The sequence below is a fragment of the Streptomyces sp. cmx-4-9 genome (assembly GCF_046548835.1).
In the GTDB taxonomy this organism is placed as follows: domain Bacteria; phylum Actinomycetota; class Actinomycetes; order Streptomycetales; family Streptomycetaceae; genus Streptomyces.
The window spans coordinates 1-54,916 of record NZ_JAEBEE010000008.1; the positions used below are offsets into that span (position 1 = coordinate 1).

Consider the following 54,916-nt stretch of genomic DNA (forward strand, 5'->3'; position numbering starts at 1 on the left):
TGCGTGAGCCACTCACGCAAGGGAGAGGGGTTCGTCAGCGGGGGTTCCCACCGGGTGCAGCACCCGTACCGCCTGGCGACTCATCCAGTTCTACCGACGCCCCGCCCCCCTGGCAACGAGCCCCGGTTACTAGCGGTCCTCGCAGCCGGGGCGCAACGGCCCCTTCGGCCGCCGGAGGCCGGCGTGCAGGTGGGAGGCGGTTGCGGAGAGGCTCGGGGGGCCCGTTGAGGACTACTACCCCGGTTCGTATGTGACCTGGGTCCTGTGGGGCGGCTCACCCCCGCAGGCCCCCGATCTCACCCGGCGTGCCCGGACGTATCCCGGTCGAGGGGGTGGTCGAAGCCGCCCGCGGCCCTCGAATCGAAGGAAACCGGGGCATCGAAGGCCGCCTTTCGGGTGGCCCGCCGCAAGGCCTTCAGTAGCGTGGCCCCCAAGCCCAGGGTCAGGACGACGGTCAGCGCCGCCCGGCCCAGGTCCCAGCCCACCGAGGTCGCCAGGCAGTACGCGGCGAAGCGCGCCAGGTTCTCCGGCACCGGGTCGCCCGGGTGGAAGGAAATGCCCTGGCCCATGCCCTGCAGGATCACCCAGCCCTGCAGGTTCATGACCGTGCCGTACGCGAAGGACCCTACGCACCCGTACGCCGCCAGCATCAGCAGCTCCGCCCGGCCCCGCAGCCGCTCCGCGCCCGGCAGCAGCCCCGCGCCCATCGAGAACCAGCCCAGCGCCAGCATCTGGAACGGCATCCACGGCCCGACCCCGCCCGTCAGCAGGGCGGAGGCGAACATCGTCACCGAGCCGAGGACGAAACCGAAGCCCGGCCCCAGCACCCGGCCGCTGAGCACCATCAGGAAGAACATCGGCTCCAGGCCGGCCGTCCCCGCGCCCAGCGGTCTCAGGGCCGCCCCGACCGCAGCGAGCACCCCCAGCATGGCCACGGCCTTGGCGTCCATCCCGTCGTCCGCAAGGGTCGCCACGACCACCGCGACGAGCAGGGGCAGCAGAGCCGCGAAGAGCCACGGCGCGTCCTGGGAGTGCGCGAGCTCCGACTGCCGGCCGGCCAGCAGCGGCCAGCCGAACGCCGCGATGCCGATCAGGGTGACCAGGACCAGGGCCGCCGCGGCGCGCGGACCGATGCCTACCGGCCGGACGGAACGCACGGGGCGGGCGGAACGCACGGGGCGTGCCGGCTGGGCAGGGCGTGCGGGGCGTGCGGGGTGTGCGGGGCGGCGCAGACCGTCCCCGGCGCGGCTCGCGGCGCCCTTGCCGCGGGGGCTCACGGCGTCTCCGCGGCGTCGGCCGGGGCCTCGGCCTGGGCGTCCGCGGCCTGGGCGTCCGCGGCCTGAGCGCGCGCGGCCTGGGCGTCCGCGGCCCGGGCGCGCGCCGCCTGGGCGTCCGCGGCCTGGGCGTCCGCGGCCTGGGCGCGCGCCGCCTGGGCGTCCGCGGCCCGGACGTCCGCGGCCCGGGCGTCCGCCGCTTGGGCGTCCGCGGCCTGGGCGTCCGCGGCCTGGGCGTCCGCGGCCTGGGCGTCCGCGGCCCGGGGCTCGGCCGCCCGGGGCTCGGCGGCCAGGGCCTGGGCGACCTGGCTCACCGTGAGCCAGTGCCCCGGCGCCAGGATCTTCGCCACCTGCGGCGCGAAGGCGGGGGAGGAGACCACGACCTCCGCGGTCGGGCCGTCCGCGACGACCTCGCCGCCCGCCAGGACCACGACCCGGTGCGCCAGCTCCGCGGCGAGTTCGACGTCGTGCGTGGCCAGCACGATGGCATGGCCGTCGGCGGCCAGCCCCCGCAGGATCCCGATCAGGCGGACCTTGGCGGCGTAGTCCAGCCCCCGGGTGGGCTCGTCGAGCAGCAGCAGCGCGGGGCGGCCGGTCAGGACCAGCGCCAGGGCCAGGGCCAGGCGCTGCCCCTCGGACAGGTCCCGCGGATGGGTGTCGTCGGGGACGCCCGGCAGCAGCGCGCCGACAAGGTCCCGGCAGGTCCCGGGGGCCGCGCCGGCGTCCGCGTCGGCCGCCGCGCACTCCGCCGCGACGGTGTCGGCGTAGAGCAGGTCGCGGGGCTCCTGCGGGACCAGCCCGACCCTGCGCACCATCTCGGGCGGCGGGGTGCGGTGCGGGACCGCGCCGCCGACCAGCACCTCGCCGGCCGCCGGGGCGACCGTGCCGACCAGCGCGGCGAGCAGGGTGGACTTCCCGGCGCCGTTGCGGCCCATCAGGGCGACGGTCTCGCCGGGCGCCACCGCGAGGGTGATGCCGCGGAGGGTCTCGGCGCGGCCGCGGCGCACCCCGAGGCCGCGCACCTCGGCGACGGGCCCCCGCCCCGGTCCCGGCGCCGCCCCGGGCGCCGCGGCGGGGCCGGGCCGTTCCCTGCGCAGCAGCCGCGCGAGGAGCCCGGAGCGCCCGGAGCCCCCCGAGCCCCCGGAGGCGGCAGCCGGCGCCGGACCGGCCGGCGCCGCCGTCCCGGACGGGCCCGGGACGACCGCCCCGGCCCCGGCACCCGCAGCAGCCGCACCCGTACCCGCGGGAGCCGGGGCGGCCGCCAGGCGGGACCTCAGCGGGCCGGCCATCCGGCGGGCGTCGCGGACCGACAGGGGCAGCGGGGACCAGCCTGCGAGGCGGCCCAGGGAGACCACCGGCGGCTGGACGGGGGACAGCGCCATGACCTCGGACGGCGGGCCGAGGACGGGGACGGCGCCCGGGGACGGCAGCAGCAGCACCTGGTCGGCGTACTGCACCACCCGCTCCAGCCGGTGCTCGGCCATCAGCACGGTCGTGCCCAGGTCGTGCACCAGGCGCTGCAGGACCGCCAGGACCTCCTCGGCGGCGGCCGGGTCGAGGGCCGAGGTGGGTTCGTCCAGCACCAGGACCCGGGGGTGCGGGGTCAGGACCGAGCCGATCGCGACCCGCTGCTGCTGCCCGCCCGACAGGGTGGCGAGGGGCCGGTCGCGCAGTTCGTTCAGGCCCAGCAGGTCGAGGGTCTCCTCCACCCGGCGGCGCATCACCGCGGGCGGCAGCCCCAGGGACTCCATGCCGTAGGCCAGTTCGTCCTCCACCACGTCCGTCACGAAGTGCGCGAGCGGATCCTGGCCGACCGTGCCGACCACGTCCGCGAGCTCGCGTGGCGGGTGGGTGCGGGTGTCCCGGCCGGCCACCGTCACCCGGCCGCGCAGGGTGCCGCCCGTGAAGTGCGGGACCAGTCCCGAGACCGTTCCCAGCAGGGTGGACTTGCCGACCCCCGACGGGCCGACGAGGAGCGTCAGCTCCCCCTCCGGGACCACGAGGTCGACGCCCCGCACCGAAGGCCCGGCCGCACCCTGGTAGGTGACCGACACCTGCTCGAAACGGATCACTGCAAGGACTCCTTGGGCGGTACGGGCGCCACGACGGCGGGGAGCAGGCCGATCAGGACCGCGGCCGCCGGCCACAGCGGCAGCCCGGGGGCGGTCAGCGGGACCACGCCCGGCGCCATCGCGTCCGGGTCGAGGCCGGCGAAGCGGATGGTGAGGGCGGCGACGGCCGCACCCGAGGCGGAGACCAGCCAGGCCCGCGCCCCCCACCGGTCGGGCCGGTACCGGGTCCGCACCGAGCGCCGCCCGCCGAGCCGCAGCCCGGCCAGGGCCAGCAGCAGCCCGATGCCGAGCACCGGCATCCCGTACCCGGCGCCCTGCGCGGCGAGCAGCCCGTACGTTCCCGCGCACATGCCGAGCAGGCCCCCGAGGGTGAGCACGTTGGTGGTGTGCCGGACCAGCGGCGGGACCTGCGCGGTACGGCCGTAGCCGCGGGCGTCCATGGACGCGGCGACGGCCACGGAGCGTTCGAGGGCGCCCTCCAGGACGGGCAGGCCGATCTGGAGGACGGCCTTCACCCCGCCGGTGGGCCGGCCGCGCAGCCGTCGGGCGGTCCGCAGGCGGACGACGTCGGCGACCATGTTCGGCGCGAAGGTCATGGCGACGACGACGGCCACCCCCGCCTCGTACAGGGCCGCCGGGAGCGACTTCAGGAGCCGCGCCGGATTGGCGAGCGCGTTCGCGGCGCCGATGCAGATGAGGAGGGCGGCCAGTTTGGCGCCGTCGTAGAAGGCGAAGACCAGCTGCTCCGCGGTGACGCGCCCGCCGAGGCGGATGCCCTGGGCCCAGGAGGGGAGCGGGAGCTCGGGGAGGGTGACCAGGAGGTGCGAGCCGGGGATGGGGGAGCCCAGCAGCGCGGAGAAGACCAGGCGCAGGCCCACGACGACGAGGCCGAGCTTGATGAAGGCACCGTAGGAGCGGGCCCAGGGGGCTGCCGTGCGGCGGGCCGCGACGACGTACCCGGCCACGCCGACGATCAGGCCGAGGAGGAGCGGGTTGGTGGTTCGGGAGGCGGCGGTGGCCAGCCCGAGGGCCCACAGCCACCAGGCGCCGGCGTGCAGGGCGTTGCCCCGGCTCGCCTCGGGCGGGGCGAGCCGGGCGAAGGGGCTCACCGGCGCGGCCGCCTGCGCCGCAGCCCCCCTGCCGTACGGGTCCCCGTGCGCGGGGTCGGGCCGCGTGGGGCGGCTGCGCCGGCCCGGTGGTGCTTGCGCGGGCCCGGCGAGCGGCGCACCCCCGGCCGCCGCCCGTGCGGAACTCCCCGCCCGGTCCGTGCCGGCCTCTCCCGGCCCGGCATCCGCGACGGCGTCCTCCGCCGCGCCCCTGGGCCGGGTGCCGCCGCCGGGTCCGGCAGGCGCCGCGCTCATCGGGCGCGGCGGCGGGACTGCCACAGGGTGGCGCCGGCCAGCGCAGCCACGGCGGCGATGCCGGCCAGGAGCCCCGCCGAGGGGCCGCCCCCGCCGCCGGGGCCGCCGCCGGGGCCGCCTGAGTCGGGCCCGGTGGTGGCGGGCGTCGCGGCCGGGGCGGCGACCTGCTCCCCGCAGCCCTGCGCCGGATAGCCCGCGATGGCGCACAGCAGCGCTGCCTCGTTGTAGCGCAGCGGCTTCGCGGCCTCGGCGAGGGCCTCGGCCGTGGTGGCGTCCGGGGCGATCCGGGCGCAGGCCGTGCGCGGGGCCTCCTGCGGCGGGGCGTCGCCCTCCGGTGCGTCCCCGGACACGCCGAAGTCGATGACCAGGGCCACCCGCTTGCGGCCCGCGACCGGAGCGGTCCCCCCGCAGACGGCCTCGAAATCGGCCGCGGTGCGGGGCTTCGCCGCCTCGGCCGCCGCGTCCTTGCTCACCGCGAAGCGGAACCCCTGCACGGAGCCGTCCGCGGGCCGGGCGGTCGAGGGGCCCTGGGTGGCGTACGCCCACCCGCCGCCCGCGCCGTCCCAGAACGACCAGTAGCGGTAGCCGGCCGCCAGCGCGGGAGCGGCGGCCGGCAGGGCCAGGGCGAGTCCGAGGACGAGGGCCGCGGCGGGCAGACGGCGGCGCATCAGAGCGCGTTCTTCTTCCGGCGGCCGCTCAGCAGGATGCCGATGCCCACGCCGGCCGCGGCGCCCGCGCCGACGATCCACCAGATGCTCTGGCCGCCCGAGGGCTTGTCCTTCTCGCCGTCGACCGCGGTCGCGGCGGTGTCCGCGCCCTGCGGGGCGGGGCCGGTCGCGTTCAATGCCGCGACGAGGTCGGTGCCGCCGAAGGAGGTGGGGTCCGTGCCGGTCGCGTGCGCGGCCAGGACGAGGGTGCCGAGGGCCGCGGGGCTGTCCTTCGACCATGCGGCCGAGTTGGCCTTGAGCCACTCCAGCGCGCCCGCCGCGGACTGCTTGTGGCCGGCGGCGGCCAGGGCGATCACCGCGTCGGCGGTGTTGCCGGTGTCCGCCACCGGCTGGTCCGAGCCCGGCGTGACGGCCGTGAGGTGGCCGTCCTTCTTCAGGGCCTCGGCGAGGTAGGCGGCCGCCCCCTGGGCGGCGCCCTGCGGGTCGGTGGCGCCTGCCGGGCAGGGCAGGGCCGCCGCGGGGGTGTCGGCGGCGGCGGGGACGACGACCGCGCCCTTGCCGAGGCCGGCCAGGGTCGCGGCGGCCGTGGCGTCGGCGTTGGCGAGGAGCTTGCCGTCGACGGGCTGGTAGGCGAACGCGCCGCGGTCGGCGGCCGGTTCGGCCGAGCAGCCCAGCTGGAAGGGGAGCAGGCCCTCGTAGGCGGACTTGCCCGCCTTCGACCTGGTCTCGGCGGGGTTCTCGCCCGCCACGGCGAGTGCGCTGATGACCAGGGAGGTGGAGTTGGCCTCGCTCGGGCTGCCCGGCACGTACGCCCAGCCGCCGTCCTCGTTCTGGACGGACTTCAGCCAGTCCGTGCCCTTCCTGACCGCGTCGTCGTGTCCGCCGAGTGCCTTCAGCGCCTGCACGGCCACCGCGGTGGCGTTCGTGTCGTACAGGGTGGCGGCGTCGCAGGCGGCGGCGCTGTCCGCACGGAAGGAGGCGTAGCCGCCGTTCGCGCACTGCTGCCCGGTCAGCCAGTCCACGGCCTGCTGTGCGGGCTTGACGCCGACGGTGTGCTGGGCGAGCAGGGCCACGGACTGGCGCCACACGCCGTCGTAGGTCGGGTCGTTCTTCCCGTACAGGCCGGAGGGGACCGCCGGGGGCGCGGAGGGCGAGGCGGGCGGCGCGGTGTCGGCGAGAGCGGCGGGGGCTGCGCCCGCGCAGAGCACGGCGGAGGCGGCGAGCGCGGCGGCGCTGCGGCGGACGTTCATGGGGGCGGGGTGCCTCTCGTGCAGGGGAGCAGGAGGCAGGCACGCGCAGGCACCGGGCTCCGGCTCCGTTTACCTCGACGGTGCCGACCGCCGGGGGACCCGGCGGTTCGAGCCGCGCACTTCGGTACGGGGCATTCCGGCTTCCCGTCCGGGCGGTGCCGGGAGCGGGTCACGGTTGCGGGTCAGCGCCGGATCTGCACCGGCTTCCCCCCGAACGGAAGTGTGGACGACGGGCCCACTCTACCGGCCCGTAGCCCGGGGGCGGGGTGGCGCCGGCCACGTTCGCCCCTTACCGGGGCCGCCGCCCGGGGCCTGCGCGGGGCGCGGCCGGCTCCCGTACGAGGGGGGGGCCGGGTCGCGAGGGGGGGTGCGGGTCGGGTCGCGAGGGGGGCCTGGGCCGGGTCGCGAGGGGGGGCCGGGGCCGGGTCGCGCAGCGCTCAGAGCGCCCGGTAGGCCACCGGGTCGCTGCCCGGGACCGGTTCGGCGCGGCCCTGTTTCACCAGCCTCCGCAGGTGGGCCTCCGCCTCCGAGACGGCGATGGTGCGGGAGCCGTACGGGATCTGCGCCCAGGGCCGGTTCCACTCCATCCGTTCCGCGATCTCCCACGGGGTCAGCGGTTCGGCGAGCAGGCTCCACAGCCCCGTCAGCCGCTCCTCGTGGTGCTCCAGCAGCTCCCGGACCCGGGCGGGCGCATCGGTGAAGGCGTGCTGGTGGGCGGGGAGCACCTCGGCGGGGCCGAGCCGGGCGATGCGTTCGAGGGAGTCGAGGTAGTCGCCGAGGGGGTCGGTGGAGGGGGTGACCCCGTGCTCGTCGGGGGCTTCGTAGAGGCCGATGTGCGGGGAGATCCCGGGCAGCAGGTGGTCCCCGGAGAAGAGCCGGCCGTTGCCGGGGAGGTTCGCCGGGTGCTGCTCCTCCAGGTGCAGGCAGACGTGGCCGGGGGTGTGGCCGGGGGTCCAGACGGCGCGCAGCCGGCGTCCGGCGAGGGGGAGCAGTTCGGCGGGGACGATCTCCCGGTCGGGGACGGCGGCGCGCAGGCCCGGCAGGGTCCGCAGGCGGCCGCCCGCACGGGCGGCGCGCAGGGGTGCGATGTGCTCCTCGGGGGCGCCGGCGGCGGCGAGCTTGTCGCTCATGTAGTCGTACCAGACGCCGGGTTCGGCGGAGCGGGTGCGCACGACGACCTCGGTGTCGGCGGCGTGCATGGCGATCCAGGCGCCGGAGGCCTCCCGGACCCGGCCGGAGAGGCCGTGGTGGTCGGGGTGGTGGTGGGTGATGACCACGCCGTGGACGTCGGCGACCGAGGTGCCGAGCGCGGTGAGGCCCGCGGTGAGGGCGTCCCAGGACGCGGGGTCGTCCCAGCCGGTGTCGACGAGGACCGGGCCGCGGCCGGTGTCGAGGACGTGGACGAGGGTGTGCCCGAGCGGATTGTCGGGGATGGGCACCTTGATGCCCCACACGCCGCCGCCGTGGTCGGTGACCTGCGGGGTCACGGGTGACGCGTCCTGTGGCATGGGGCTCCCCTGTTCCGCTGACGAGAACTCGTTCCAGTAGTAGCCCAAGTCGACCATCTCCGCGGCTTTCTGACCAGTCGTTGGATCTCCTGCGCCGTTCCGTCCTGGCCGTGGACTCCTCGAACTAGAACTGGTATCAGTTCGGGAACGCCAAGCCGCAGGAGGCCTCAGCCATGACCGAGCTCGTGGAACACGGACAGCTGTTCATCGGCGGCGAGTGGACGGACCCGTTGGGCACCGACCGGATCCGGATCGTCTCCCCCCACACCGAGCAGGTCATCGGCTCCGTCCCGCACGCGTCGAAGGCCGACGTCGACCGCGCCGTCGAGGTCGCGCGCCAGGCCTTCGACAGCGGGCCGTGGCCCCGGATGAGCCTCGACGAGCGGATCGCCGTCGTCTCCCGGATCAAGGACGCCATCGCCGTCCGGCACGAGGAGATCGCCCGCTCGATCAGTTCCCAGAACGGCTCCCCGTACTCCTGGAGCATCCTCGCCCAGGCCCTCGGCCCGATGATGGTCTACGACGCGGCGATCACCGTCGCACGCGGCTTCCCCTACGAGGAGCACCGCCAGGGTGTTCTCGGGCCGATCCTGGTGCGCCGGGAGCCGGTGGGCGTGGTCGCGGCCGTCATCCCGTGGAACGTCCCGCAGTTCGTGGCCGCCGCCAAACTCGCCCCCGCGCTGCTCACCGGCTCGACGGTGATCCTCAAGCCCTCCCCCGAAGCCCCGCTCGACTCCTACATCCTCGCCGACATCGCCCGCGAGGCCGGGCTGCCGCCGGGTGTGCTGTCGATCCTGCCCGCCGACCGCGAGGTCAGCGAATACCTCGTCGGCCACCCCGGCGTCGACAAGGTGGCCTTCACCGGCTCCGTCGCCGCGGGCCGGCGGGTGATGGAAGTCGCCGCTCGCAACCTCACCCGGGTCACCCTCGAACTCGGCGGCAAGTCGGCGGCCGTGATCCTGCCGGACGCCGACCTCGACACCGCCGTCGCCGGGATCGTCCCCGCCGCCTGGATGAACAACGGCCAGGCCTGCGTGGCCCAGACCCGGGTGCTGGCGCCGCGCAGCCGCTACGAGGAGGTCGCCGAGGCGCTGGCCGCCGCGGCCGGGGCGCTGGTGGTCGGCGACCCGCTGGACCCGGCGACCCAGCTCGGTCCGCTGGTGGCCGCGCGCCAGCGGCAGCGGTCGCTGGACTACATCCGCATCGGCCAGGAGGAGGGCGCCAAGGTCCTGGCGGGCGGCGGGCGGCCGGCCGCGATGGAGACCGGCTGGTACGTCGAGCCCACCCTCTTCGGCGACGTGGACAACTCCATGCGGATCGCCCGCGAGGAGATCTTCGGCCCGGTCGTCTGCCTGATCCCGTACGGGGACGAGGCGGAGGCGCTGCGGGTCGCCGACGACTCGGAGTTCGGGCTGAGCGGCAGCGTGTGGACCGGCGACGTCGAGCACGGCATCGACTTCGCCCGCCGGGTGCGCACCGGCACCTTCAACGTGAACACCTTCAGCCTGGACATGCTGGGGCCGTTCGGGGGCTACAAGAACAGCGGTGTGGGGCGGGAGTTCGGGCCGGAGGGGCTGAGCGAGTACCTGGAGCACAAGATGATCCACCTGCCCGCGGGATACGGGGCGGGTGCCTGATGGGGGACCGCTGGCAGGTCGAGGTGGACCGCGGGGTCTGCATCGGCTCGGGGATGTGCGTGAACCACGCCCCGGAGGGCTTCGCCCTCGACACGGCCCGTCAGTCGCGCCCGCGCGCGGCGGAGACGGACGCGAACGAGCCGGTCCTGACCGCGGCGGAGGGCTGCCCGGTGGAAGCCATCACCATCACCCTGCTGGGGACGGGCGAGACCGTCTTCCCGCCGGAGGAGTGACCACCGCCGAACCAGCCCGGCACGGGTCCGCCGGTCCGCCGGAGCCATGCGGGAGCGGAACCGGACCCCGGGAGCGCTGCGACCGCCCCCGCGCGGGCGCGGCCCACGCGGTGGGGCGGGCCGCGGCCCCGGGCCCGCGTGGCCGCCCCCGCCACCGCCCCGCGGAAGGCGCCGCGGCCACGGGCCCGCGTGGAGGCGGCCGGGGCCTCGCGGACCGCGGGGGCCGATGGAGGCGCGGGCCGGGTGCTTCGCGCCGAGGTCGTGGCGGTGCGCCGCGGGCGGGCCGAAGGCCAGAGCCAGGCCGCGGCCCTGGGCCCGCGCGGAGGCGGCCGGGGCCTGCGGACCGCGGGGGCCGATGGAGGCGCGGGCCCGGGTGCTTCGCACCGCGGTCGTGGCGGTGGGCCGGGGGCGGCCGTGCGGAACCGGAACCCGGGAGCGCTGCGGCCGCCCCCGCACAGCCGGCTGCGGCCGCCCCCGCACGGCCGGCTGCGGCCGCCCCCACGGGGCCTGCTCCCGCCCCCCCACGGGCGCGGCCCATGCAGTGGGGCGGGCCGAAGGCCAAGGCCAGGCCGCGGCCCCGGACGCGCGTGGCCGCCCCCGCACAGCCGGCTGCGGCCGCCCCCACGGGGCCTGCTCCCGCCCCCCGCGGGCGCGGCCCATGCAGTGGGGCGGGCCGAAGGCCAAGGCCAGGCTGCGGCCCCGGGCCCGCGTGGCCGCCCCCGCACGGCCGGCTGCGGCCGCCCCCGCGGGGCCTGCTCCCGCCCCCGCGCGGGCGCGGCCCATGCAGTGGGGCGGGCCGATGGCCAGGGCCAGGCCGCGGCCCCGGGCCCGCGTGGCCGCCCTCGCCCCCGCCCCGCGGAAGGCACCGCGGGCCCGGGCCGGTGGAATCAGGCCTTTTCCGGTGCCGTCAGGTCGATCAGCCGGCATACCGTCTCGATGTCGATCTTGACCTGGGCGATCGAGGCGCGCCCCGACAGCCAGGTGATGAGCGCCGAGTGCCAGGTGTGCTCGATGACCCGGACCGCCGAGAGCTGCTCCGCCGTCGGCGGGGCGTCCAGGCCCATCGCGTCGAGGATGATCGCCGTGGTCAGCCGGGAGACCGTGTCCACCTCGGGGCTCACGCTGCGGTCCGCGAAGGTCAGCGCCCTGACCATGGCGTCCGCCAGGTGCGGTTCCCGCTGCAGGGCACGGAAGGCCCGCATCAGGGTCTCCGCGACCCGCGCCGCCGGGTCGTCGCCGGCCGGCGGGCGCTTGCGCAGGGTGGTGTGCATGTGCTGGAGCTGGTCCTGCATGGTGGCCACCAGCAGGTGCACCTTGGACGGGAAGTAGCGGTAGAGCGTGCCCAGCGCCACGCTGGAGGACTCCGCGACCTCGCGCATCTGGACGGCGTCGAAGCCGCCGCGGCTGGCCAGCTGGGCGCTGGCGTGCAGGATCCTGCGCCGGCGCGCTTCCTGGCGCTCCGTCAGGGGCGGGGACGCCGGCGTCGTGACGGCCTTCGCTTCCGCTGTCATGTGTCCCGTTCCATGGCGTTCCGTGTCGTTGCGGGGGGTCGAGTGCGGCGGCTGGTCCGGGCTGAACCGGAATCAGCATCGCAGGCGCCCGGGCCGTGGCGCGAATCACCTGCTCCGCCTCTTACGGTGTAGTTTCCGGCCGGTAGATTCAATGGTCTTCAACGGATCAAGTCTGAAACTTGTTCTACATTATCCGAGCGGTTACGCTCCGGCGAAAGTGCAGGGAGAAGGGGGCCGAGAGTGACCGCTGAGGCCATGGTGACGAGCCCTTTCGAGGGGTCCGCCGCCGACGGCGACCGCCCGTTGCGCATCGCACTCCTCACCTATAAGGGGAACCCGTTCTGCGGCGGCCAGGGCGTCTACGTCCGCCACCTCTCGCGTGAGCTCGTCCGCCTGGGGCACCGCGTCGAGGTCATCGGCGCGCAGCCCTACCCGGTGCTCGACACCGGCGCCTCCCTCACCGAACTCCCCAGCCTCGACCTCTACCGCCACCCCGACCCGTTCCGCACCCCCGGGCGCGACGAGTACCGGGACTGGATCGACGCCGTCGAGGTCGCCACCATGTGGACCGGCGGATTCCCCGAGCCGCTGACCTTCTCGCTGCGCGCCCGCCGCCACCTGGCCGCGCGGGCGGGCGAGTTCGACGTGGTCCACGACAACCAGACCCTCGGCTACGGCCTGCTCGGCGACCTCGGCGCACCCCTGGTCACCACGATCCACCACCCCATCACCGTGGACCGGCAGCTGGACCTCGACGCAGCGAAGGGCCGCAGGAAGCGGCTCTCGGTACGCCGCTGGTACGGCTTCACCCGCATGCAGGGCCGGGTGGCCCGCAGGCTGCCCTCCGTCCTGACCGTCTCCGGCTCCTCCCGGCAGGAGATCGCCCGGCACCTCGGGGTCCGGGACGAGCGCATCCACGTCGTCCACATCGGCGCCGACACCGACCTGTGGTCCCCCGACGCGTCCGTCGCCGAGGTCCCCGGACGGATCGTCACCACCTCCAGCGCCGATGTCCCCCTCAAGGGACTGGTGCACCTCGTCGAGGCCCTCGCCAAGCTGCGCACCGAGCAGCCCGGCGCCCACCTCGTCGTCGTCGGCAAGCGCGCCGAGCAGGGGCCGGTGGCCCGCGCCATCGAGACGTACGGCCTCCAGGACGCGGTCCGCTTCATCAAGGGCATCACCGACGCCGAACTCGTCGACCTCGTCCGCAGCGCCCAGGTGGCCTGCGTGCCCTCGCTCTACGAGGGCTTCTCGCTCCCCGCCGCCGAGGCCATGGCCACCGGCACCCCGCTCGTGGCCACCACCGGCGGTGCCATCCCCGAGGTCTCCGGACCCGACGGCGAGACCTGCCTGGCCGTCCCGCCGGGCGACGCGGGCGCCCTCGCCGCGGCGCTCGGGCGGCTGCTGGACGATCCGCAGCTGCGCGCCCGGCTCGGCGCCGCCGGACGCGAGCGGGTGCTCACCCGGTTCACCTGGGCGAAGGCCGCCGAGGGGACCGTCGGGCACTACCGCGCCGCCATCGAGCAGGCGGCCCGTGCCCGCCGTACACGGTGACCGTCCGCTCCTCCGCCCCATGAACCACCCCCGCACCCCCCGCAGATCCCGCGACCGCGAAGGCAGGACCCCGTGCTGACCGTCGATTTCTCCCGGTTCCCGCTCGCCGCAGGCGACCGCGTGCTCGATCTGGGCTGTGGCGCAGGCCGGCACGCCTTCGAGTGCTACCGGAGAGGCGCCCAGGTGGTCGCCGTCGACCGCAACGGCGAGGAGATCCGCGAAGTCGCCAAGTGGTTCGCCGCCATGAAGGAGGCCGGTGAGGCCCCCGCCGGGGCCACCGCCACCGCCATGGAGGGCGACGCCCTGGCCCTGCCCTTCCCCGACGAGTCCTTCGACGTCGTCATCATCTCCGAGGTGATGGAGCACATCCCCGACGACAAGGGCGTCCTCGCCGAGATGGTCCGGGTGCTCAAGCCCGGCGGGCGCATCGCCGTCACCGTGCCCCGCTACGGTCCCGAGAAGATCTGCTGGGCGCTCTCCGACGCCTACCACGAGGTCGAAGGCGGCCACATCCGCATCTACAAGGCGGACGAACTCCTCGGCAAGATGGAGGCCGCGGGCCTCAAGCCGTACGGCTCCCACCACGCGCACGGCCTGCACTCCCCGTACTGGTGGCTCAAGTGCGCCTTCGGCGTCGACAACGACCAGGCGCTCCCGGTCAAGGCGTACCACAAGCTCCTGGTCTGGGACATCATGAAGAAGCCCCTCGCGACCCGGCTCGCGGAGCAGGCCCTCAACCCGGTGATCGGCAAGAGTTTCGTGGCCTACGCGACCAAGCCCCACCTGCCGGCCCTCTCCGACGGCGCCGCCCAGTGAGCTCTCCCGGGCGCACCGTCCCCGACCACCTCGTCCTCGACGGCGTGCTGACCGCCGCCCAGGCCGCCGAGACCGTCGCCGGGATCCTCGCGGTGCAGCGGTCCGACGGGGCCGTCCCCTGGTTCCGCGGCCACCACCTCGACCCCTGGGACCACACCGAGGCCGCGATGGCGCTGGACGCGGCAGGCGAACACGAGGCCGCCGAGCGGGCCTACGCATGGCTGGCCCGGCACCAGAACCAGGACGGCTCCTGGTACGCGGCCTACGCCGACCGCGAGGACGGCGTGGACACCGCCGAGCCGCAGGACGCCGGCCGCGAGACCAACTTCACCGCGTACATAGCCGTCGGCGTGTGGCACCACTACCTCGCCACCGGAGACGACGCCTTCCTCGACCGGATGTGGCCCGCCGTGTACGCGGCGGTGGAGTGCGTCCTCGCGCTGCAACAGCCGGGCGGCGAGATCGGCTGGAAGCGCGAGAGCGACGGCACGCCCGTCACCGACGCGCTGCTGACCGGGTCCTCCTCCATCCACCAGGCGCTGCGCTGCGCGCTGGCCGTCGCCGAGCACCGCGGGGAGCCCCAGCCGGACTGGGAGCTGGCCGCGGGCGCGCTCGGGCACGCCATCCGACGGCACCCGGAGCGGTTCCTCGACAAGGGCCACTACTCGATGGACTGGTACTACCCGGTCCTCGGCGGCGCGCTGACCGGGGAGCAGGCCACCGCCCGGCTCGACGCGCGCTGGGACGAGTTCGTTGTGCCGGGCCTCGGCGTGCGCTGCGTCCTGCCCAACCCGTGGGTGACGGGCGGGGAGTCCTGCGAGCTCGCGCTCGCGCTGTGGGCGACGGGGCAGTCCGACCGGGCGCTGGAGGTCCTGCGGTCGATCACCCACCTGCGCGCCGACAACGGCATGTACTGGACCGGGTACGTGTTCCAGGACGGGGCCGTGTGGCCGGTGGAGCAGACCACCTGGACCGCCGGGTCGCTGCTGCTGGCCGTCGCGGCGCTGGGCGGGCACGAGGCCACCACCGACGTGTTCGGCGGGACCTCGCTCCCGGCGGGCCTGGAACCGGACTGCTGCGGCGACTGACCGGCACGATCCGGAGAAGACGGACCGGACGGACCGGACGGACCGGACGGATTCGACGGACCGGACGGCTCAGCGGCGGTAGAGCCAGCCCGCGATGGCGTGGCCGACGAGGAGGTAGACCACGGCGGCCACGCCGTAGCCGAAGACGACCTGGACCCATTCCTTGCTGAAGGTGAACAGGTCGTAGGACCAGCCGGCCAGCCACGTGGCGGTGTCGTGGACGAACTCCACGAGCTCGTTGCCACGGTTGGCGTCCAGCAGGTACATCAGGATCCACAGGGCGATCACGAAGGCCAGCACGTCCGCCACCAGGGCGACGGCCCGACCGGCCTGACTGCTTCCGCGTGCGCTTCTTGCTCGGGTGTGTGTGGGCATGTCAACCGTGTTGCCGCCAGGCGGCGCGCCAAACCCGAACGGGTCCCCCGAGTGGTGCAGGGGCGGGGCCGGGGTGAGGCTGCGGTGGACACCTCAGTCCCCGGAGGAAACCGTGTCCCTACCCACGACCGTCCGATTCCGCCGCGCCGTGACGGCGGTGGTCCTCTCCACCGCCCTGCTGGTCGGCGCCACCGCCTGCGGCAGCGACGCCGGCGGCGCCCGGAGCCACCGGGAGGAGCTCTCCTCCGCCTCGATGGGCGAGCTGGCGGCCCTCGCGGCGGCCGAGCCCGTCGCAGCCGAGGCCGACGAACTGGCCGCGGCGACGCCCTCGCCGAGCACCTCCGCCGAGAAGCAGAAATTCGCGAAGACCCGCTTCGTCGCCAATGCCGGACTCGCGGCCGGGGCGACGTACCAGTGGATCATCAAGCCGTACAAGGCGGGCAAGTTCAAGAAGGGCGCCAAGGGCCGTACGTTCGCCCTGATCAAGGCGGGCCTGGCGGGCGCCTTCGCCTACAACCGGCTGAAGGCGGCCTCCGTCAACGCGAAGGGCGACCCGCTGCTGTCGAAGGCGGTGGCCCCGCTGACCGCCGGCATCGAGTCCCTCAAGGGCCTCGGCAGCAAGCTCCGCAAGGGCCAGGCCGGCGACGCGGACATCAACTCCTTCGACGACGTCATCAACAGCGTGAAGGAAGCCGGCAAGAGCGCGGGCGCCCCGGTCACCGACAAGGTCCCCAGCACCTCCCAGCTCAGCGGCGGCTGACGGCGACCGGGCCGTACCCGCTCGTACCCGAAGGGGTGCCCCGCCGGCCGCACCGGCCGCCGGGGCACCCCTTCCGGCCGTGCGGCCTGTTTCAATGGGCCGGTGATCGAAATCGTGGGCGTCGTCCTCGCCGCCGCCGGGGCCGGATGGCTGCTGCGGCGCAGGCACCGGCAGCGGACGGCCGCCGGGCCCCCCGCCGGGCTCCCGTGCATGGTGCGGGTCCCCGCCGGCCGGGGCCGCTGGCGGCCCGGCCGGGTGCACGCGGGGGAGGGCGCGGTGCGGTGGGTGCCGCAGCGCGGCGAGGCCGTGGAACTGTCCGGCGGGCGCGTCACCGGGGTACGGGTGCCCACCGTGCGGGAGGGCGTCGCCATCAACCCCGGCTCGCGGATCGCCACCTGTGTGCAGCCGGACGGCGCCGCGCTGGAGATCGCCGTCATGCCGCTGGACGTGCGCGAACTGCTGGAAGCCCTGCCCCGGTCACCGCGCTAGCTGTTGAGCTCTGCAAGGACGCGCAGGGTGTGCGGGTCGGGGGCGGTCAGGAGCAGGTCGGTGACGGGGCCCTTGCGCCACAGCTCCAGCCGCTCCGCGATCCGCTCCCGTGGGCCGACCAGCGAGATCTCGTCGGCGAAGGCGTCCGGGACGGCGAGGACGGCCTCCTCCTTGCGCCCGGCGAGGAACAGCTCCTGGATGCGGCGGGCCGCCTCCTCGTACCCCATGCGGCCCATCAGGTCGGCGTGGAAGTTGCGGGCCGCGTGCCCCATGCCCCCGATGTAGAAGCCGAGCATCGCCTTGACCGGCAGCAGCCCCTCGGCCACGTCGTCACAGACCCTGGCCCGGGCCATCGGTGCGATCAGGAACCCCTGCGGTGCCTCGGCCAGCGAGGCCTGGTAGACGTCCGTGCGGGTCGGCGACCAGTACAGCGGCAGCCAGCCGTCCGCGATCCGGGTGGTCTGCGCGATGTTCTTCGGCCCCTCCGCCCCCAGCAGCAGGGGCAGGTCCGCGCGCAGCGGGTGGGTGATGGGCCGCAGGGCCTTGCCGATGCCGGTGCCGTCCGCGCCGCGGTACGGATGGCTGTGGAAGCGGCCGTCCAGGGCGACCGGCGCCTGCCGGCGCAGCACCTGGCGGATGACGTCGACGTACTCCCGGGTGGCGGTGAGCGGGCTCGCCGGGAAGGGGCGCCCGTACCAGCCCTCGACCACCTGCGGGCCGGACAGTCCCAGGCCCAGCATCATCCGGCCGCCGGACAGGTGGTCCAGGGTGAGGGCGTGCATGGCGGTGGCGGTGGGACTGCGGGCGGCCATCTGTGCGATGGCGGTGCCCAGCCGGATCCGCGAGGTGTGCGCGGCGATCCAGGTCAGCGGGGTGAAGGCGTCCGAACCCCAGGCCTCGGCTGTCCACACCGAGTCGTAGCCGAGGTTCTCGGCTTCGACGGCGAGGTCGAGGTGGGCCGGGTCGGGGCCCCGGCCCCAGTAGCCGAGTGCGAGTCCCAGGCGCATGTACGGTCCCCTCCGCGAGTCTGCTCCCACGTATCTGACGGCGCGTCAGATGACTGTAGGACAACGGCCCCCCGCCCGGAAGGGCGGGGGGCCGTGCGGAGCGCGCGGGGGATCAGCCCCGCTGGATGCCCGAGGTGTCGTTCAGCACGCCGCGGCGCCCGTCCTGGGTCTGGGCGACCAGCGTGGCCGCGCCGCGCTGCTCCACCGCCAGGTACCAGGTGCCCGGGGCGAGTTCGGCGATCGGGGTGGGGGAGCCGTCCTCGGCGAAGAGGGGGCGGGCCACCGGAACGGCGAACCAGAACGGGGTGAAGTCACCCGCCGGCTCCGCAGCCGGGGCCTGGGCGGCGTGGTGCGCCGCGTCCTGCCGGTCCGGGGCGGGGGCCGGCGTGGGAGAGCCGCCGTACGGCGGGACGGGCTGCGGGGTGGAGCCGTACGGCTGCTGGCCGCCCGGGTAGCCGTACCCGGCGCCGGGCTGCGGCTGGCCCCCGTACGGCGGGACGGCGGCCGGCTTCGGTTCGGGCACCAGGGCCCCGGCGAGCGCCGGGACCTTCGCGCCGAACAGGGCGACGCCGGCCAGCGCCAGGGTGGCGATGAAGGCGAGGATCGCGCCGGCGCCCAGATCGGCGCCGGTCGGGCAGGTGATCAGCGACCACAGGGACGCCCAGGCCGCCGCGACGGCGAGCACCGTGCCCCAGGCCTGCAGCGGCAGCCCCGCGAACTGGCGGCCCTGCGGCAGGAACCGGCCCGCGAGGAGCAGGCCGACGGCGATGAATCCGACCAGGAAGATGGTCGGGAGCGCCAGACGGTACACGTCGGTGTCCCAGGCGCTCGGCGCGTCCACCGAGGGTGCGGAGTAGAAATCGAGGAACGAGGCGATGAACAGCAGCGCCGCTGCTCCGATCACCACGCCGTCGCCTCGAGTGAGGGAGCGGATGTTCACGTCTTAGGTGTCCTTCTCGGTCTCGGTCGTCTCGTGGTGCCGCGGTCGCAGAGCGGGGCGGGCGGCACCATGGTACGGACGTCTCGCGCTACCGAGAGGATCGGGGCGGCGAGCAGCCCCGGCGGGGCTGCCGGTGCCCTACCCGCCCAGGAACCCGACGATGCCGTCGGCGATGCCCTGGGCCGCCTTCTGGCGCCACTGCGGACTGGTCAGCAGCGCCGCGTCCTTGGCGTCGCGCATGTTGCCGCATTCGACGAAGACCTTGGGCTGCGTCGACAGGTTCAGTCCGCCCAGATCGTCGCGGACGTCCAAGCCGGTTCCCCCGCCGAGGTAGTTGGCGGGCGAGGTCCCCGTGGTCCGGGCGAAGTTCCCGGCGATCCGCTCGCCGAGCAGCCGGGAGGGCTCCACGATCTTCGAGGTGTCCGCGCCGCCGCCCCTGACCTTGGCCGGGAGGATGACGTGGAAGCCGCGGTTGCCCGCCGAGACGCCGTCGGCGTGCACGGAGACCACGGCGTCGGCCGCGGCCTCGTTCCCGATGCGGGCGCGCTCGTCGATGCACGGGCCGAAGGGGCGGTCGTTGTGGTGGGTGAGGACCACCTTCAGCCCCTGGGCCTCCAGTACGGTCTTCAGCCGCTGGGAGACGTCCCAGGTGAACTCGGCCTCCATGTAACCCGAATTGGTGGTGGTGCCGGTGGTGTCGCACTCCTTGCGGCCCGTGCCGATGTCCACCTGCCGGTTGATCTCGGTGCCGTGCTGGAAGTTGCCCGCGTTGTGGCCGGGGTCGACGACGACCGTCCGGCCCGCGAGCGGACCCTTGGCGGGGCCGGGCGAGGGCGCCGCCGGGGACGGCGTCGCGGCCGCACCCGCATGGGGCTTCGCGTCGCCGTGGGCCGTACGGGAGGCGGCCGCCGGCTTGGCCTGCGCCGGCTCCCCGGACCCGGACCCGGCGCCGGTCAGCGTCTGGGTCAGGACCCAGCCGGCCAGGCAGGCCGGGGCCAGGGCGGCGGCCGCCACGACCAGCGTGGAGCGGCGGGTGAACCAGTGCCGGTCCGGATCGGCGGATCCGGCGGACTCGGGGGAGGGGGACGGGGGCGAGGGCGGGAGACTGTCGTCGTTGCGCACGCCGCGATGCTAATCCGACGAACTGTCCGCGAGTCGGATGCTGCTCCATCCGAGGGCGAGTACGCCCTCGGACCGGTCGGTTCAGATGCCCGGACCGGTACGGCGCAGCACCCGCAGCGAGTCCGTCACCGAGACCTCCTCGAAGGCCCCCGAGGCCAGGGCGCGCTGGTGGATCCGGTAGGGGGCCCGGCCGCCGTCGGCCGGGTCCGGGAACACGTCGTGGATGGCCAGGGTCCCGCCCTCGGCCACGTGCGGGGCCCAGCCCTCGTAGTCGCCCGTGGCGTGCTCGTCCGTGTGCCCGCCGTCGATGAACACGAAGCCGAGCGGACCACCCCAGACCGCCGCCACCTGCGGGGACCGGCCGACCACCGCGATCACGTGGTCCTCCAGACCGGCCCGGTGCAGGGTCCGGCGGAAGGTGGGCAGCGTGTCCATCAGGCCGACCTCCGGGTCCACGACGCCCGGGTCGTGGTACTCCCAGCCGGGCTGCTGCTCCTCGCTGCCCCGGTGGTGGTCGACGGTGATCGCGGGCACCCCCGCTTCGCGGGCCGCGTCGGCCAGCAGGATCGTGGAGCGCCCGCAGTACGTCCCGACCTCCAGCAGCGGCAGCCCCAGCGCCCCGGCCGCGGTGGCGGCGGCGTACAGGGCCAGCCCCTCCCGCACGGGCATGAACCCCTTGGCGGCCTCGAAGGCGGCAAGGGTCTCCGGCTTGGGGGTGGCGGCCATGTGTTCCTCCGGCGGGCGGTGCGCGTCTGTGGCCGCCCATGCTGCCCTACCGATCGGTAAGGGTCCATGTCGGGGCGCCGGGCTGCGCCGGCCGCGGAAGGCGCGGGGCCTCCTGCTACGGTCCGGCCGATCACCACACCACCCCGGGGGACCTCGTATGAGCATCGGCATCTTCCTTCTGGCCCTGAGCCTGACCAGCCTGTTCGCCGGCGCCACCCTGGCGCTCGACATACGAGGCGCCGCGAGCGCCCTCGCCCGCCGGGGGGAGGCCAACGCCGAACTGCGCCGGCACCTCCGGGGGGATCTCGGCGCACCCGGGCAGTCCGTCTCGCCGGGCTTCTTCCGCTTCCTGGGCACGGCCGGCGCCCTCGCCTCCCTCCCCATGCTCCTGGTGGCCCTGCTGGAACTGGCCGGCTAGCGCCGGGTCCCCGGCGGCCGCGAAGAACACCCCGATCTGACCTTCCGTCAGAATGGAACGTGTTCTAGTCTGCCGCGCATGGGCATCGGAATCACAGCGGAACAAGGGGAGTTGGCCGAAGCCGTCCGCGGCTGGGTGGCGCGTACGGTGCCGCCCGAAGAAGTGCGCAAGCTGCTCGACACCCCGACCGGGACCGGGCAGCGGCCCGCCTACTGGGACGCCATGGCCGCGCAGGGCCTGCGGGAGCCCCACCTGGAAGGCGGCGCCCTGCTCGACCTGGCCGTCGTCGTCGAGGAGGCCGCCCGGGGCGCGCTGCCGGGACCGTTCCTGGCGAGCGCCCTCGCCTCCGTCCTCCTGGAACGGGCCGGGGCCGAACCCCTCGGCGGGCGCATCGGCGCCGTCGCACTCGGCCCCGGCACCCTGACCGCCGTCGCCGTCGAAGGCGGCGGCCACCTCCTCGACGGGACCGCCCCGCCCGTGCTCGGCGCCGGGGAGGCCGACCTCGTCCTGCTCGCCGCCGAGACCGCGCACGGCACCCGCTGGTTCGCGGTGGACGCCGCCGCCCTGGACATCCGTACGCACGAGAGCGCCGACCCGACCCGCCCCACCGCCGAGGTCCGCGCCCGGGGGGTGACCACCGCGCCCCGCCGCGCACTGGACCTCGACGCGGCGCTCGTCCGGGACCTGGCCTGCACCCTCTTCGCCGCCGACGCCTGCGGCACCGCCGCCTGGGCACTGCACACCGCCGCCGAGTACGCCAAGGTGCGCGAGCAGTTCGGCCGGCCCATCGGACGGTTCCAGGCGGTCAAGCACCTGTGCGCCGACATGCTGGTCCGCCTCGAACAGGCCCGCGCGCTGACCTGGGACGCCGCCCGGGCCGACGGCCCCGGCACCGCCCCCGAGGTGCGCACCCTCGTCGCGGCCCTCGCCGCCGGCAGCGCCCTGGACGCGGCCTGGTCCTGCGCCAAGGACTGCATCCAGGTCCTCGGCGGCATCGGCTTCACCTGGGAGCACGACGCCCACGTCCACCTGCGGCGGGCCCTGGTCGCCCGCCAGCTCCTCGGCCCCGGGGACGGGCACCGGCTGCGGGCCGTGCGCAGCGCCGCAGCCGGGGCCCGCCGCGAACTGCGCCTGGAACTCCCTGCCGAGGCCGAGGCCTACCGGGAGGAGGCCAGGGCCGCCATCGGGGACGCGCGCGGTCTCGACCCGGCCGCCGCCCGGCGGATCCTGGCCCCCACCGGCTACGCCGCCCCCCACCTGCCGCCCCCGTACGGCCGCGCCGCCGGGGCCGTGGAGCAGCTCGTCGTCCAGCAGGAGCTGAAGGAGGCCGGAGTCAAGATCGCCGACCTCGGCATCGCCACCTGGGTCGTGCCCTCCCTGCTCGCCTACGGGAGCCGGGCGCAGCGGGAGGCCTACGTACCGGCGACCCTGCGCGGGGAGCTGAGCTGGTGCCAGCTCTTCTCGGAGCCCGGCGCCGGCTCCGACCTCGCCTCGCTGCGCACCCGCGCGGAACGCACCGGGGGCGGCGGCTGGCGGATCAACGGGCAGAAGGTGTGGACCAGTTCCGCGCACACCGCCGACTTCGGCATCCTGCTGGCCCGCACGGACCCCGCGGCCCCCAAGCACCAGGGGCTCGGGTACTTCGTCGTCGACATGAAGAACACCCCCGGCATCGAGGTCCGGCCGCTCAAGGAGATCACCGGGGAGGCCCTGTTCAACGAGGTGTACTTCGACGACGCCGAACTCCCCGCGGACGCACTGGTCGGAGCGGCGGACGGCGGCTGGAAGGTGGCCCGCAACACCCTGGGCAACGAACGCGTGCACATGGCCGACCAGATGGCCTTCGACACCGGCCTGGAGGCCCTGATCGACCGCTCGGCCGGCCTCGACGACGCGTACCGGGTGCGGATCGGGGCGCTCGCCGCCGAGGCGCACGCCCTGGCCTGTATCGGCCTGCGCACCACCCTCCAGCAGGTGTCGGGGCTGGAACCGGGCGCGGGCGCCTCGGTGCGCAAGCTCCTGCAGACCGGGCACCAGCAGCGGACCGCCGAGCTGGCCCTCGAACTCCTCGGGCCGGCCGGAGCCGTGTGCGAGGGGGCGGGGGAGCGGGCGGTGCACGGCATGCTCATGTCCCGCTGCCTGACCATCGCCGGGGGCACCACGCAGGTCCAGCTGAACGTCGTCGCCGAGCGGATGCTCGGCCTCCCCAGGGACTGAAGGGACAGCAGGGACATGAAGTCGTACATCGTGGGCGTCGGCATGACGAAGTTCGAGAAGCCCGAGTCGGGCGACCGGCCGTACTGGGACATGGTGAAGGAGGCCGGGTCCGCGGCGCTCGCGGACGCGGGCGTGGACTACGGCCTCGTCGAGCAGGTGCCGGTGGGCTACTGCTTCCAGGCCTCCACGGCCGGACAGCGGGCCGTCTACGAACTGGGCCTGACCGGCGTGCCCGTCTACAACGTCAACAACAACTGCGCGACGGGCTCCACGGCCCTGATGATGGCCCGGCAGTTCGTGGAAGGCGGCCTGAACGACTGCGTCCTCGCGCTGGGCTTCGAGAAGATGAAGCGCGGCGCGCTCGGCGGCGGGGCCGACGGCGGGGACTTCGCGACCTCGCCCGTGGCCCGGCACTACGGGATCATGGCCGCCGCGCACGGCTTCGAGATGTCCCCGCCGACCGCCCAGATCTTCGGGAACGCGGCCCGGGAGCACATGGAGCGGTACGGGACCACGGCCGTGCAGCTCGCGATGGTGGGCGCGAAGAACCACCGGCACTCGGCGGACAACCCGAACGCGCAGTTCCAGGACGTGTACTCGGTGGAGGAGGTCCTCGCGGCCAAGCCGATCCACACCCCGCTGACCAGACTCCAGTGCTCGCCCACCTCCGACGGGGCGGCGGCCGCGCTGGTGGTCTCGGAACGGTTCGTGGTCCGGCACGGCCTGCACGGCAAGGCGGTGGAGATCGCCGGGCAGGCGATGGCCACGGACACCGGGGAGAGCTTCGGGGGCTCCTGCATCGACGTGGTCGGCAAACCGATGACGGCCGCGGCGGCGCGCTCCGCGTACGAGGCCTCCGGGCTCGGCATCGAGGACGTGGACGTGGTGGAGCTGCACGACTGCTTCTCGATCAACGAGCTGCTGACGTACGAGGCGCTGGGCATGTGCGCAGACGGCGCCGGCGGGAAGCTGGTGGAGAGCGGGGCGACGACCCATGGGGGCCGCTGGGTGGTCAACCCCTCCGGCGGCCTGATCTCCAAGGGCCACCCCCTGGGCGCGACGGGGCTCGCGCAGGCGGCGGAACTGGTCTGGCAGCTCCGCGGGGAGGCCGGGCCCCGGCAGGTCCGGGACGCCCGGGTCGGCCTGGCCCACAACATCGGCCTCGGCGGAGCGGCGGTGGTCACCCTGCTGCGCAGGTGACCCCGCCCCGGCTGCCCCCGCCGCGGCTGCCCCCGCCGCGGCCTGCCGCCGGCCGGCCCATCCCGCGGCGCCCTTCCCCGCCGCGGCCTTCCCGGCCCTGGCCCGCCTCGCGGCCGGGCCTGGGGCCGGCGGGGGCGGCCTGCTCCCGGCGGTGGTCCGGCCCCTCACCCGTCCCGTACCAGCGCGCACCGGCCGTCGGTGCAGGCCCGCCGCAGCCGGCCCCGGGACAGGGTCTGGGCCAGCCCCACCGCCCAGCACACCGGGCACCCGCGCAGCGCGAGCAGGCCGACGGGCGCAAGGAGGAGACTGGCCGGCCCCAGCAGCGGGAGCAGGGCGACAGCGCCGGCCAGCGAGCCGAAGCCGACGGCGCCGCGCACCAGGTGCCGGGGCAGGGAGCGGCTCGCGAAGTCCGGGCCGCCGTCAGTGGTCCGCCGGGTCATCGCCGCCTCCGGGAACGGGGTGCAGGGCGAGCTGTACGGCCGCGCGGGCGCGGTGCAGCCGGGACTTCATCGCCGGGGTGCTGAGGCCGAGCGTCTGCGCGGTCAGGCGTCCGCTCCAGCCCTGGACGTCCCGCAGGACCAGCACCGTGCGCTGGTCCTCGGGCAGGGCGGCGACCGCCTTCGCCACCCGGGCCGCCTCCAGGCGCAGCACCACCTCGTCCTCGGCGGACCGCACGGACCCGTCCGGCACCGGTCCGGGACCCCGGGGGACGGCCGACCGGGCGCGCCGCAGGCACTCGTTGCGGACGATGCGGAACATCCACGAGGCCAGGGCCCCCGACGCCCTCAGCATGCCGATCTTGCGGTACAGGATGATCAGCGCCTCCTGGGCCGCGTCCTCGGCGTCCTCGGGCGAGGCGCACAGGGTGCGGGCGAAGCGGCGTACGTGCGGATGGGATCCGGACACCAGGGCGGCGAGCGAGTCCACGTCGCCCTGCTGTGCGGCGGCGATCAGCGTGGCGCCGGGCCACGCCCGGTCAGCCACGGGCCCGGCCCCGCCGGCGCAGGACGAGTACGGTGCAGGTGCAGAGCAGTACGAGTGCGACGACGGCTGCGGCAATGGCGACTGTCACAAGGACCTCCCGGTCGACTTCCGTGCCGGCGTGGTCACCGGCACACCCATGGGAGGCGGGTGGGCCGCAAAAGGATTCGGCGCCCGGTGTCCCGGTTTCAGCCCAGGCCGGGGTCGACCACCGTTTCGCCGCGGGAGGCGCGGCGGAGGGCGTCGGCCAGTTCCCCGACCGGGCCGTCGCGGACGACCAGGCCCGCCGCGCCGGCGGCCAGGGCCGCGTTCAGCAGGCCGGGGCGGGCGGAGCCGGCCAGGACCAGGACCCGGCACTCCGGGTCCTGCGAGAGCACGCCGGCGACCAGGCCCGGCTCCTCCACCAGGGCCACCGCCGGGCGGGACAGTGCGTCCCGGACGACCTCGATGTCCGGCTGGAGGCCGAGTTGCAGGGCCAGCGCCGGGTTCGGGGGGTCCAGCAGCACCCGCAGGGATCGGCTCCGGCGGTGGTCAACGGGCATTTCTTCCACCGGGGAAGGGTACGGCCCCGCCCGCGCCGGGCCGTGCAACACGCTTCGCGACCGCGCCGTCTGACGTCGGGTCATGCCTCTTCCCTCCTGCTGGGGCGTGCGTTATACATGCCTTCACCGGGCCTAGAACGCGTTCTAGAACCGGTCCCGCAGACGACCTCGGTGCGGCCGACGGTGCGGACGGCCGCACCGAGGTCTTCCCAGGCCCCGTCCCCAAGACAGGGAGCAGCATCCCCATGCCGATCGATGCCGCCAAGGCCCTCGCCGCAGCCCCCCGCCGGGGGGACATCGGCTGGGACCACAAGGACATCCAGCTCTACCACCTCGGCCTCGGCGCGGGCCGCCCCGCCACCGACCCCGACGAGCTGCGCTACACCCTGGAGTCCAGACTCCACGTACTCCCCAGCTTCGCCACCGTCGCCGGCGCGGGCATGGCCATGCTCGGCGGCCTGGCCGCCCCCGGGATCGACGTGGACCTCGCCGCCGTCCTGCACGGCGGCCACTCCATCGAGCTGCACCGCCCCATCCCCGTGAAGGGGCAGGCCACCTCCACCTCGAAGGTCGCCGCCGTCCACGACAAGGGCAAGGCCGCGGTGATCGTGCTGCGCTCCGAGGTCGCCGACGCCGACGGCCCGCTGTGGACCAGCGACGCGCAGCTCTTCGTCCGCGGCGAGGGCGGGTTCGGGGGCGAGCGCGGCCCCTCCGTGCGCTCCGAGCAGCCCGAGCGGGCGCCCGACCGCACCGAGGAGCGGCACATCCGCGAGGAGCAGGCGCTGCTCTACCGGCTCTCCGGCGACTGGAACCCCCTGCACGCCGATCCGGAATTCGCCAAGCTGGCCGGCTTCGACCGGCCGATCCTGCACGGCCTGTGCTCCTACGGGATGACCCTCAAGGCCGTCGTCGACACCGTCCTGGACGGGGACGTCTCCCGGGTGCGCGCCTACCGCACCCGCTTCGCCGGGATCGTCTTCCCGGGGGAGACGCTGCGCATCCGGATGTGGCAGGAGCCCGGCCGCGTCCTGGTGTCGGTGACCGCCGCCGAACGCGACGATGCGCCGGTCCTCGCCGACACCGTCGTCGCACACGCGTAGTACCGCCCGCCCCGCCCCGACCTTGAGGAGCCGCACCGTGCGCGCAGCACTGCAGAGCGAGATCGGCCTGGACAAGCTGGAGGTCGTCGACGACATGGAGGCCGTGGGCCTCGGCCCCGGCAAGGTGAAGATCCGGATCAAGGCCACCGGCCTGTGCCATTCGGACCTCTCCGCGATGAGCGGCATCCTGCCGCAGCCCGCCCCCTTCGTCCCCGGCCACGAGGGCTCCGGAGTCGTCGCCGACGTCGGCGACGGGGTCACCCACCTCGCGCAGGGCGACCGGGTCCTCGTCTGCTGGCTGCCGCCGTGCGGCCACTGCCCGTCCTGCAAGCGCGGACAGGGCCACCTGTGCCTGGAGAGCCTGGCCAACGCGGGCACCCCCAACTTCCGCCGCGCGGGCGGCGACATCTTCGGCTTCGCCGCCACCGGCACCTTCGCCGAGGAACTCGTCGTCGACGCCGCATGCGCCGTGCCGATCCCCGACGACGTGCCCTTCGACATCGCCGCCCTGATCGGCTGCGGGGTCACCACCGGCCTCGGCGCGGCCATCAACACCGCCCAGGTCACGGCCGGCTCCTCGGTCGCCGTCATCGGCTGCGGCGGCGTCGGCATCTCCGTCATCCAGGGCGCCAAGGTCCAGGGCGCCGCACAGGTCATCGCCGTGGACCCGGTGCAGTCCCGGCGCGAGGCCGCCCTGCGGTTCGGGGCGAGCGAGGCCGTGGCCCCCGACGCCTTCGACGACGCCAAGAACCGGATCACCGGCGGCGAAGGCTTCGACTACGTCTTCGAGGTCGTCGGCAAGTCCGCCACCGCGCAGACCGCGTACAAGATGACCCGGCGCGGCGGCAGCGTGGTCATCGTCGGCGCGGGAGCCCTCGACGACCACTTCCAGATCGACATGTTCTCGCTGTTCTTCGACGAGAAGAAGATCCTCCCGTCGATGTACGGCGGCGGGGACGTGCTCCGTTCCTACGAGCGCACCATCGCCCTGTGGCGGGCCGGCCGGGTGGACCTGGAGGGCCTGATCACGCACCGGGTGCAGCTCGCGGAGATCAACGACGCCCTCGACCAGATGCGCACGGGCACGGCCCTGCGCACCTGCATCGAGATCTGACCGTCCGGACCCTGCGAGAGGAACGCCACCGATGTCACTGCCACTTGAGGGGCTGTCCGCCATCGTTACGGGCGCCGGCCGCGGCCTCGGCCGGGCCGAGGCCGTCGAACTCGCCCGCCTCGGCGCGAGCGTGGTCGTCAACGACTTCGGCCAGCCCGGCCGCGACGGGACCGGGGAGGCCTCGGCCGCCCCGGCGGAGGAGGTCGCCGCGGAGATCCGCGCCGCGGGCGGACAGGCGGTCGCGCACCTCGGCGACGTCGCCGACTTCGCACAGGCGCGGGCCCTGGTGGAACTGGCCGTGAGCAGCTTCGGCAAGCTCGACGTCCTGGTCAACAACGCGGGCATCCTGCGCGACCGGATGGTCTTCTCGATGTCGGAGGAGGAGTGGGACGCGGTGATCCGGGTCCACCTCAAGGGCCACTTCAACACCACCCACTTCGCGTCCGTGCACTGGCGCGAACGGTCGAAGGCGGCGGGCGGCCCCGTCTACGGCCGGATCGTCAACACCTCCTCCGAGGCCTTCCTCGGCGGCTCGGCCGGCCAGCCCAACTACGCGGCCGCCAAAGGCGGGATCGTCGGCCTCACCACCTCCACCGCGCTGGCCCTGGCGAAGTACGGGGTGACGGCCAACGCCATCTGCCCGCGGGCCCGTACCCGGATGACGGAGGACGTGTTCGCGGGCTTCCAGGTCCCCGAGGAGGGCCGGCTCGACGCCCTCGCCCCGGAGCACGTCGCCCCGCTCGTCGGCTACCTGGCCTCGCCCGCCGCGGCCAAGGCCAACGGCCAGCTCTTCGTCGTGCACGGCGGGATCGTGGTGGTAATGGAACGCCCCAGGGTCGCGGCGAAGTTCGACACGGCCAAGGAGGTCTTCTCCTACGAGGAGCTCGACGGGCTCCTCACCCCGCACTACGACTCCCGCCCGGCGAACGAGACGTTCGCCGCCACGGAGGTCCTCGGGCTCAAGCACGGCTAGTGCGGTGAAACGAGAGGCTCACCGCACCGGCCGTCCACGGGACGCACGGGGACGACCCGACCACGCGGCGGGGTACGGCGGCGGGCGGCGCGGACGGCGCGGGGGCCGGACGGGAGGGACCGGCCGCGGCCGCCCCGCGGGGCCGCGCACCCGGAGCCTCCTGCGCGGCCGCCCCCCGGGGCCGCCCGCCCAGGGCCTGCTGCAGCGGGACCGGGCGGGCCGCCGCCGGGGGCGGATCCAGCCGGACCGGCGGATCCGGCCGGACCGGCGGGGGAGGGGCGACCGGCACGGACATCCCGAGGATCCCGCACGGCGCCTCCGGGGTCGCGTACGGCAGGTGCAGGCGGCCCTCCCGGCTCCACAGGCCGGTACCCCCCAGCCAGCCCACCGGCGGCCCGACGCGGAAGACGTGCCGGTCGGCAGGGCGCCACAGCGCCAGCCCGTCACCCGGCAGCCGCAGCGCGACCCCGCAGCTCTCCGGCATCAGGGCCTGGCCCGGCTGCACGGCGAAGGGCACGGCCTGCGCCAGGCCCTGCGCCCGCAGGCACTCCGGGAACCGGACGGGCAGCGCACTGCCCAGCACCCCCCAGCCCAGCCGCGCCTCACCCGGGGCGTCCGAGCGGATCAACAGCAGCCCGCTGTCCGCATCGGCCAGCAGCAGCCGGTCGTCGCTGCCCTCCGCGATCTGGAGCAGCGGGCAGACCCCGTCGCCGCCGCCGGCCCACAGGTCCACGGCCACCGCCTTGGTGACGCCGTCCCGTTCCCGGTCCAGGGCCAGCATCCGGCCCGTCCGGTCCAGCCAGACCCCGCCGGAGCAGCGCCCCGGGATCCGGGCGACGGGCCGCGGGCCGGCGCAACCGCCCCCGGCGACCTGCCACACGGTGCTCTGCCCGTCCGCCACGGCCAGGGCGAAGGCCGCAGACCCCTCCGGGGACGGCGGGAGCAGCCGCACCCGTACGCCCTCCTGCGCCGCCAGCCAGCCCAGCTGGAGTTCCCCGGTGCGCGGCCCGGCCGCGGCGCCCGTCGGGTACAGCAGCGCGAAGGCGTGCCGTTCCGCGACCCGCCGGTGGATCAGGACCCGCCCGTCGGCCAGCGGCAGCAGCTCGCTGTCGGCCTCCTCGGGCTGCGCGAGGGGCAGCGGAACCGCGTACGCCTCGGGGCCGGCCAGGGTCCAGCGCTCCGCGTACAGCGCCTCGCCGTGCCCCGCGAGGCGGGCCGCGTACGACCCGTCGGCGGAGATCGTGAACGGCGCCGTGGCCGCGGTCCTCGTCGTATCGATGGCACAGACAGTCATCCGTGCGTCACCTCCGGGTGAGGAAGCTAGTTTTCGCACGTCACGCCGAACAACACGACCAGGGCCGCTTCACACATAAGGGTGGCGGCGCGGCGATTCGCACGTGCCGCAGGCAGTGACTGTGCTGCGCGATGTCGGGGCGTATCGGGGTGGCGGCCGACGGGCTGCGCCCCGGCTGCCGCCGCGGGCGCCCCGCACCCGGCCGCGGCCGGTTCCCGTACCGCCTTCCTGACCGGGGCGGTCGCCGTGGACGGTAGCCTTGGCCCGTGCCCCGTCTCTCTGAAGTCATCGCCGCGCTGGACGCTCTGTGGCCCCCCTCACGGGCCGAGCAGTGGGATGCCGTCGGGACCGTCTGCGGAGACCCCGAAGCCGAGGTCTCCCGGGTCCTGTTCGCCGTGGACCCCGTACAGGAGATCGCCGACGAGGCGGTGCGGCTGGGCGCCGGCCTGGTCGTCACCCACCACCCGCTCTACCTGCGCGGCACCACCACCGTCGAGGCCGGCACCTTCAAGGGCCGCGTCGTGCACACGCTGATCAAGAACGACATCGCGCTGCACGTCGCCCACACCAACGCGGACACCGCCGACCCCGGGGTCTCCGACGCCCTTGCCGGCGCCCTGGACCTGCGGGTCACCGGCCCGCTGGTGCCCGACGCGCAGGACCCCGCCGGACGCCGCGGCCTCGGCCGGATCTGCGAGCTGGACCGCCCCGAGACGCTGCGCGAGTTCGCCGCCCGCTGCGCCGCCTGGCTGCCGCCGACCGCACAGGGCATCCGCGTGGCCGGCGACCCGGACGCCATGGTCCGCCGCGTCGCGGTCAGCGGAGGCTCCGGCGACAGCCTCCTCGCGGAGGTGCGGGCCGCGGGCGTGGACGCCTTCGTCACCGCCGACCTGCGCCACCACCCGGTGTCCGAGGCCCGCGAGCAGAGCCCGCTCGCTCTCGTCGACGCCGCCCACTGGGCCACCGAGTGGCCCTGGTGCGAGCAGGCGGCCGCCCAGCTCGACGCCATCTCCGAGCGCCACGGCTGGGGTCTGCGCACCCACGTCTCGCGCACGGTCACCGACCCCTGGACGGCGCACGCGCCGTCCGTAGCAGCCCCTTCTCTCTCTGGAGCCCCCAACTGAACGCCGAGCCCGCCGACCAGATCCGACTTCTCGACGTCCAGGCCCTGGACGTGCGGCTGTCCCAGCTCGCCCACAAGCGCAAGTCGCTGCCCGAGCACGCCGAGGTCGACTCGCTGACCAAGGACCTCACCCAGCAGCGCGACCTGCTCGTCGCCGCCCAGACGCAGGCCAGCGACGCCGCCCGCGAGCAGACCAAGGCGGAGCAGGACGTGGACCAGGTCCGCCAGCGCGCGGCCCGCGACCAGCAGCGCCTGGACTCCGGCGCCGGCATCTCCGCCCGCGACCTGGCGAACCTGCAGAGCGAGGTCGTCTCGCTGGCCAAGCGGCAGGGCGACCTGGAGGACGTGGTCCTGGAGGTCATGGAGCGCCTGGAGGCCGCGCAGGAGCGCGTCACCGCCCTCACCGGGCGGGTCTCCGCGCTGGAGGCCGAGCTGACCGACGCCACCGCGCGCCGCGACGCCGCCACCGGCGAGATCGACGCCGAAGCCGCCAAGATCGCCAAGGACCGCGAGGTCATCGTCGGGTCCATGCCGGCCGACCTGATGGCGCTCTACGAGAAGATCCGCGTCAAGCAGGGCGGGGTCGGCGCCGCGCGCCTGTACCAGCGCCGCTGCGAGGGCTGCCGGCTGGAGCTGGACATGGCCGAGGTCAACGAGATCAAGGCCGCTGCGCGCGACCAGGTGGTCCGGCACGAGAACTGCGGCCGCATCCTGGTCCGTACGGCCGACTCGGGCATCTGATGCACGGGCCCGTCCGGTTCGTCGTGGAGGCGGACGGCGGCTCCCGGGGCAACCCGGGGCCCGCCGGCTACGGCGCGGTGGTCCTGGACCCCGCCACGGGGGAGACGCTGGCCGAGCGGGCCGCGTACATCGGCGTCGCGACGAACAACGTCGCCGAGTACCGGGGCCTGATCGCCGGGCTCACGGCCGCACGCGAACTGGCGGCCGACGCGAGCGTCCTGGTCCGGATGGACTCCAAGCTGGTCGTGGAGCAGATGTCCGGCCGCTGGAAGATCAAGCACCCGGACATGAAGCCGCTGGCAGCCGAGGCCGCGAGGATCCTGCCGCGGTCCCAGGTGACGTACGAATGGATCCCGCGCGCGCAGAACACCCACGCGGACCGGCTCGCCAACGAGGCGATGGACGCCGGGCGGCGCGGCGGGCAGTGGGAGCCGTCCGCCTCGACGGCCGCCCTCGACCACGGCGCGGCCCGCAGCCTGGCCGAGTTGTCCGGCCCGCCGGGCGACGCGGCCGCGGGAGCGGCGGCGGTCCGGGCGGCCCTCGCGGCCGCCTCGGCGGGCTCGGCCGTGTCCTGCGCCGTGCCGTCCTCCGCCCGGCCGCTGTCCGGGACGGCGCGCGACAGCGGGCCGCAGGAGGCCGCCGACGTGCTGTTCACCGACGACGAGGCCCCGCCGGCGCCCCCGGAGGACCCGCCGGTGCTCGAACCCTGCCTCGACGCGGACGCCCCGGCGGCCGCGGCCGGTACGGGCACCGCCGACGCGGCCGTCCCCGGCTGGGGACCCGACCTGGGCACGCCCGCCACCTTCGTGCTGCTGCGGCACGGGGAGACCGCCCTCACCCCGCAGAAGCGCTTCTCCGGCAGCGGGGGGAGCGACCCCGAGCTGTCCGCGGCGGGCCGCCGCCAGGCCGCCGCCGTCGCGGAGGCACTGGCCGCGCGGGGCACCGTACAGGCTGTCGTCAGCTCTCCGCTGCGCCGCTGCCGGGAGACCGCCCGGGCCGTGGCCGACCGCCTCGGGCTGGAGGTCACCGTCGAGGACGGGCTGCGCGAGGTGGACTTCGGGGCCTGGGAGGGCCTGACCTTCGCCGAGGTTCAGGAGCGCCACCCCGAGGACCTGCAGGCCTGGCTGGACTCCACGGCAGCGGCCCCGACGGGCGGCGGCGAGAGCTTCGCGGACGCGACCCGGCGGATCTCGGCGACCCGCGACCGGCTGCTCGCCGCCCACGCGGGCCGCACGGTGCTGCTGGTCACCCACGTGACCCCGGTCAAGATCCTGGTCCGCCTCGCCCTCGGCGCCCCGCCGGAGTCCCTGTTCCGCATGGAGTTGTCCGCGGCTTCCCTGTCGGCGGTGGCCTACTACGCGGACGGGAACGCCTCGGTGCGGCTGCTGAACGACACCGCGCACCTGCGCTAGGACGCGCACCCGTGCCGGCCCGTACGCGCCGGCCCGCCGCGAAGGCCCGTACGCGAAGGCCCCCGCCGGATCCGGCGGGGGCCTTCGCGTCATGTACCGAGGACGGCAGACGAGCCGGCCTGTACGCCGGGTTCTGTCGCCCGGAGACCTCGCGGTCGCCGGGGAGACGGCCATCCATCTAGGACCGGCGTTGCCGCCGGCCTCATGCGGTCTACCCGCGAACATCGGGCGGGCAGCCCTCGATCGTCCGCGCAGACCCGTCCGGGGACGGATCCTCTTGACCTTGCTCCGAGTGGGGTTTACCTAGCCGCCTGGGTCACCCCAGGCGCTGGTGGTCTCTTACACCACCGTTTCACCCTTACCGGGGGCCGAAGCCCCCGGCGGTCTGTTTTCTGTGGCACTGTCCCGCGGGTCACCCCGGGTGGGCGTTACCCACCACCCTGCCCTGTGGAGCCCGGACGTTCCTCGGCGGGATCCGAAGACCCCGACGCGGCCGCCCGGCCGACTCGTCTGTCGCACCGGCCATGCTACCGGCTGCGCCATCGGCACATGACCTTGACGCAGCGGCCGGGCGTCACCCGGCCGGGCAGGGGCCCGGCTCACGCCGGGGCGAAGAGGACCCCGGCCGGGGACAGGTCCGCCCGGACGAGGCGGACGCGCAGCCGCCCGCCCAGTGGCAGCTCCACCGCGTCCGACTCGATGCGGCCGACCACCGCGGGCTCCTCCAGATGGACGGTCCCGACCCGGGGCTCCCGCTCCTTCACGTCGATCACCGTCGCCTCGAAGACCTCCCCGACGCGGTCCTTCAGCAGGACGGCCTCCACGAGGTCCACGCACCCCCGCTCCACCGTGTTGGCCCGCCGGGTGCCCTCCGCCATCTCGCCCGGCAGCTCCGCCAGCGCCGACACCGCCCACGGCGGGGGCTCGGCCCCGGCCACGGCCGCCACGCACAGCTCCCCGGTGTACCGGTCGACGAGCCGGCGCAGCGGGGCCGTGCAGTGCGCGTACGGCGCGGCCACCGCGGCGTGCAGCGCCGGGTCCGGGGTGTCGCCGCCGGTGAAGGCGGTGTAACCCGCCCCGCGCAGCAGGGCCGTGCACTCCTGGAGGAAGGCGGCGTGGGCGGGCCGGTGCGGGTCCAGCGACCGGATCAGCTCGGCGTACGGGACGTGGTGCGGCCAGTCGATCCGCAGGGCCGCCGCGGTGCGCCGGAGCCGGCCGACGGCCCCGTCGGGGGCGGTGGGCAGGGTGCGCAGGATGCCGGTCCCGGCGGCGAGCATCAGATCGGCGGCGACCATGCCGGTCATCAGGGAGATCTGGGCGTTCCAGCCGTCGGCCGGCAGCGGGGCGCGGTAGGCCAGGCCGTAACGGCCCTCGCGCTCCACGATCTCCTGCTCGGGCACGTTCAGCGAGATGCCGCCGCGTTCGCGCTCCAGCGCCTCCCGCAGCCGGCCCACGTCCCGGAGCAGGAGCAGGGGCTCCTCGGCGGCGCCGCCGTCCACCGCCTGCTGGACGCCCCGGTAGTTCAGCCGGGCCCGGCTGCGCACCAGGGCCCGGCGGACGTCGGCCGTCTCGACCCGGCCGTCGGGATCGAGGTCGAGGCGCCACAGCAGGGCCGGGCGGGTCTGGTCGGGCAGCAGGCTGCCCGCGCCCTGCGAGAGCACGGCGGGGTGCAGCGGGACCTTCTCGTCGGGGAAGTAGAGGGTGCTGACCCGGCGGTGGGCCTCCGCGTCGAGGGCCCCGCCCGGGGTGACGAAGGCGGCGACGTCCGCGATGGCGTAGTGCACGCGGTAGCCGCCGCCCCCGGGACGGCGGGCGAGGTGCACGGCCTGGTCGAGGTCGGTGGAGCCCGGGGGGTCGATGGTGAACAGGGGCAGACCGGTGGCGTCGTACGCGGGAAGGCGCGGCGACCGGGCGGCGGCCTCGGCCTCGGCGAGCACCGCCGCCGAGAACTCCTGCGGCACGTCCAACCGGGTCCGCAGGTCGCGCAGCGCGGCCCGCAGGGCGGCCCCGTCCGCGCCGGTCATGTGCAGGGGACGGCGTGGCATGGGACGAGCCTAGCGCCGTGACCGGAAAGGTTCACCGGGTCGCGGTGGGTCGGGGCGGCGCGACGGGCGGTCTACCCTGGCTCGGGGGCCGCACCCCCTGCGCCGTGTCGTACTGAAGGAGAACCACCGTGCTCGTGCTGCTGCCGCCGTCCGAAGGAAAGGCCGCCGACGGCTCCGGCGCACCGCTGAACCCGCAGGAGCTGTCACTGCCCGGACTGGCCCCGGCGCGCGCGGCGGTGCTGGACGCCCTCGTGGAGCTGTGCACGGGCGACGAGGCGGGGGCGCGCGAGGTCCTGGGCCTGAGCGAGGGCCTGCGGGCGGAAGTGGCCAAGAACGCGGAACTCCGCTCGGCCGCGGCCCGCCCGGCCGGAGAGCTCTACACCGGCGTGCTGTACGACGCCCTGGGCCTGGCCGACCTGACCCCGGCGGCCCGCAAACTCGCCGAGGACGCGCTGCTGGTCTTCTCCGGCCTGTGGGGCGCGGTGCGCATCACCGACCGGATCCCGTCCTACCGCTGCGCCATGGGCGTGAAGCTGCCCGGACTCGGCGCCCTCGGCGCGTACTGGCGCGGCCCGATGGCCGAGGTGCTGCCCGGCGAGGCCGGCGAAGGGCTGGTGCTGGACCTGCGCTCGTCGGCGTACGCGTCGGCGTGGAAGCCGAAGGGCGGGACGGCCGAGCGGACCGCGACCGTGCGGGTGCTGCACGCGCAGGTGGTGGACGGGGTGGAGAAGCGGTCGGTGGTCAGCCACTTCAACAAGGCGACCAAGGGACGGCTGGTCCGCGACCTGCTGCTGGCCGGGGCGGTCCCGGCCGGCCCCGCCGAACTGGTGGCCGCCCTGCGGGACCTGGGGTACACCGTCGAGGCCGAAGCCCCCGCGAAGGCGGGCCGGGCCTGGTCCCTCGACGTGGTCGTGGCGCAGATCCACTGACCGGCCCGCCCCGGGGGCCTGCCCCTGGGCCGCCGGACGGGGGCCTACCGGCCTACCGGCCCAGCGGCCAGGCCACCGCGGCCGGGGTCTGCTCGGAGGAGCCCGCGTACCGGGCGCAGGCGTCGGTCAGGGTCTCCAGGAGGGTCAGGGGGTCCGGGAGGGGATGCTCCATGCCGCGGCGCCAGCTGACCCGCTGGTCACCGGGCAGCGCGGCCGGGGGGACCAGGACGTAGCTGCCGCGGCAGTGCCAGCGCAGCCCCGGGTGCTCGTCCATCGTCTCGGGGTGGCAGTCCAGTTCGCAGGGCCACCACTCGTCCTCGTCCTCGGGGGTGCCCCGGGTCGCGGTGAAGAAGAGCATCCGGGCCTGCTCGCCGGCGCCGCCCGACTCGGCGACCGGGCCGACCTCGACGCCGGCCTCCAGCAGGCGCTCCAGCGCGGCCAGTCCGGCTTCGAGGGGGACGTCCAGGACGTCGTGGACCATGCCGGTCGCGGTGACGAAGTTGGCCTGGGGCTGGCTGCGTGCCCAGCGTTCGACCTGGGCGCGGTCGGTGGTCGACTGGGTCTGCCAGGCGAAGGAGAGGGGGTGCCGGGCGGGGGTCGGACAGCCGATCCGGTCGCACGAGCACCGGTAGCCGGCGGGATGGGCGGCCGGTGCGAGCGGCAGGCCGGCGGCGGCGACGGCCAGCAGGAGCGCCTCGCGCTCCTGTCCGGGGTCCTCGGCGGCGGGCTTCTGCCGCCGGCGCAGCCACTGGGAGATCCTGCTCTGCTCGCCGCGTTGGACGCGGCCGGACTCAGACCCCATCTATCCCCTCACCAAACCGTTGCCCCGCAAGTCCTTCACATGGTCCCACCATCCTGCGCCCCGGGTGACCGGTCTCCCCGATCGGGGGCCGCGGAGGGAGGACCTGCACGGCCAGGTAACCACAGAACCAGGGCAGATGTTCCACGGGTGCCTCCGGCCGGCTACCCGCCGGTGACGTTCGCCACGCCCCGGAGCACCCGGTCCACCAGCGCGTCCGTGAACGCGTGGGTCAGCGGGGCCGTGCGCAGCAGCCAGCGGTGTGTCAGCGGCCCGAGGAGCATCTCCACCGTCAGCCGCAGATCGGCCTCCGGGTCCAGCTGCCCGGCCTCCTGCGCCGTGCGCAACCGGCTTTCGTACAGGGCGAGCTGGGGCTCCAGCAGCTGCGCGGTGAACTGGGCGCCGAGCTCCGGGTCGGTGGCCCCGGCTGCTGTCAGGGCCCGGGTGGCGGCGTCGTACTTCTCGTCGTTGAACTCGTCGACGGTGGCCCGCAGCACGGCCTTCAGGTCGGCCGCGAGGTCCCCCGAGTCGGGGAAGCCGGTCCAGCCGCCGTCCGCCTCGGCCTCTCCGGCGAGCGCCGTCGAGGCGTCGAGCAGGACGGCGGCCTTCGAGGGCCACCAGCGGTAGATGGTCTGCTTGCCGACCCCGGCGCGGGCGGCGATGGCCTCGATGGTCAGCTTGTTGTAGCCGACCTCCCCGACGAGGGCGAGCGCGGCGTCGAGGATGGCCCGCCGGGAGCGGTCGCTGCGGCGCGTGGCGTCAGGGGTCCTGGTCATTCCTCGAACATACCAACCAACCCGAGACGTATCGTCTCTGTCTCCGTTTCCAAACCACTCCATCAGTTCACTGCGCGGCCTCCCCGAAGGGGAGACGATTGCGTCCACACCGGCACGAGCCGTGCGCCATGCACGCCGTGCACGTCGTGAGGAGCCTTCTTTGCGCAGAGACGCCACACCCCGGCGCTACCTGATGTGCCCACCCGCACACTTCCGGGTCACGTACTCCATCAACCCGTGGATGGATCCCACGAAACCGGTGGACCTGCCCCTCGCACAGGCCCAATGGGAGGACCTCCGGGACCGCTACCGCGCCCTCGGACACACCGTGGAGACCCTCGTCCCCGATCCCGCACTGCCCGACATGGTCTTCGCGGCCAACGGGGCGCTCGTCGTCGACGGCCGGGTGCTCGGAGCCCGCTTCGCCCACCCGGAACGGACCGCCGAGGCCGGCCTGCACCTCGACTGGTTCCGCGCCCACGGCTACCGGGACATCCACGAGCCCGCCCACGTCAACGAGGGGGAGGGGGACTTCGCCGTCACCGCCGGGTACATCCTGGCGGGCCGCGGCTTCCGCTCCAGCCCGCTCTCGCACGACGAGGCCCAGGAGTTCTTCGGGCGGCCGGTCATCGGCCTCGACCTGGTGGACCCGCGCTACTACCACCTGGACACGGCCCTCAGCGTCCTCGACGGAGACGAGGTCATGTACTACCCGGGGGCCTTCTCGCCGGGCAGCCGGGCCGTGCTGCGCCGGCTGTTCCCGGACGCCCTGATCGCCACCGACGAGGACGCGGCGGCCCTCGGCCTGAACGCCGTCAGCGACGGCCGGCACGTGCTGCTGCCCCAGGCCGCGACCGGACTGCTGAAGCCGCTGCGCGACCGCGGCTTCGAACCCGTCCCCATGGACCTGGGCGAGCTGCTCAAGGGCGGCGGCAGTGTGAAGTGCTGCACCCAGGAACTGCGGCCTTGAGGACGCGGCCCCGAGGAGCCGGCCGTGACCGCGGGGCCGTGACCGCGGGGCCGTGACCGCGGGGCCGTGACCGCACGGTCACGGCCCCGCGGTCGCCGTCACTCGGCCGGCGGCCAGGCTTGGCCCCAGTCGGCGTCCCGCGCCGCTTTGTACAGGTCGCCGTGGCGCTTGGTCACGACGGCCCGGGTCAGGCCCGGCCCCCCGGCCTCGCCGGCCTCCGCGGAATCCGGGGCGGTGCGGCTGCACAGCTCCAGCTGGACCAGCCCCTTGCGGATCTGGGGCCTGCGCGTGATCCGGGCGGCGGCCGGCTCCACCGGGAAGCGGGTCGCGGCGACGTAGCTGAACTTCTCGTCCTCGTACGGGAGCGAGCCGCCCTTGACCTGGCGGTGCAGGGAGGACCGGCTGACCCGCGCCGAGAAGTGGCACCAGTCCTGCCCGACCGCAATCGGGCAGGTCCCGTCGTGCGGACAGGGCGCGGCCACCCGCAGCCCGGCCGCGATCAGCTGCTCGCGGGCCTCGCGGATGCGCAGGTAGCCCTCGGGCGTGCCCGGTTCGATCAGGACGACTGCCTGCCCGGCCCGCGCCGCCTCGGCGACGACGGCGGTACGCGCCTGCGGCGTCAGCTCGCCCAGCACGTAGGACACGGTCACCAGCGCGGCGTCCGGCACCGCCATCCCGGCGCCGATCACGGCCCGCCGCCACTCGGCCCCCCGCAGCACGGCGGAGGGGGCGGCGGCCGCCAGTTCCCGGCCCAGGGCCAGGGCGGGCTCGGCCCAGTCCAGCACGGTGGTCGGGCGGGGGCCCTCCCAGGTGGCGTCGGCGGCCCAGGCAGCCGCCCCGGTGCCGCCGCCGATGTCCACGTGCGAGCCGGGCGCCCAGCCGGGCGCGGCCAGCGCCAGACCGTCCAGCGCGGCCCGTACGGCCTCGAAGGTGGCCGGCATCCGGTACGCCGCGTACGCCGCCACGTCGGAACGGTCCCGCAGGACGGGGGAGTCGGTGGGGGTCCGCCCCCGGTAGCTGGCGATGAGCCGTTCGACGGCGGCGGTGGCCTGCCTGGGCGGCAGCCCGCCGAGCAGGCCGCCCAGCGCGGTGCGGAGGGACTCGGCGGAGGTGGGGGCGGGGGCGGAGGCGTTCACCAGCGAAGTTTAGTCCGCGGCCGGGGCGGCGGACTCCCGTCGGCGCCACGGCCGGCACATCCCGAGGAAGCAGCCCGCCGCAAGGACCGCGCACACCACCTGGACCACGGCCATCGGCACCGCCGTGTCCTCCCCGGCGATCCCGACCAGCGGCGAGGCGATCGCCCCGACCAGGAAGGAGGCCGTGCCGATCAGCGCGGAGGCGGAGCCGGCGGCGTGCGGGGTGCGCATCAGGGCCGGCGCGTTGGTGTTCGGCAGGATCACGCCCATCGAGGACATCAGCACGAACAGCGCGGCGGCGACCGGGAAGAGGCCGGCCTCCCCGAACACCCCGGTGGACATCAGCAGCAGCGCCACCGAGGCGGCCCCGGCGGTCGCGAGCCCCGCGGCCAGCACCTTGTCGAGGCTGACCCGGCCGACCAGCAGCTTGCCGTTGACCTGGCCGGCGGCGATCAGGCCGACGGAGTTGAGGCCGAACAGCAGGCTGAAGGCCTGCGGCGAAGCCCCGTAGATCTCCTGGATCACGAAGGGCGAGGCCGATATGTAGGCGAAGAGCACGGCGAAGGCGAAACCGCCCGCCAGCGTGTACCCGGTGAAGACCCGGTCCCCGAGCAGGCCGCCCATGGTCCGCAGGGCCGATCGCACCCCGCCGGTGTGCCGCCGCTCGGGCGGCAGCGTCTCGTCGAGCCGCCGCCAGACCAGCAGGGTGAGCAGCGCCCCGACCCCGGTCAGGACCACGAAGACGCCCCGCCAGTCGGCGAAGCGCAGCACCTGCCCGCCGATCAGCGGGGCCACGATCGGCGCGACGCCGGAGACCAGCATGAGGGTGGAGAAGAACCGGGCCATCTCGACCCCGTCGTACAGGTCGCGGACGACGGCCCGCGCGATGACGATCGCGGCGGAGCCGGCCAGTCCCTGGAGCAGCCGGAAGCCGATCAGGAGCTCGGCGGTGGGGGCGAAGGCGCATGTCGCGGTCGCGAGGACGTAGACGACCATGCCGGTCAGCAGGGGTGCGCGGCGGCCCCACCGGTCGCTCATCGGGCCGATGACGAGCTGCCCCAGGGCCATGCCGGCCAGACAGGCGGTCAGGGTGAGCTGGACGGTCGCGGCCGGGCTGTGCAGGGCGGCGGTGACCTGCGGCAGCGCCGGCAGGTACATGTCCATCGACAGCGGGGGCAGGGCGGTGAGCCCGCCCAGCATGAAGATGACGAGGAGACCCGTGCGGCGGGCCGCCGTCAGGGGGGCTGCGGCCTCGGGGGCCAAGGCGGAGGGCGACACGGGCGAGGACCCGTCCGAGGGGGTCGTCGCGGGGGCTCTCTCCGGCATGCGGCACTCCAGTCTTCTCGTCCTGCTCTCGAACCCCTGACCGCACCATGCTCTCAGCTGTCGGAACGCCCGGGGCCGGATGCGCGGTGTGACGTAGCCTGCGGCCCCATGAACGCACGCGTGAAGAAGACCGCCGTGGTGACCGGAGCCGGGTCCGGGATCGGCCGCTCCGTGGCCCTCGCCCTGGCCGGCGCCGGCTGGGCCGTGACCGTGGCCGGCCGGCGCCCAGAACCGCTGGAGGAGACGGCCCGCGCGGCCGGCGCGGACGCCGGGGTGCTGTGCGTCCCGGCGGACGTCGGCGACCCGCAGGACGTGGCCGCGCTGTTCACGGCCGTCCGGGAGCGCCACGGTCGCCTGGACCTGCTCTTCAACAACGCGGGGACCTTCGGGCCGGGCGGCGTCCCGCTGGAGGACATCAGCTACGAGGCCTGGCGCGCGGTGGTGGACGTCAACCTGACCGGGTCCTTCCTGTGCGCGCAGGCCGCCTTCCGGCAGATGAAGGAGCAGGACCCGCAAGGCGGCCGGATCATCAACAACGGTTCGATCTCCGCCCATGTGCCGCGCCCGCACTCCATCGCCTACACCGCGACCAAGCACGCCATGACCGGCCTGACGAAGTCGCTGTCCCTGGACGGGCGCCCGTACCGGATCGCCTGCGGCCAGATCGACATCGGCAACGCGGCCACCGAGATGACCGAGCGGATGCAGAGCGGCATCCTCCAGGCCGACGGCCGGCTGGCGGTGGAGCCGGTGATGGACGCCGCCGACGTGGCCCGGACGGTACTGCACATGGCGGAACTGCCGCTGGAGGCGAACGTGCAGTTCGCGACGGTCATGGCGACGGCCATGCCCTACGTCGGGCGCGGCTGACGGGCGCGGTCGGCTGACGCGGCCGGAGACCGCTCCCGGCTGACGCGGCCGGCGACCGCTGCCGGCCCGGGAATGGCGCCGGGAGGGGTGCGGTTGAGCTGATCATGACGACCGACGTACTGCGCTACACCGCCTTCTCCGGCGACCCCCAGGGCGGCAACCCGGCGGGGGTCGTCCTCGACGCGACCGGGCTCGACGACGCCGCCATGCTGGGGATCGCCGCCGGACTGGGCTACAGCGAGACGGCCTTCCTCACCGCGCCCCCCGAGGGCCTGGGCGGCGAGCCCGGCCGGGCCTTCACCGTCCGCTACTTCAGCCCCCGGGCCGAGGTCCCCTTCTGCGGGCACGCCACCGTGGCCACCGCCGTGGCCCTGGCCGAGCGCAACGGCCCCGGTGAGCTGCTCTTCGCGACCCGGGCGGGCACCGTCCCGGTGTCCGTCACCGCCGAGGGCGGGGCGCTGCGGGCCGTCCTGACCAGCGTCGAGCCCCGGGTCCTGCCGATCGCGCCGGAGGACCTCGCCGAGGCACTGGCCGCACTGGGCTGGCCCGCCGCCGACCTTGACCCGCTGCTCCCGCCGAGGATCGCCTACGCCGGGGCGCGGCACCTGGTGCTGGGCGCGGCCAGCCGGGCCCGCCTCGCCGACCTGGCCTACGACTTCGCCCGGCTGGAGGCCCTGATGCGGCGCCTCGACCTCACCACGCTCCAGCTGGTGTTCCGGGCGGGCCCGGACCTCTTCCACGTACGGGACCCCTTCCCCGTCGGCGGCGTGGTCGAGGACCCCGCCACGGGGGCGGCGGCCGCCGCCTTCGGCGCGTACGCCCGCGAGCTGGGCCTGGTCCCGGCGGACGCCGTGCTCACCCTGCACCAGGGCGAGGACATGGGCCGCCCGGGCGTCCTGACGGTGGAACTGCGCGCCGGGGACCCCCGGGTGCGCGTCGGGGGCGAGGGCGTGCAGATCACCTGACGCGGGCCGGGACCGCCCGCCCGCCGGCGGCCCGCCCGCGGATCAGCGGGCGGGCGGGGAGTCCGCCGCGTCCGCCGGCCGGGGGGCCGGCGCCGCGGGACGGGCGGCCTGCCCGGCGAAGAACAGCAGCAGCACCGGGACCGCGTACAGCACCCAGACCGCGGCCTGCAGGACGGTCGGGTCCGGCTGGAAGTTGAACACGCCCTTCAGGAGGGTGCCGTACCAGCTGTCCGGCGGGACGGCCGCCGTGACGTCGAAGGCCTTGTCGCCGAGACCGCCCAGGAAGCGCGCCTCCTGGAGGTCGTGGACCCCGTACGCGAGCACGCCCGCGGCCACGACCACGAGCATGCCGCCGGTCCACTGGAAGAACTTCGCCAGATTGATCTTCAGTGCGCCCCGGTAGAACAGCCAGCCCAGCACGACCGCCGTCGCGATGCCCAGCAGCACGCCGGCCAGCGGGGCCGAGGAGCCCTCGCCGCTGGCCCGGACCGAGGCCCATACGAAGAGCGCCGTCTCCAGGCCCTCGCGGCCCACCGCGAGGAAGGCGGTGGCGACCAGGGCGCCGGTGCCCATGGCGAGCGCGGTGTCCAGCTTGCCGTGCAGTTCGGCCTTCAGGTGCCGCGCGGTGCGCTTCATCCAGAAGACCATCCAGGTCACCAGGCCCACCGAGATGATCGACAGGGTGCCGCCCAGCAGCTCCTGCGCCTCGAACGTCAGCTCCTGGGTACCGAATTCGAGCACCGCGCCGAAGGCGAGGGAGATTCCGCAGGCGATCGCGATACCGGTCCAGATCGGGCGCAGTGCGTCCCGGCGGCCGGTCTTCACCAGGTACGCGACGAGGATGCAGACGACCAGACTGGCCTCCAGGCCCTCGCGCAGGCCGATCAGATAGTTGCCGAACACGGCGTTTTCCTCTCCGGCGGGGACTAGGCGAACAGCGCCCGGCCCCACCAGTCGTCCTCGTCGCGGACGCCCGGCGGGACGGCGAAGACGGCCGAACCCACGTGCTGGATGTATTCGTTGAGGACGTCGGACTTGGCCAGACGGCGCTGGACCGGCACGAAGCCGGTGCGGACGTCACGCTGGTAGGCGAGGAAGAACAGGCCCGCGTCGAGGCGGCCCAGTCCGTCGGTGCCGTCGGTGAAGGAGTAGCCGCGGCGCAGGATCGTCGCCCCGTTGTTGGAGTCCGGGTGCGCGAGGCGGACGTGCGCCTCGGGCTTCATCGCCTTCAGGAAGGGCTCGTCGCGCTCCTTGGACTTGCCGACGGGGGCGCCCTCGCCCTTGTCGCGGCCGAAGATGTCCTCCTGCTCCTGCAGGGAGGTGCGGTCCCAGGTCTCGATGTTCATCCGGATCCGCCGGGCCACCAGGTACGAGCCCCCGGTCAGCCAGTCGCTGCCGTCGCCGGCCGCGACCCACACGTGCTTCTCCAGCGCGGCCCGGTCGGTGCCGGAGATGTTCCGGGTGCCGTCCTTGAAGCCCATCATGTTGCGCGGGGTCTGCTCGTCCGGGGTGGTGGAGGAGGTCTTGCCGAAGCCGAGCTGGGACCAGCGCACCGCGGCCTTGCCGAAGCCGATGCGGGCCAGCTGCCGGATGGCGTGCACCGCGACCTGCGGGTCGTCGGCGCAGGCCTGTACGCAGAGGTCCCCGCCGGAGCGGGCCGGGTCCAGGTTGTCGCCGGGGAAGGCCTCCAGCTCCACCAGGGCCTCGGGGCGCCGGCCCTCCAGCCCGAAGCGGTCCTTGGCGAACAGCCCCGGACCGAAGCCGATGGTCAGGGTGAGCCGGGAGGCCTTCAGGCCCAGGGCCTCGCCGGTGTCGTCCGGCGGGGCCTGCGGGTGGCCGCCGAAGCCGCCCTCGCCGACCGGCTGGCCGGCCGTCATCCGGCGGGCCGCCGCGGTCCAGTCCTGGAGCAGCTTCACCAGCTCGGCGCGGTCCTTCGTCTTCACGTCGAACGCCGCGAAGTGCAGGCGGTCCTGCACCGCGCTGGCGATGCCGGCCTGGTGCTCGCCGTGGAAGGGCACGGCCGCCCCGGCGGACGCGGCGGGCACCGCGTCCGAGGAGGAGTCGAAGGCCGCGACCGCACCGCCCGCGGCGGCGGCGCCGAGCGCGAGCCCGGCCCCGCCCCAGCCCAGGACCGCGCGCCGGGAGGGCGCGGCCGCCGCGGGCGGCGTCGCGTCGCCGGCCGCCCGGCCGGCGCCGTCCTGCTCCGGGGACTGCCCGCCGGGCTCCGCCTGGTCCATCGCGCTCATCTGCCTCGTCTTCCCTCGGTCCGTGTCCGCCGGCCGGTCAGCCGGCCACGGCGGCGGCGAGCTTGGAGAGCGGCTCGGCCAGCGCGTTGACACCGTCCGACAGCTCCTTGCGCTCGGGCTCGCCGACCTTGTCGTACGAGGTGAACTCGTAACCGGTCTTGTCCGCGCGGTACTTGTCCAGGAGGGTGTTCAGCGCCGCGAACTGGGTGTCGAGCTGCTTGGCGAGCTCCGGGTCCTTCTTCGAGGCGACCGGCTTCAGCAGCTCGTACGCCTTCTGCGCACCCTCGACGTTCGCCTTGAAGTCCACCAGGTCGGTGTGCGAGTAGCGCTCCTCCTCACCGGTGACCTTGCCGGTGGCGACCTCGTCGAGGAGCTCCTTGGCGCCGTTGGCCATCGAGGTGGGGGTGATCTCCGCCTGGCCGACCTTCTTCTGCCAGTCCGTGAGGTCCGTGATCAGGGTGTCGGCGAGCTTCTTCTCCTCGTCGCCGATCTTGTTGTCGGCCCACAGGGCCTTCTCCAGCCGGTGCCAGCCGGTCCAGTCCTTCGCCGGGTCCTGACCGGGCTCCAGGCCGTCCTCGCGGACGTCGACCTTCGGGTCGATGTCGCCGAAGGACTCGGCGACCGGCTCGGTGCGCTCCCAGCCGATGCGGGAGGCGGCGTACGCCTTCTTCGCGCCCTCGACGTCGCCGGCCTTGACGGCGTCCGCGAAGGCCTGCGCCTTGGGGACGGTCTCCTCGGCCTGCGCGACCACGTACTGGCGGTAGGCGGCGACCGCGGCGTCGGCCTCGGGGCTGCGCTTCTCGGCGGAGCCCCCGCCGGTGGCCTTGACCTTCTGGCGCAGGCCGTCGCCCTTCATGCCGGGCTTGCAGACGATCTCGTAGTCGCCCGCCTTGATCTCGGCGGTGATGGAGGCCTTGGTGCCGGGCCCGATGTTCTCGCGCTCGGTCACGATGCGGTCGTCGGGGAAGAGCACGTAGAGCTCGGTGACCTTGGAGCCCTTGTTCTCCACGTCGATCTGGACCTTGCCGGAGGGGAACTCCGTCGTGGAGACCTCGCACGCGGTGTCGGAAGCCGCGACCGTGACCACCCCGTCGCCGCCCGCATCGCTCTTCTCGGCGCAACCGGTGACTGCGGTGAGGGCGGCGACCACCGAAACGGCGGCGGCGACGGTGAGGCGGGCGGGGCGCATGGGGGCTCCTGGTCGTATGGCGAAAGGGCCGTCCCAAGGGGGAGAGGCCGGTGAGGCGGACCTAACTTAACCGAGGCTTACCTGACACAAGGCCCCTCGTCCAGTGATTCGGCTCTCACGTCCCCGCCCCGGACACGGCGCTGTCACGGGCCGTCCACGGGAGCCCCAATGCCGGGTCAAGGGAGGGTCAAATCGGCAGGGGTCGCGCGCGCAGGCCCCGTACTGCGCCGCCGTGCGCTCGTGCTTCAATGCCCGCGTGAACGAACTGGACGTCCTGAAGGTCTTCTGCGCCGGAGACGGCCGGCACGGCAACCTGCTCGGCGTCGTGCGCGACGGCCGGTCCTGCCCGGACGACGCGTCCCGGCAGCGGCTGGCAGCCGGACTCGGCTACAGCGAGACGGTGTTCGTCGACGACCCCGAGCGCGGGATCGTCGACATCCGCACCCCCGGCACCCGGATGTCCTTCGCGGGCCACCCGCTGGTCGGGGTCGCCTGGCTGCTGGACATCGAGGAGCTGAGGCCCCCGGCCGGATCCGTCTGGGCCCGGGACGACGGGGAGTTCACCTGGATCACGGCCCGCCCGGAGTGGGTCGAGGGCAAGCACACCGAGCAGTACGCGCACCCCGCCGAGATCGACGCGCTGCCCGCCCCACCGCCGGGCGAGGGCTGGCTCTACGCGTGGGCCTGGGAGGACGAGGCCGCGGGCCGGGTGCGGGCCCGCGGGTTTCCGCGCCGCCCCGACGGGGCCGTCGTCGAGGACGAGGCCACCGGCTCGGTGGCGGTCCTGCTCACGGCGCAGCTGGGCCGCGCCCTGAACATCACCCAGGGGGCGGGCTCCCAGATCCTCACCGCCCCCGGACCCGACGGCACGGTCGAGGTCGGCGGCCGGGTCCGCTTCGCCCCGGACGTCCGGGCGCACGCCTGAACCGGGGAGGGGACGGGGCGCTGCGGTACGGGGCGCTGCCCGGGGTCACGCGCTGAGGGGGAACTGCTCGCCCAGCTCGCGGAAGACCGCGCCGTTGAAGTCGAAGGCGCGCTTGCACTCGTCGATGATGCGCTGCTTCTCCAGGTCGTCCGCGGCGATCGCGTCCAGCAGCCCGCGGTAGGTCCGCTTGAAGGCGGCCGGATTGGCGATGCCCGCGAAGACGTAGAAGCGGACCCCGTCCCCCTTGCGCGCGAAGCCCCAGGTGCGCTCGGCCTTGTCCCGGATGATCTGGCCTCCGGAGAGGTCGCCCAGGTAGCGGGTGTAGTGGTGGGCGACGTACCCGCCCGGCCACCGGGCGGCGCACTCGGCCACCCGCGCCGCGTACGCCGCGGTGGCGGGCAGGGCCGCCACGGACTCCCGCCAGTGCGGCCCCCGCAAGTGCTCCAGGTCGCGCTCGATCGCCGCGACGCGCATCAGCTCCGGCCGGATGAAGGGCCCGGCCACCGGGTCGTCCGCGAGGTCCGCCGCCGCGTCCTCCAGGGCCCGGTACACGAACCACAGCTGCTCGGTGTAGCGGGTGTAGGCGTCCACGCCGAGGCGTCCGCCGAGCAGGTCGCCCATGAAGGTCGACGTCTCGGCCTCGGTGTGCTGCTCGTGCGACGCGAGGCGGATGGCCGTGGAGAAGGCGTCCAAGGGGGACCTCCGAAGAAGAGGAAGGGGCGTGGCGGCGCCGCCGCCACGCCCGATCGTCCTGGTGAGGACAACCTCAGTCAATGTGTTCCCGACGTTCTGTCGGTAAAACGTCCTGTCCGGCTCCGGGCCGCCGCCTACGGAAGGGTCAGGATCTCCGCCCCGCTGTCCGTCACCACCAGCGTGTGCTCGAACTGCGCGGTGCGCTTGCGGTCCTTGGTGACGACCGTCCAGCCGTCCGCCCACATGTCGTACTCGTGGGTGCCCAGGGTCAGCATCGGCTCGATGGTGAAGGTCATCCCGGGCTCGATGACCGTGGTCGCGTGCGGGCTGTCGTAGTGCGGGACGATCAGACCGGAGTGGAAGGCGGAGTTGATGCCGTGCCCGGTGAAGTCCCGGACCACGCCGTAGCCGAACCGCTTCGCGTACGACTCGATGACCCGGCCGATGATGTTGATCTGGCGCCCCGGCTTGACCGCCTTGATGGCGCGGTTGAGCGCCTCACGGGTGCGCTCCACCAGCAGCCGCGACTCCTCGTCCACGTCCCCGCACAGGTAGGTGGCGTTGTTGTCGCCGTGCACGCCGCCGATGTACGCGGTCACGTCGAGGTTCACGATGTCGCCGTCGCGCAGGACGGTCGAGTCGGGGATGCCGTGGCAGATGACCTCGTTGACCGAGGAGCACAGGGACTTCGGGAAGCCCCGGTAGCCCAGCGTCGAGGGGTAGGCCCCGTGGTCGCACATGTAGGCGTGGGCGACCCGGTCCAGCTCATCGGTGGTCACCCCCGGTGCGATCAGCTTGGCGGCCTCCTCCATCGCCTGGGCGGCGATCCGGCCGGCGATGCGCATCGCCTCGATGGTCTCGGCCGACTGCACCTCCGGCCCGGTGTAGGGAGCGGGCGCGGGCTTGCCCACGTACTCGGGCCGGCGGATGTTTCCGGGAACGGAACGGACGGGAGAGAGCTCGCCTGGTACGAGCAGCGACTGACCGGACATGCAAGCGAGTGTATCCAGCGGTGATGGGGCAAGCTGGCGACAGAGAGCGGTACGAGAGGAGCCTCACGACGATGGCGCTGTTCAAGAAGCGGCAGGTGGGCAAAGCGGGCGAGTGGTACTACTGCCTCGTCCACAAGAAGGTCGAAGAGGGCCCCGACTGTCCGGCGAAGGACCGGTTCGGGCCCTACGCCACCCCCGAGGAGGCCAACCACGCCATGGAGACGGCGCAGGAGCGCAACCTCGAATGGCAGAACGACCCCAAGTGGAACGACAAGTCCCGCGACGAGGGCGAGGGGACGGCGCCGTAGACCGTCTCCGTCGACCCGTCTCCTTCGACCCGGGCGCCGTCACCAGCGGCTGGGCGGAGGCGCGGTCAGCTGGTCGGCCAGCCGCGCCAGCCGGTCCCGGAACCGGCGCGGCCCGCGCTGCGCCGGGAGGCTGTTCTCCCCGGCCGCCGCACTGACCAGGTGCTGCACCGTGTCAAGGTCCAGCTCGGCGGCGCCGGGCGCCACCGACAGCGCGTCGTGCGCGAGCGCGGCCAGCTCCCGGTCCCCGCCGTCCAGGGACAGGACGGTCGCCCCCGCACGCCGGGCGTCGTGGACCCGCTCCAACAGTCCCTCACCGGGCCGCTCCGGGGCCACGACCAGCAGGGTGTGCCCGCGCCGGGCCGCCGCCAGCCGGCCCAGCCCCACCGACAGGTGCGGCGGCTCGCCGGGCCGCACCCGGTGGCGCACCAGCGTCGGCGCCAGCTGCGGCAGCCCCGACCAGGCGGCTTCGTCGACCAGGTGGGCCGCCAGGTGCCAGGGCTCGTACTCCTCGGTCCCCACCAGCAGCAGCCTCCCCCCGGCCGGCACGACGGAGCGGCGCAGCGAACCCGCGAACCGGCGCGCGGCGCCGGGCCACTGCGTACCGGCGAGCACCTCGCGCAGCAGCGCGACCCTCACGGCGTCCATGCCGGCATCCTGCACCATGGACGCGCCGTCCGGAGGGGTTTGCGCCCAGCGGCACTCTCCCTCGGTACCCGGCCGCACCCCGCCCCGGCCGCACGCCGCCCGGCCGCACCCCGCCCCGGGCGCCCGGCCGTTCGACTCTGCGCGCGGCGGGGTTACCCTCGCCCCCATGACCTCCACAGACAGCACTCAGACGCCGCCGGCCGCGAAGGCGCCGGCCAAGGACCCGTGGGAGCTCCCCGACGTGTCCGGCCTCGTCGTCGGCGTCCTCGGCGGCACCGGCGACCAGGGCCGCGGACTGGCGTACCGGCTCGCCCGGGCCGGCCAGAAGGTGATCATCGGCTCCCGCGCGGCGGACCGTGCCCGCGGCGCCGCCGAAGAGCTCGGCCTCGGCGTGGAAGGCGCGGACAACGCCGAGTGCGCGCGCCGCAGCGACATCGTCATCGTCGCGGTGCCCTGGGAGGGCCACGCCCAGACCCTGGTATCGCTGCGCGAGGACCTCGCGGGCAAGCTCGTGGTGGACTGCGTCAACCCGCTCGGCTTCGACAAGCAGGGCGCCTACGCCCTCCAGGTCGAGGAAGGCAGCGCGGCCCAGCAGGCGGCGGCCCTGCTCCCCGACTCCCGGGTCACGGCGGCCTTCCACCACCTCTCGGCGGTCCTGCTGCAGGACGAGACGGTCGAGGAGATCGACACCGACGTGATGGTCCTCGGCGAGGTCCGCGCCGACACCGACCTGGTCCAGGCCCTGGCCGCCCGCATCCCCGGCATGCGCGGCGTCTTCGCGGGCCGCCTGCGCAACGCCCACCAGGTCGAGTCCCTGGTGGCCAACCTGATCTCCGCCAACCGCCGCTACAAGGCCCACGCAGGCCTGCGCCTCACGGACGTCTGAGGCGGCCCGCCCCGGCTGCTCCTTACGGGAGCACTGCGGGGCATGGGGGACACTGGAGGGGCTCGACCCCCTTCAGTGTCCCCGAGGAGCCCCGTCCATGCCCCGCCTTGCCGTCTTCGCCGTCGTCTGCTGCGTCCTCGCCCTGGCCGCCGCCGTGGTCGCCTTCGTGGAGGGCAGCTTCCTGGGGATCGTCTGGGTGCTGCTGGCCGGCGTCACGTCCAACATGGCCTGGTACTACGTCCGCAAGGCGAAGGCCGACAAGGCCGACAAGGCCGCTGCCGCCGGCTAGGCGGCAGTGGGAGCCCCGGCCTCGCCGCCCGGTCAGCGCTGGGGGGACGCGCAGAAGAAGAACCCGTCGCCGCGCCAGAAGCTGTACAGCTCGCGGCCGCAGTACGCGTCCGTCCCGGCCACTCCCAGCCCCTCCAGCACCCCGTTGACCACGCCGAAGAAGAAGGCGTTGACCTCCGGGATCCACAGCAGTGCGAAGACCGCGACCAGGCCGAACGGCGCCAGCGGCGCCACCTGCCGGCGGATCCCGTGGGACAGCCAGGGCTCGATGACCCCGTAGCCGTCCAGGCCCGGCACCGGCAGGAAGTTCAAGATCGCCGCCGAGACCTGGAGCAGCGCCAGGAACGCCAGGGCGTAGCGGAAGGGCGTGGGGACCCCGTCGAGGGCGTCCAGCCAGAACGGGGCCGTGCAGACCACGGCGAAGGCCACGTTGGTCAGCGGACCCGCCGCCGAGACCAGGCTGTGCTTCCAGCGGCCCCGGATCCGGTCCCGCTCGATGTACACGGCGCCGCCGGGCAGGCCCAGCCCGCCCAGGATCACGAAGACCACCGGCAGGACGATGCTGAGCAGGGCGTGCGTGTACTTCAGCGGGTTCAGCGTCAGGTAGCCCTTGGCCCCCACCGTCAGGTCGCCGCCGTGCAGGGCGGTCCGGGCGTGCGCGTACTCGTGCAGGCACAGGGAGACGATCCAGGCCGAGGTGACGAAGAGGAACACCGCGAGGCCCGTGCTCGTCGAGTACCCCGTCCACACGGCCCATCCGGTGACCGCCATGACGGCGGCGATCCCGAGGAACACCGAACTGATGCGGCGCTCACCGCGGCTGCCCTGACGCTCCACACGCTGACCCATGCGGCGAAACCTATCCCGGGAGCCCGGCGGAAAACGGGTCGGGTCCGGGGACGGGTGCGGGGACAATGGGCCGGTGCGCTACATGATCCTCGGTACCACCCAGGCCCTCCGCGACGACGGGAGCCCCCTCCCCGTCGGCGGACCGCGGCTGCGCGCCCTCCTGACGGCGCTCGCCCTGCGGCCGGGGCGGGCGGTCCCCGCACGGCTGCTCGTCGCCGAGGTGTGGGACGGCGACCCGCCGGCCGATGCCGTCGCCGCCCTGCAGGCACTGGTGGCCCGGCTGCGGCGGGCCCTGGGACACGCGGCCGTGCACTCCGCGGAGGGCGGCTACCGACTGGCCGCCGAGCGGGAGGACGTCGACCTGTACCGCTTCGAGCGGCTCGCCCTGGCCGGCGACGCGGCCCTCGCCGGGGGCGACCCCGCCCGGGCGAGCGCCCTCTACGAGGAGGGGCTGGCCCTGTGGCGCGGCCCCGCCCTGGCCGACCTGCCGGACCCGGCCGCCGAGGCCGCACGCTGGGAGGCCGTACGGGAGGACGCCCGCCGGGGTGTGCTCGCCGCGGCCCTGGCGCTGGGCCGGGCCGAGCGGGTGCTGCCGGAGCTGACCGCGCTGTGCGCACGGCAGCCGCTGGACGAGACCCTCCAGGCGCTGCGCATCAGGGCGCTGCGGGACGCGGGCCGCCCCGCGGAGGCGCTGGCCGCGTACGAGGCCGTCCGCCGGGACCTGGCCGACCGCCTGGGCACCGACCCGGGCCCGGCGCTGCGCGCCCTGCACGCCGAACTCCTGGACCCCGCGCCGGCCGCCCCCGCCCCGGCCGACCCCGCCGCCTCCGCGGCGCCGGCCTCCGCCCCCGTGGTGTCCGCCGCGCCCGCCGCCCGGGCCGCCGCCGTCTCCGCGGCCGTCGCCGAGCAGGGCAATCTGCGGGCCCGGCTGACCACCTTCGTCGGCCGGGAGGACGACATCCGGGTCATCGGGGACGATCTGGCGCGGGCCCGCCTCGTCACCCTGCTCGGGCCCGGCGGGGCGGGCAAGACCCGGCTGTCCCAGGAGGCCGCCGAGGTGCACGCCGCCGGCGCCGCCGGGCCGGGCGGCGCGGGCGGCCCGGGCCGCGGGGGCTGGCCGGACGGGGTGTGGCTGGTCGAACTCGCCCCCGTCGACGACCCCGAGGACGTCGCCGAAGCCGCGCTCGCCGCGCTCGGCGCCCGCGAGACCAAGCTGCGCGGCGCCGCCGCCGAGGAACTGCGGGCCCTGACCGACCGCGGCGGGTCCGACCCCCTGGACCGGCTCGTCGAACACTGCGCCCGGCTGCGGATCCTGCTGCTCCTGGACAACTGCGAGCACGTCATCGGCGCCGCCGCCGCACTCGCCGAACGGCTCCTCACGCACTGCCCCGGCGTGCAGGTCCTCGCCACCAGCCGCGAACCCCTCGGCGTGCCGGGAGAGGCCCTGCGCCCGGTGGAACCGCTGCCCGACCCGGTCGCGCTGCGCCTGCTCGGCGACCGCGGGGCCGCCGCCCGGGCCGGGTTCAGCACGGCCGAGGACCCGGCCGCCGCCGCCGAGATCTGCCGCCGCCTCGACGGCCTGCCGCTGGCCATCGAACTGGCCGCCGCCCGGCTGCGGCTGCTCACCCCGCGGCAGATCGCCGACCGGCTCGACGACCGCTTCAAGCTGCTGACCGGCGGCGCCCGGACGGTCCTGCCCCGCCAGCAGACCCTGCGGGCCGTCGTCGACTGGTCCTGGGACCTCCTCGACGAAGCCGAACGCACCGTGCTGCGCCGCCTGTCCGTCTTCGCCGGCGGCTGCGAGCTCGCCGCAGCCGAAGCCGTCTGCGCCGACTCCCCGGACACCGCCGCCGACGTCGTCGGCCTGCTCGGCTCCCTCGTCGACAAGTCCCTCGTGGTGGCCGCCCCCGGGCCCGACGGCTCCGCCATGCGCTACCGCCTGCTGGAGACCGTCGGCGAGTACGCCGCCGAGCGCCTCGCCGAAACCGACGGGGACCGCGCCGCCACCGAACGCCGCCACCTCGTCCACTACCGCGAACTGGCCCGTACCGGCGAGCCCCTGCTGCGCGGCCACGGCCAGCGCGCCGCCGCCGACCGGATCGCCACCGAGTACGAGAACCTCCGTACCGCCCTGCGCCGGGCCGTCGCCGCCCGCGACGTCGGCGAGGTGCTGTGCCTGGTCCACGCCCTGGGCTGGTACTGGCACATGCACGACCTGCGCGCCGAGTCCCGGCACTGGACCGAGGCGGCCGCGGCACTGGGCCCCAACCCCTTCCAGGCGCCCGTGGTCCCCGCCGAACCGGTCCACGAGCTGCTCGTCGACTCGCCGCCGCCCTACTCCGGCGAGCAGCTCACCGAGGCCTGGCGCGCCGTCCACCTGGTCCTGCTGGCCTCACGGGACCAGACCAACGAGACCTGGGACACCCCGGAGGCCAAGGCGCAGGTCGCGGGCGTCCTCGCCGCCTACCGGCCCGGGCTCCCGCAGACCTGCCGGACCCCCGGCTCCCTGTGGATCTACGCCGTCATGATCGCGGGGGACCCCGGACTGCTCAGACGGGTCGTCGACGAGAGCG

Annotated in this window: 53 protein-coding genes, 1 other RNA gene and 1 riboswitch (1 of these 55 cut by a window edge); of the genes, 25 read left to right on the forward strand and 29 right to left on the reverse strand. The window is 74.9% G+C overall.

The genetic code is table 11. The features are described from left to right. Positions 1 to 296: 296 nt before the first annotated feature. From ACLJTM_RS24190 to ACLJTM_RS24215, 6 genes are all read right to left on the reverse strand, one after another. A complete protein-coding gene (locus tag ACLJTM_RS24190) occupies positions 297 to 1,157 on the reverse strand; it encodes an ECF transporter S component (protein WP_411105808.1) in 861 nt (286 codons plus the stop codon). A gap of 116 nt (positions 1,158 to 1,273) precedes the next feature. Further along, positions 1,274 to 3,346, reverse strand: a complete 2,073-nt coding sequence (locus ACLJTM_RS24195; RefSeq protein ID WP_411105809.1) for an ABC transporter ATP-binding protein — start codon at positions 3,344 to 3,346, stop codon at positions 1,274 to 1,276. Beyond that, the gene (locus ACLJTM_RS24200; RefSeq protein WP_411105810.1) at positions 3,343 to 4,707 is read right to left on the reverse strand and encodes an energy-coupling factor transporter transmembrane component T; all 1,365 of its coding nucleotides are present in this window, start codon (positions 4,705 to 4,707) and stop codon (positions 3,343 to 3,345) included. The genes ACLJTM_RS24195 and ACLJTM_RS24200 overlap by 4 nt, the downstream gene beginning before the upstream one ends. After that, a complete protein-coding gene (locus tag ACLJTM_RS24205; RefSeq protein WP_411105811.1) occupies positions 4,704 to 5,375 on the reverse strand; it encodes an SCO2322 family protein in 672 nt (223 codons plus the stop codon). The genes ACLJTM_RS24200 and ACLJTM_RS24205 overlap by 4 nt, the downstream gene beginning before the upstream one ends. Beyond that, entirely contained in the window at positions 5,375 to 6,625 is a 1,251-nt protein-coding gene (locus ACLJTM_RS24210; RefSeq protein WP_411105812.1) for a prenyltransferase/squalene oxidase repeat-containing protein, read from the reverse strand. The genes ACLJTM_RS24205 and ACLJTM_RS24210 overlap by 1 nt, the downstream gene beginning before the upstream one ends. 129 nt (positions 6,626 to 6,754) lie before the next feature. Next, positions 6,755 to 6,835, reverse strand: a riboswitch (cobalamin riboswitch). A gap of 227 nt (positions 6,836 to 7,062) precedes the next feature. After that, positions 7,063 to 8,133: an MBL fold metallo-hydrolase gene (locus tag ACLJTM_RS24215; protein WP_411105813.1), complete on the reverse strand. Its 1,071-nt coding sequence runs from the start codon at positions 8,131 to 8,133 to the stop codon at positions 7,063 to 7,065. Between the two features lie 173 nt (positions 8,134 to 8,306). Here ACLJTM_RS24215 and ACLJTM_RS24220 point away from each other — a divergent pair, with 173 nt between their 5' ends. Then, complete coding sequence (locus ACLJTM_RS24220; RefSeq protein ID WP_411105814.1) at positions 8,307 to 9,770, forward strand: aldehyde dehydrogenase; 1,464 nt, start codon at positions 8,307 to 8,309, stop codon at positions 9,768 to 9,770. Next, the gene (locus ACLJTM_RS24225) at positions 9,770 to 10,003 is read left to right on the forward strand and encodes a ferredoxin (RefSeq protein ID WP_411105815.1); all 234 of its coding nucleotides are present in this window, start codon (positions 9,770 to 9,772) and stop codon (positions 10,001 to 10,003) included. Before ACLJTM_RS24220 ends, ACLJTM_RS24225 begins: the two co-directional genes overlap by 1 nt. 887 nt (positions 10,004 to 10,890) lie before the next feature. Here ACLJTM_RS24225 and ACLJTM_RS24230 read toward each other — a convergent pair. Next, a complete protein-coding gene (locus tag ACLJTM_RS24230; protein ID WP_272257467.1) occupies positions 10,891 to 11,514 on the reverse strand; it encodes a TetR family transcriptional regulator in 624 nt (207 codons plus the stop codon). Positions 11,515 to 11,754: 240 nt separating this feature from the next. On the opposite strand from ACLJTM_RS24230, the gene ACLJTM_RS24235 reads away from it, so the two are divergent. The 3 genes from ACLJTM_RS24235 to ACLJTM_RS24245 all read left to right on the forward strand — a co-directional run bounded on the left by ACLJTM_RS24235 (position 11,755) and on the right by ACLJTM_RS24245 (position 14,972). Continuing rightward, positions 11,755 to 13,068, forward strand: a complete 1,314-nt coding sequence (locus ACLJTM_RS24235) for a glycosyltransferase family 4 protein (RefSeq protein WP_411105816.1) — start codon at positions 11,755 to 11,757, stop codon at positions 13,066 to 13,068. Between the two features lie 72 nt (positions 13,069 to 13,140). Further along, complete coding sequence (locus tag ACLJTM_RS24240) at positions 13,141 to 13,884, forward strand: class I SAM-dependent methyltransferase (RefSeq protein WP_411105817.1); 744 nt, start codon at positions 13,141 to 13,143, stop codon at positions 13,882 to 13,884. After that, positions 13,881 to 14,972, forward strand: a complete 1,092-nt coding sequence (locus tag ACLJTM_RS24245; RefSeq protein WP_411105818.1) for a prenyltransferase — start codon at positions 13,881 to 13,883, stop codon at positions 14,970 to 14,972. The genes ACLJTM_RS24240 and ACLJTM_RS24245 overlap by 4 nt, the downstream gene beginning before the upstream one ends. 69 nt (positions 14,973 to 15,041) lie before the next feature. On the opposite strand, the gene ACLJTM_RS24250 is transcribed toward ACLJTM_RS24245, so the two are convergent. Further along, positions 15,042 to 15,347, reverse strand: coding sequence for a hypothetical protein (locus ACLJTM_RS24250; protein WP_411105819.1), 306 nt, complete (start codon positions 15,345 to 15,347; stop codon positions 15,042 to 15,044). A gap of 112 nt (positions 15,348 to 15,459) precedes the next feature. Between ACLJTM_RS24250 and ACLJTM_RS24255 the strand changes: the two genes are divergently transcribed. Next, positions 15,460 to 16,107: a hypothetical protein gene (locus ACLJTM_RS24255; RefSeq protein WP_411105820.1), complete on the forward strand. Its 648-nt coding sequence runs from the start codon at positions 15,460 to 15,462 to the stop codon at positions 16,105 to 16,107. Between the two features lie 102 nt (positions 16,108 to 16,209). Continuing rightward, positions 16,210 to 16,596 carry a hypothetical protein gene (locus ACLJTM_RS24260; protein WP_411105821.1) on the forward strand — a complete coding sequence of 129 codons (387 nt, stop codon included), beginning with the start codon at positions 16,210 to 16,212 and terminating at the stop codon, positions 16,594 to 16,596. On the opposite strand, the gene ACLJTM_RS24265 is transcribed toward ACLJTM_RS24260, so the two are convergent. The 4 genes from ACLJTM_RS24265 to ACLJTM_RS24280 form a co-directional block, all read right to left on the reverse strand. Beyond that, a complete protein-coding gene (locus ACLJTM_RS24265; RefSeq protein ID WP_411105822.1) occupies positions 16,593 to 17,603 on the reverse strand; it encodes an LLM class F420-dependent oxidoreductase in 1,011 nt (336 codons plus the stop codon). The two genes, ACLJTM_RS24260 and ACLJTM_RS24265, sit on opposite strands and share 4 nt — an antisense overlap. A gap of 112 nt (positions 17,604 to 17,715) precedes the next feature. Continuing rightward, complete coding sequence (locus ACLJTM_RS24270; protein WP_411105823.1) at positions 17,716 to 18,543, reverse strand: hypothetical protein; 828 nt, start codon at positions 18,541 to 18,543, stop codon at positions 17,716 to 17,718. A 138-nt stretch (positions 18,544 to 18,681) separates the two neighbouring features. Beyond that, entirely contained in the window at positions 18,682 to 19,665 is a 984-nt protein-coding gene (locus tag ACLJTM_RS24275; protein ID WP_411105824.1) for an N-acetylmuramoyl-L-alanine amidase, read from the reverse strand. Positions 19,666 to 19,746: 81 nt separating this feature from the next. Continuing rightward, positions 19,747 to 20,391 (reverse strand): class I SAM-dependent methyltransferase, encoded by a 645-nt coding sequence (locus ACLJTM_RS24280; RefSeq protein WP_411105825.1) that lies wholly within the window; start codon positions 20,389 to 20,391, stop codon positions 19,747 to 19,749. Between the two features lie 157 nt (positions 20,392 to 20,548). Between ACLJTM_RS24280 and ACLJTM_RS24285 the strand changes: the two genes are divergently transcribed. The 3 genes from ACLJTM_RS24285 to ACLJTM_RS24295 all read left to right on the forward strand — a co-directional run bounded on the left by ACLJTM_RS24285 (position 20,549) and on the right by ACLJTM_RS24295 (position 24,226). Next, complete coding sequence (locus ACLJTM_RS24285) at positions 20,549 to 20,809, forward strand: hypothetical protein (RefSeq protein WP_411105826.1); 261 nt, start codon at positions 20,549 to 20,551, stop codon at positions 20,807 to 20,809. A gap of 78 nt (positions 20,810 to 20,887) precedes the next feature. Beyond that, positions 20,888 to 23,026: an acyl-CoA dehydrogenase gene (locus ACLJTM_RS24290; RefSeq protein WP_411105827.1), complete on the forward strand. Its 2,139-nt coding sequence runs from the start codon at positions 20,888 to 20,890 to the stop codon at positions 23,024 to 23,026. A gap of 15 nt (positions 23,027 to 23,041) precedes the next feature. Continuing rightward, positions 23,042 to 24,226: a thiolase C-terminal domain-containing protein gene (locus tag ACLJTM_RS24295; protein ID WP_411105828.1), complete on the forward strand. Its 1,185-nt coding sequence runs from the start codon at positions 23,042 to 23,044 to the stop codon at positions 24,224 to 24,226. Positions 24,227 to 24,390: 164 nt separating this feature from the next. Here ACLJTM_RS24295 and ACLJTM_RS24300 read toward each other — a convergent pair whose 3' ends face one another. The 3 genes from ACLJTM_RS24300 to ACLJTM_RS24310 form a co-directional block, all read right to left on the reverse strand. Beyond that, complete coding sequence (locus ACLJTM_RS24300; RefSeq protein WP_411105829.1) at positions 24,391 to 24,666, reverse strand: hypothetical protein; 276 nt, start codon at positions 24,664 to 24,666, stop codon at positions 24,391 to 24,393. After that, the gene (locus ACLJTM_RS24305; protein WP_411105830.1) at positions 24,647 to 25,210 is read right to left on the reverse strand and encodes an RNA polymerase sigma factor; all 564 of its coding nucleotides are present in this window, start codon (positions 25,208 to 25,210) and stop codon (positions 24,647 to 24,649) included. Before ACLJTM_RS24305 ends, ACLJTM_RS24300 begins: the two co-directional genes overlap by 20 nt. A gap of 185 nt (positions 25,211 to 25,395) precedes the next feature. Then, positions 25,396 to 25,749, reverse strand: coding sequence for a DNA-binding response regulator (locus tag ACLJTM_RS24310; protein ID WP_411106239.1), 354 nt, complete (start codon positions 25,747 to 25,749; stop codon positions 25,396 to 25,398). A 245-nt stretch (positions 25,750 to 25,994) separates the two neighbouring features. Between ACLJTM_RS24310 and ACLJTM_RS24315 the strand changes: the two genes are divergently transcribed. The 3 genes from ACLJTM_RS24315 to ACLJTM_RS24325 are packed head-to-tail and all read left to right on the forward strand — an operon-like array spanning position 25,995 to position 28,936. Further along, positions 25,995 to 26,849, forward strand: coding sequence for a MaoC/PaaZ C-terminal domain-containing protein (locus ACLJTM_RS24315; protein WP_411105831.1), 855 nt, complete (start codon positions 25,995 to 25,997; stop codon positions 26,847 to 26,849). 37 nt (positions 26,850 to 26,886) lie between these two features. Then, complete coding sequence (locus ACLJTM_RS24320) at positions 26,887 to 27,963, forward strand: Zn-dependent alcohol dehydrogenase (RefSeq protein WP_411105832.1); 1,077 nt, start codon at positions 26,887 to 26,889, stop codon at positions 27,961 to 27,963. Positions 27,964 to 27,994: 31 nt separating this feature from the next. Next, a complete protein-coding gene (locus ACLJTM_RS24325) occupies positions 27,995 to 28,936 on the forward strand; it encodes a 3-oxoacyl-ACP reductase (protein WP_411105833.1) in 942 nt (313 codons plus the stop codon). On the opposite strand, the gene ACLJTM_RS24330 is transcribed toward ACLJTM_RS24325, so the two are convergent. After that, positions 28,923 to 30,230 carry a hypothetical protein gene (locus ACLJTM_RS24330; protein ID WP_411105834.1) on the reverse strand — a complete coding sequence of 436 codons (1,308 nt, stop codon included), beginning with the start codon at positions 30,228 to 30,230 and terminating at the stop codon, positions 28,923 to 28,925. The genes ACLJTM_RS24325 and ACLJTM_RS24330 overlap by 14 nt on opposite strands. Before the next feature lie 266 nt (positions 30,231 to 30,496). Here ACLJTM_RS24330 and ACLJTM_RS24335 point away from each other — a divergent pair, with 266 nt between their 5' ends. The 3 genes from ACLJTM_RS24335 to ACLJTM_RS24345 are packed head-to-tail and all read left to right on the forward strand — an operon-like array spanning position 30,497 to position 33,506. Further along, positions 30,497 to 31,354, forward strand: coding sequence for a Nif3-like dinuclear metal center hexameric protein (locus ACLJTM_RS24335; RefSeq protein ID WP_411105835.1), 858 nt, complete (start codon positions 30,497 to 30,499; stop codon positions 31,352 to 31,354). Further along, the gene (locus tag ACLJTM_RS24340) at positions 31,351 to 32,094 is read left to right on the forward strand and encodes a zinc ribbon domain-containing protein (protein WP_411106240.1); all 744 of its coding nucleotides are present in this window, start codon (positions 31,351 to 31,353) and stop codon (positions 32,092 to 32,094) included. Before ACLJTM_RS24335 ends, ACLJTM_RS24340 begins: the two co-directional genes overlap by 4 nt. After that, positions 32,094 to 33,506 carry a bifunctional RNase H/acid phosphatase gene (locus tag ACLJTM_RS24345; RefSeq protein WP_411105836.1) on the forward strand — a complete coding sequence of 471 codons (1,413 nt, stop codon included), beginning with the start codon at positions 32,094 to 32,096 and terminating at the stop codon, positions 33,504 to 33,506. The genes ACLJTM_RS24340 and ACLJTM_RS24345 overlap by 1 nt, the downstream gene beginning before the upstream one ends. 106 nt (positions 33,507 to 33,612) lie before the next feature. Here the strand turns inward: ACLJTM_RS24345 and rnpB are convergent. Together rnpB and ACLJTM_RS24355 are read right to left on the reverse strand one after the other, a co-directional pair. Continuing rightward, positions 33,613 to 34,015, reverse strand: an RNA gene (gene rnpB / locus ACLJTM_RS24350) — RNase P RNA component class A. A gap of 90 nt (positions 34,016 to 34,105) precedes the next feature. Next, entirely contained in the window at positions 34,106 to 35,551 is a 1,446-nt protein-coding gene (locus ACLJTM_RS24355; RefSeq protein WP_411105837.1) for an RNB domain-containing ribonuclease, read from the reverse strand. A gap of 128 nt (positions 35,552 to 35,679) precedes the next feature. Here ACLJTM_RS24355 and yaaA point away from each other — a divergent pair, with 128 nt between their 5' ends. Continuing rightward, positions 35,680 to 36,480 (forward strand): peroxide stress protein YaaA, encoded by an 801-nt coding sequence (gene yaaA / locus ACLJTM_RS24360; RefSeq protein ID WP_411105838.1) that lies wholly within the window; start codon positions 35,680 to 35,682, stop codon positions 36,478 to 36,480. A gap of 52 nt (positions 36,481 to 36,532) precedes the next feature. Here the strand turns inward: yaaA and ACLJTM_RS24365 are convergent, their stop codons facing one another. Beyond that, a complete protein-coding gene (locus ACLJTM_RS24365; RefSeq protein WP_411105839.1) occupies positions 36,533 to 37,282 on the reverse strand; it encodes a bifunctional DNA primase/polymerase in 750 nt (249 codons plus the stop codon). 161 nt (positions 37,283 to 37,443) lie between these two features. Next, entirely contained in the window at positions 37,444 to 38,055 is a 612-nt protein-coding gene (locus ACLJTM_RS24370; protein WP_411105840.1) for a TetR/AcrR family transcriptional regulator, read from the reverse strand. Positions 38,056 to 38,176: 121 nt separating this feature from the next. On the opposite strand from ACLJTM_RS24370, the gene ddaH reads away from it, so the two are divergent. Beyond that, positions 38,177 to 39,025, forward strand: coding sequence for a dimethylargininase (gene ddaH, locus ACLJTM_RS24375; RefSeq protein ID WP_411105841.1), 849 nt, complete (start codon positions 38,177 to 38,179; stop codon positions 39,023 to 39,025). A gap of 98 nt (positions 39,026 to 39,123) precedes the next feature. Here ddaH and ACLJTM_RS24380 read toward each other — a convergent pair whose 3' ends face one another. Next, entirely contained in the window at positions 39,124 to 40,161 is a 1,038-nt protein-coding gene (locus ACLJTM_RS24380; protein ID WP_411105842.1) for a small ribosomal subunit Rsm22 family protein, read from the reverse strand. A 9-nt stretch (positions 40,162 to 40,170) separates the two neighbouring features. Then, positions 40,171 to 41,487, reverse strand: coding sequence for a Bcr/CflA family multidrug efflux MFS transporter (locus ACLJTM_RS24385; protein ID WP_411105843.1), 1,317 nt, complete (start codon positions 41,485 to 41,487; stop codon positions 40,171 to 40,173). A gap of 108 nt (positions 41,488 to 41,595) precedes the next feature. Here ACLJTM_RS24385 and ACLJTM_RS24390 point away from each other — a divergent pair, with 108 nt between their 5' ends. Together ACLJTM_RS24390 and ACLJTM_RS24395 are read left to right on the forward strand one after the other, a co-directional pair. Further along, complete coding sequence (locus tag ACLJTM_RS24390) at positions 41,596 to 42,357, forward strand: SDR family oxidoreductase (RefSeq protein ID WP_411105844.1); 762 nt, start codon at positions 41,596 to 41,598, stop codon at positions 42,355 to 42,357. Positions 42,358 to 42,461: 104 nt separating this feature from the next. Beyond that, positions 42,462 to 43,322, forward strand: coding sequence for a PhzF family phenazine biosynthesis protein (locus ACLJTM_RS24395; RefSeq protein ID WP_411105845.1), 861 nt, complete (start codon positions 42,462 to 42,464; stop codon positions 43,320 to 43,322). 42 nt (positions 43,323 to 43,364) lie between these two features. Here the strand turns inward: ACLJTM_RS24395 and efeU are convergent, their stop codons facing one another. From efeU to efeO, 3 genes are read right to left on the reverse strand one after another with little or no spacing between them, the layout of a single operon-like run. After that, a complete protein-coding gene (gene efeU / locus ACLJTM_RS24400; RefSeq protein WP_411105846.1) occupies positions 43,365 to 44,225 on the reverse strand; it encodes an iron uptake transporter permease EfeU in 861 nt (286 codons plus the stop codon). A 23-nt stretch (positions 44,226 to 44,248) separates the two neighbouring features. After that, positions 44,249 to 45,559 carry an iron uptake transporter deferrochelatase/peroxidase subunit gene (gene efeB / locus ACLJTM_RS24405; RefSeq protein WP_411106241.1) on the reverse strand — a complete coding sequence of 437 codons (1,311 nt, stop codon included), beginning with the start codon at positions 45,557 to 45,559 and terminating at the stop codon, positions 44,249 to 44,251. A gap of 46 nt (positions 45,560 to 45,605) precedes the next feature. After that, entirely contained in the window at positions 45,606 to 46,757 is a 1,152-nt protein-coding gene (efeO, locus tag ACLJTM_RS24410) for an iron uptake system protein EfeO (RefSeq protein ID WP_411105847.1), read from the reverse strand. A 256-nt stretch (positions 46,758 to 47,013) separates the two neighbouring features. On the opposite strand from efeO, the gene ACLJTM_RS24415 reads away from it, so the two are divergent. Beyond that, positions 47,014 to 47,682: a PhzF family phenazine biosynthesis protein gene (locus tag ACLJTM_RS24415; protein ID WP_411105848.1), complete on the forward strand. Its 669-nt coding sequence runs from the start codon at positions 47,014 to 47,016 to the stop codon at positions 47,680 to 47,682. A gap of 45 nt (positions 47,683 to 47,727) precedes the next feature. On the opposite strand, the gene ACLJTM_RS24420 is transcribed toward ACLJTM_RS24415, so the two are convergent. Continuing rightward, positions 47,728 to 48,375, reverse strand: a complete 648-nt coding sequence (locus tag ACLJTM_RS24420) for a heme oxygenase (biliverdin-producing) (RefSeq protein WP_411105849.1) — start codon at positions 48,373 to 48,375, stop codon at positions 47,728 to 47,730. Between the two features lie 134 nt (positions 48,376 to 48,509). Beyond that, positions 48,510 to 49,367: a type I methionyl aminopeptidase gene (map, locus tag ACLJTM_RS24425; protein WP_411105850.1), complete on the reverse strand. Its 858-nt coding sequence runs from the start codon at positions 49,365 to 49,367 to the stop codon at positions 48,510 to 48,512. A gap of 71 nt (positions 49,368 to 49,438) precedes the next feature. On the opposite strand from map, the gene ACLJTM_RS24430 reads away from it, so the two are divergent. Further along, entirely contained in the window at positions 49,439 to 49,675 is a 237-nt protein-coding gene (locus tag ACLJTM_RS24430; RefSeq protein WP_411105851.1) for a hypothetical protein, read from the forward strand. Between the two features lie 39 nt (positions 49,676 to 49,714). On the opposite strand, the gene ACLJTM_RS24435 is transcribed toward ACLJTM_RS24430, so the two are convergent. Beyond that, entirely contained in the window at positions 49,715 to 50,320 is a 606-nt protein-coding gene (locus ACLJTM_RS24435; RefSeq protein WP_411105852.1) for a hypothetical protein, read from the reverse strand. 166 nt (positions 50,321 to 50,486) lie between these two features. Between ACLJTM_RS24435 and npdG the strand changes: the two genes are divergently transcribed. Together npdG and ACLJTM_RS24445 are read left to right on the forward strand one after the other, a co-directional pair. Then, entirely contained in the window at positions 50,487 to 51,206 is a 720-nt protein-coding gene (npdG, locus tag ACLJTM_RS24440) for an NADPH-dependent F420 reductase (RefSeq protein WP_411105853.1), read from the forward strand. 97 nt (positions 51,207 to 51,303) lie between these two features. Continuing rightward, positions 51,304 to 51,495, forward strand: coding sequence for a hypothetical protein (locus tag ACLJTM_RS24445; RefSeq protein ID WP_411105854.1), 192 nt, complete (start codon positions 51,304 to 51,306; stop codon positions 51,493 to 51,495). A 32-nt stretch (positions 51,496 to 51,527) separates the two neighbouring features. On the opposite strand, the gene ACLJTM_RS24450 is transcribed toward ACLJTM_RS24445, so the two are convergent. After that, entirely contained in the window at positions 51,528 to 52,343 is an 816-nt protein-coding gene (locus ACLJTM_RS24450; protein WP_411105855.1) for a site-2 protease family protein, read from the reverse strand. Between the two features lie 82 nt (positions 52,344 to 52,425). On the opposite strand from ACLJTM_RS24450, the gene ACLJTM_RS24455 reads away from it, so the two are divergent. Then, on the forward strand, positions 52,426 to 54,916 hold the 5' portion of the coding sequence (locus ACLJTM_RS24455; protein WP_411106242.1) for an AfsR/SARP family transcriptional regulator. The gene runs 902 nt beyond the window's last position; the window shows 2,491 of its 3,393 coding nt (coding positions 1-2,491); its start codon is at positions 52,426 to 52,428; its stop codon lies off the right edge, out of view.

Bases quoted from the DNA above. Each gene is read 5' to 3' on its own strand.
- ACLJTM_RS24200 (WP_411105810.1), bottom strand. From the start codon at position 4,707: ATGAGCGCGGCGCCTGCCGGACCCGGCGGCGGCACCCGGCCCAGGGGC.
- ACLJTM_RS24205 (WP_411105811.1), bottom strand. From the start codon at position 5,375: ATGCGCCGCCGTCTGCCCGCCGCGGCCCTCGTCCTCGGACTCGCCCTG.
- ACLJTM_RS24210 (WP_411105812.1), bottom strand. From the start codon at position 6,625: ATGAACGTCCGCCGCAGCGCCGCCGCGCTCGCCGCCTCCGCCGTGCTC.
- ACLJTM_RS24215 (WP_411105813.1), bottom strand. From the start codon at position 8,133: ATGCCACAGGACGCGTCACCCGTGACCCCGCAGGTCACCGACCACGGC.
- ACLJTM_RS24220 (WP_411105814.1), top strand. From the start codon at position 8,307: ATGACCGAGCTCGTGGAACACGGACAGCTGTTCATCGGCGGCGAGTGG.
- ACLJTM_RS24225 (WP_411105815.1), top strand. From the start codon at position 9,770: ATGGGGGACCGCTGGCAGGTCGAGGTGGACCGCGGGGTCTGCATCGGC.
- ACLJTM_RS24230 (WP_272257467.1), bottom strand. From the start codon at position 11,514: ATGACAGCGGAAGCGAAGGCCGTCACGACGCCGGCGTCCCCGCCCCTG.
- ACLJTM_RS24250 (WP_411105819.1), bottom strand. From the start codon at position 15,347: ATGCCCACACACACCCGAGCAAGAAGCGCACGCGGAAGCAGTCAGGCC.
- ACLJTM_RS24265 (WP_411105822.1), bottom strand. From the start codon at position 17,603: ATGCGCCTGGGACTCGCACTCGGCTACTGGGGCCGGGGCCCCGACCCG.
- ACLJTM_RS24280 (WP_411105825.1), bottom strand. From the start codon at position 20,391: ATGGCCGCCACCCCCAAGCCGGAGACCCTTGCCGCCTTCGAGGCCGCC.
- ACLJTM_RS24285 (WP_411105826.1), top strand. From the start codon at position 20,549: ATGAGCATCGGCATCTTCCTTCTGGCCCTGAGCCTGACCAGCCTGTTC.
- ACLJTM_RS24290 (WP_411105827.1), top strand. From the start codon at position 20,888: ATGGGCATCGGAATCACAGCGGAACAAGGGGAGTTGGCCGAAGCCGTC.
- ACLJTM_RS24295 (WP_411105828.1), top strand. From the start codon at position 23,042: ATGAAGTCGTACATCGTGGGCGTCGGCATGACGAAGTTCGAGAAGCCC.
- ACLJTM_RS24300 (WP_411105829.1), bottom strand. From the start codon at position 24,666: ATGACCCGGCGGACCACTGACGGCGGCCCGGACTTCGCGAGCCGCTCC.
- ACLJTM_RS24310 (WP_411106239.1), bottom strand. From the start codon at position 25,749: ATGCCCGTTGACCACCGCCGGAGCCGATCCCTGCGGGTGCTGCTGGAC.
- ACLJTM_RS24315 (WP_411105831.1), top strand. From the start codon at position 25,995: ATGCCGATCGATGCCGCCAAGGCCCTCGCCGCAGCCCCCCGCCGGGGG.
- ACLJTM_RS24325 (WP_411105833.1), top strand. From the start codon at position 27,995: ATGTCACTGCCACTTGAGGGGCTGTCCGCCATCGTTACGGGCGCCGGC.
- ACLJTM_RS24330 (WP_411105834.1), bottom strand. From the start codon at position 30,230: ATGACTGTCTGTGCCATCGATACGACGAGGACCGCGGCCACGGCGCCG.
- ACLJTM_RS24345 (WP_411105836.1), top strand. From the start codon at position 32,094: ATGCACGGGCCCGTCCGGTTCGTCGTGGAGGCGGACGGCGGCTCCCGG.
- ACLJTM_RS24355 (WP_411105837.1), bottom strand. From the start codon at position 35,551: ATGCCACGCCGTCCCCTGCACATGACCGGCGCGGACGGGGCCGCCCTG.
- ACLJTM_RS24365 (WP_411105839.1), bottom strand. From the start codon at position 37,282: ATGGGGTCTGAGTCCGGCCGCGTCCAACGCGGCGAGCAGAGCAGGATC.
- ACLJTM_RS24370 (WP_411105840.1), bottom strand. From the start codon at position 38,055: ATGACCAGGACCCCTGACGCCACGCGCCGCAGCGACCGCTCCCGGCGG.
- ACLJTM_RS24385 (WP_411105843.1), bottom strand. From the start codon at position 41,487: ATGCCGGAGAGAGCCCCCGCGACGACCCCCTCGGACGGGTCCTCGCCC.
- ACLJTM_RS24390 (WP_411105844.1), top strand. From the start codon at position 41,596: ATGAACGCACGCGTGAAGAAGACCGCCGTGGTGACCGGAGCCGGGTCC.
- ACLJTM_RS24395 (WP_411105845.1), top strand. From the start codon at position 42,462: ATGACGACCGACGTACTGCGCTACACCGCCTTCTCCGGCGACCCCCAG.
- efeB (WP_411106241.1), bottom strand. From the start codon at position 45,559: ATGGACCAGGCGGAGCCCGGCGGGCAGTCCCCGGAGCAGGACGGCGCC.
- efeO (WP_411105847.1), bottom strand. From the start codon at position 46,757: ATGCGCCCCGCCCGCCTCACCGTCGCCGCCGCCGTTTCGGTGGTCGCC.
- map (WP_411105850.1), bottom strand. From the start codon at position 49,367: ATGTCCGGTCAGTCGCTGCTCGTACCAGGCGAGCTCTCTCCCGTCCGT.
- ACLJTM_RS24430 (WP_411105851.1), top strand. From the start codon at position 49,439: ATGGCGCTGTTCAAGAAGCGGCAGGTGGGCAAAGCGGGCGAGTGGTAC.
- ACLJTM_RS24435 (WP_411105852.1), bottom strand. From the start codon at position 50,320: ATGGACGCCGTGAGGGTCGCGCTGCTGCGCGAGGTGCTCGCCGGTACG.
- npdG (WP_411105853.1), top strand. From the start codon at position 50,487: ATGACCTCCACAGACAGCACTCAGACGCCGCCGGCCGCGAAGGCGCCG.
- ACLJTM_RS24445 (WP_411105854.1), top strand. From the start codon at position 51,304: ATGCCCCGCCTTGCCGTCTTCGCCGTCGTCTGCTGCGTCCTCGCCCTG.
- ACLJTM_RS24450 (WP_411105855.1), bottom strand. From the start codon at position 52,343: ATGGGTCAGCGTGTGGAGCGTCAGGGCAGCCGCGGTGAGCGCCGCATC.